Here is a 52,521-nt window from a genome sequence, read left to right as displayed (position 1 = left end):
CCGGCGGGCGGCGCAGCAGCAGCGAGACCTGACGGTAGGCAACGGCCTGCTTGGAGAGGTCGTCATAGACGATCAGCGCGTCCTGGCCGCGATCGCGGAAGTACTCGCCCATCGTGCAGCCCGAGTACGCTGCCACGTATTGCATGGCCGCCGATTCGGAGGCAGAAGCCGCCACCACGATGGTGTAGTCCATCGCACCGGCCTGTTCCAGCGCGCGCACCACGTTCTTGATCGACGAAGCCTTCTGGCCGATCGCGACGTAGACGCAGGTCATGTTCTGACCCTTCTGGTTGATGATCGCGTCGATCGCCACGGCCGACTTGCCGGTCTGGCGGTCGCCGATGATCAGCTCGCGCTGGCCGCGGCCGATCGGCACCATCGAGTCGATCGACTTGAGGCCGGTCTGCATCGGCTGGTCGACCGACTTACGTGCGATCACGCCCGGGGCGACCTTTTCGATCACGTCCGTCATCTTGGCGTTGACCGGACCCTTGCCGTCGATGGGCTGGCCCAGCGCATTGACCACGCGGCCGATGAGTTCGGGGCCGACCGGCACTTCCAGGATGCGGCTCGTGCACTTGACGGTGTCGCCTTCCGAGATGTGCTCGTACTCGCCCAAGATCACGGCGCCGACCGAGTCACGCTCGAGGTTCAGCGCCAGGCCGAACGAAGGAGTGCCGTCCGCCGTGGGCGGGAACTCGAGCATTTCGCCCTGCATCGCGTCCGACAGGCCGTGCACGCGCACGATGCCGTCGGTCACCGACACCACGGTGCCTTCGTTGCGGATGTTCGCGCTGACGCCCAGGCCCTCGATGCGGCTCTTGATCAGCTCGGAGATTTCTGCGGGATTGAGTTGCATGACTCTTTCCTTCTTTCGTTGAGGGGGCTGGCGGCCTCAGGCTGCCAGCGCAACTTTCATTTGTTCGAGGCGAGCCTTGACGGAGGTGTCGAGCACCTCGTCGCCGACCACCACGCGGATGCCACCGATGAGCGACGGATCTTCCTGCACGCTCACCTGCAACTTGCGGCCGAAGCGCTTTTCGAGCGCGGCGGACACGCCACCGAGCGCGGCAGCATCGATCGGGAAGGCGCTGTAGACCACGGCGTCGGACGAGCCGCTCTGCGCATTCGCGAGCGCGCGGAACTGCCGAGCGATCTCGGGCAGCGCGGCGAAGCGGCCGTTCTCGAGCAGCGCCAGCAGGAAGTTGCTGGCGGGCGCGGGCAGCGCCTGTCCGTTGGCGCCGGCGATCACGCCAAGCACCTGGTCGGGCGTGGCCTTCGGGTTGTCGGCGAACTGCTGCAGCTCGGGGTTGGCGGCGATGGCCGCCACTCTTTCGAGCCAGGCGCCGGCGCCGGCGAGATCCGACGAGGACGCCTTGAACAGCGCTTCGGCGTAGGGGCGTGCGATGGTCGCGAGTTCAGCCATGGCGTCGGGTCAGAGTTCGGTCTGCAGGCGGGCCAGCAAATCGGCGTGGACGGCCGGATTCACTTCCTTGCGCAGGATCTGCTCGGCGCCCTTGACGGCCAGCACGGCCACCTGCTCGCGCAGGGCTTCGCGCGCCTTCACGGCTTGCTGCTCGGCTTCGGCGCGGGCGGCTGCGACGATCTTGCTGCCTTCTTCCGTGGCGCGGGCCTTGGCCTCTTCAACGATGGCCTGCGCACGACGTTCGGCATCGGCAAGACGTTGCGCGGATTCGTTGCGCGCCTTGCCCAGTTCGACTTCCACCCGCTTGTCCGCCTCGGACAGCGCGGCTTTGGCCTTGTCGGCGGCGGCCAGGCCGTCGGCGATCTTCTGGGCACGCTCGTCCAGCGCCTTGGCGATCGGCGGCCACACGTACTTCATCGTGAACCCGACAAGAATCAGGAACACGATCATCTGGACGATCAGGGTACCGGTAATGCTCACTTTTCACCCTCTCAGTGGGATTGAATCCGAAGCCGCTTCCTTGGGAAACGACAAGGGTTCGACGAGAAGACTCGGACGATTACTTCGGCAGGTTCGCGATTTGCGCGAGGAACGGGTTGGCGGTGGCGAACCACAGCGCGATACCGGTACCGATGATGAACGCCGCGTCGATCAGGCCGGCCAGCAGGAACATCTTGGTCTGGAGTTCACCCATCAGTTCGGGTTGGCGGGCAGCCGACTCGAGGTACTTGCTGCCCATGATGCCGATACCGATACAGGCACCGACAGCGCCGAGACCGATGATCAGGCCGGCGGCCAGGGCGACAAAGCTAATAACTTCCATGATGACTCCTAGGGACTTTGGTTGAAGAGAAAAGGGAAAGACGAAAAAGAAAAACGTGCGCGATCAATGTGCAATCAACGAGCGACCCGCATCCGATCAGTGTGCGTCGTGCGCCTGGCCGACGTACACGAGCGTGAGCATCATGAACACGAAGGCCTGCAGGGTGATGATCAGGATGTGGAAGATGGCCCAAGCGGTGCCGGCGATGACGTGGCCCAGCGCGAGCAGGACGCCGGTGGCCGAGAGCGTGAACGCCCCACCCATCAGCGCGATCAGCAGGAAGATCAGTTCGCCGGCGTACATGTTGCCGAACAGCCGCATGCCGTGCGACACGGTCTTGGCGATGAACTCGATGAGCTGCATCGCAAAGTTGAAGGGATAGAGCGCCCAGTGGTTGCCGAAGGGGGCGGTGAAGAGCTCGTGAACCCAGCCACCGATGCCCTTGATCTTGACGTTGTAGTAGAGGCAGATCAGCAGCACTGCCACCGACAGGCCCATGGCGACCGACAGGTCGGCGGTGGGCACGACGCGCAGGTAGGCGTGGTGCGGGTCGCCGTGGATCAGGCCGAAGATCCAGGGCAGCAGATCGACCGGCAACAGGTCCATCGCGTTGAGCATGAAGATCCACACGAAGACGGTGAGTGCCAGCGGGGCGACGAACTTGCGGCTGGTCGCGTTGTGGACGATGCCCTTGGCTTGCTGGTCGACCACCTCGACCAGAATTTCCACCGCGGCCTGGAAGCGACCCGGCACGCCCGAGGTCGCCTTGCGAGCGCCGAGCCACAGCAGCCAGCAACCCAGCACACCGAGCAAGACTGCGAAGAAGATGGAGTCGTAGTTGAAAACCGAGAAGTCGGCAACACCTGCCGGCTTGGAGCTTTGAAGATGGGTCAAGTGGTGAACGATGTATTCACCAGCGGTCTGACCATGTTCCGCAGCGTTTTCAGCAGCCATCCGTTCACTCATCTCTAAGGTTTAGGGGCGTTGGGCTTCAGCATCACTGCCACCCACGCCGCTTTCATTGTCACTACCAGGCCGATCAGCATGGCTGGCCAGCTCAGTTCCGCAACCAGTCTCGGCGCGGCGAGCAACATCGCCACCGACAAGACCAGCTTCACCAATTCCCACAAGAAGAACCCGAGCACCGCGGTGCCCGCATTCAACGAAGAAAATCTCCCGGTCAGCCCTCTTGCGAACACCGCGGCGGGAATGACCACCGCCAGTGCGCCGTAGCCGGCGGACCATCCCACACTCTGCTTACCCGACAGGGCCCAGGCGACCAACGCCACCAGCACCCCTGCAACGATCTGGATCGCGATCACGCGCCAGGGCGAGATCAGCGGCTTCCGTTCGCGCAGCCGCTGCGCTTCTTCGGCATTCAGCGGCTTGAAGTCGACATCTGGATCCTGCCCGCCCCAATCATCTTCTTGGCGGACATTCTCATCGCGGGCCATTGTTTTCATATCGTAATGAAGCCCCGATGACGACCCAGAATTTTCACAAAGCCGCTGATTATAAGTAGAAACCCACGGCACTCCGCCAGCTTCCGGTCAGGTTCGACAACACCCGGTCATCGAACGGGCCAAGGCCCGCGTGTTGGAAAGCCCGTTCGAGCCCCCACCATAATCCCTCATGCATCCGATCGTCGACGCCCTCCCCACCTCTCTCTGTTACCTCGACGGCGACTACACACCCCTGCGCGACGCCCGCATCAGCGTACTCGATCGCGGCTTCATCTTCGGCGACGGCGTGTACGAAGTGGTGCCAGTCTACGGCGGCGTTCCTTTCTGCTTCGACGAGCACATGGCCCGGCTCGACCGCTCGCTGTCGGAACTGCGCGTGCCCAATCCGTTGTCGCACGAAGCATGGCTGGCCATCGCGATGCGTCTGATCGAGGCCAGCCCGCCCGCCGAACGCGCATCGATGCAGGGCATCTACATCCAGGTCACGCGCGGCGTGGCACCGCGCGAGCATGCGATGCCGCAGGGCCTCGTTCCCACGGTGTTCATGATGCTCAACCCCCTGAAGCCGATCACCGACACCGTGCGCACCCAGGGCGTGGCCTGCGTCAGTGCGCACGACTTCCGCTGGCAGAAGGCGCACATCAAGGCCACGAGCCTGCTGGGTGCCGTGCTGGCGCGGCAGATCAGCGTGGAGGCCGGTGCGGCCGAGACCATCATGTTCCGCGGCGACTGGCTCAGCGAGGCATCGTCGAGCAACGTCTGGGTGGTGAAGGACGGCGCCGTGGCCGGCCCGCCGAAGGACCAACTGGTGCTCGCGGGCATTCGCTACAACCTGATCGAACGCATCTGCGCCGAAGCCCGCATTGCGTTTTCGCTGCGGCCTGTTCATCGCGACGAAGTCTTCGGCGCCGACGAGTTGTTGATCTCCTCGGCCAGCAAGGAAGTGCAGCCCGTGGTCACGCTCGACGGCCGACCCATCGGCGATGGCCGCGTGGGGCCGGTGCATCGGGCCATCGATGCCGGCTATCAGCGCGCCAAGCAACGCAGCGCGCAGCAACAAGGAGTCACCGCATGACCGAGCCCACCGACAAGCAAACCGACACGCCCGCCGATGCCCGCAAGGACTCGCTGATCGAGTACCCCTCCAAGTTCCCGATCAAGGTGATGGGCGCGAAAGTGGACGGCTTCGTGAACGCCGTCACCCAGATCGCCGAACGCTTCGACCCGGGCTTCGACGCCAGCACCGTCGAGCTGCGCCCGAGCAGCGCCGGCAACTACCTGGGCGTGACGATCACCGTCACCGCCACCAGCCGCGAGCAGCTCGACGACATCTACCGCGCGCTGACCGCGAACCCGATGGTCAAGGTGGTGCTGTGACCCTCGAAGTCGACTGGCTCGGCCAGGTCGACTACCTCCCGACCTTCGCTGCGATGCAACGGCTCACGCAGGGCCGCACGGCCGATTCGGCCGATCTGCTCTGGCTGTGCGAGCACCCACCCGTCTATACCCAGGGCCTTGCAGGCCGCGCCGGCCACGTCCTCGCGCCGGGCGCGATCCCGGTCGTGCAGACCGACCGCGGCGGCCAGGTCACCTACCACGGGCCCGGCCAGGTGGTGGCCTATCCGCTGATCGACCTGAAGCGCGCCGGCTACTACGTCAAGGAATACGTCTACCGTATCGAGGAATCGGTGATCCGCACGCTGGCGCACTTCGGCGTCACCGGCCACCGCGTGGGCGGCGCCCCGGGCATCTACGTGCGGCTGGACGACCCTTTTTCGCATGCCGCGCTCACCGGACCGGCCCACCCAGCCGACCCGTTTCGCGGCCTCGGCAAGATCGCCGCGCTGGGCATCAAGATCAGCCGCCACTGCACCTACCACGGCGTCGCATTCAACGTGGAAATGGACCTCGAACCCTTCGCCCGCATCGATCCCTGCGGCTACGCTGGCCTGACGACGGTCGACCTTTCTACAATCGGCGTCCAGACAAGCTGGGACGAGGCCGCACGCGTACTGGCCGCCAAGCTCGCCGTCTACCTCGCACCCTGACCCCTACCCACGCACCATCATGAGCACCACCGAAGTCGTCCGCGACGCCCAAGGGGCCGCCACCTACAACCCGCTGGCCAAGCAGAAGGCCGCCGCCAAGCTGTCGCGCATCCCGGTCAAGGTGGTGCAGGCCGAAGTGCTCAAGAAGCCCGAGTGGATCCGCGTCAAGGCCGGCAGCCCCAGCACCCGCTTCTACGAGATCAAGCAGATCCTGCGCGAAAGCAACCTGCACACGGTCTGCGAAGAAGCCTCCTGCCCCAACATCGGCGAATGCTTCGGCAAGGGCACGGCCACTTTCATGATCATGGGCGACAAGTGCACGCGGCGCTGCCCCTTCTGCGACGTGGGCCACGGCCGCCCCGACCCGCTCGACAAGGACGAGCCGCTCAACCTCGCCAAGACCATCGCGAAGCTGCGCCTCAAGTACGTGGTGATCACCAGCGTCGACCGCGACGACCTGCGCGACGGCGGCAGCCAGCATTTCGTGGACTGCATCAGCAACATCCGCGAGCTCTCGCCGCAGACGCAGATCGAAATCCTCGTGCCCGACTTCCGCGGCCGCGACGACCGCGCGCTCAACATCCTCAAGTCCGCACCGCCGGACGTGATGAACCACAACCTCGAGACCGCGCCGCGCCTTTACAAGGAAGCACGCCCGGGCAGCGACTACCAGTTCAGCCTCAACCTGCTCAAGAAGTTCAAGGCGCTCCACCCGAAAGTGCCGACCAAGAGCGGCATCATGGTCGGCCTGGGCGAGACCGACGAAGAAATCCTGCAGGTCATGCGCGACATGCGTGCGCACGACATCGACATGCTGACCATCGGCCAGTACCTGTCGCCCAGCAACAGCCACCTGCCGGTGAGGCGCTACGTCCACCCCGACACCTTCAAGATGTTCGAGGAAGAGGCCTACAAGATGGGCTTCAGCCATGCCGCCGTCGGCGCGATGGTGCGCAGCAGCTACCACGCCGATCAGCAGGCGCACGCCGCAGGGGTCTGAAGCGGAGACACGCGCATGGAGGCGCTCCAGGCCGCTTTGGGCCGCGACTTCGGCCTCATCGCCGACCTGATCCACCTTCATGCGCACGCGTCGCCTCGCAGGCCGGCGCTGGTCGACCCCGACATCCAACTCGACTACGGCGCGCTCGACGCGCTGATGGACCGCATCGCCGCGGCCCTGCAGCGCGACGGGCTGCGCGCCGGTGACGCGATCGCGGTGTGCGCCGCGTCCGGCACGCGCTACGCAGCGCTGTTCCTGGGCGCCTTGCGTGCGGGCATCGCGGTCGCGCCGCTTGCACCGAGCGCCACGCCCGCCAGCCTGGCGCGCATGACCGAAGACGCGCAAGCGCGCATCCTGTTCCTCGATGCCACGACCGCCGACACCTTCGGCGCACCGGCTCCGGGTGACATCCCACGGGTGGCGCTCGACGGCAGTTCGGCCGGACGCGCCTTCGACGCCTGGCTCGCACCCGAGGGCACGCGGCCCGAAGCGGTGACGCCGCAACCGTCCTGGCCCTTCAACATCATCTATTCCTCCGGCACCACCGGCGAGCCGAAGGGCATCGTGCAGGGGCACGGCATGCGCTGGTCGCACGTGCGGCGCGGCGCGAAGTACGAGTACGGCGCCGACACCGTCACGCTGCTGTCGACCCCGCTCTACTCGAACACCACACTGGTGGTCTTTTTCCCCACGCTGGCCTACGGCGGCTGCGTGGTGCTGATGCCGAAGTTCGACGCCGCGGCCTACCTGGCCCTGGCCGAGCGGCACCGCGTCACGCACACCATGCTCGTGCCGGTGCAGTACCAGCGCCTGATGGCGCATGCGGGCTTCGATGCCCACGACCTCTCGCGATTCCGATTCAAGTTCAGCACCAGCGCCCCCTTCGGCGCCGCGCTCAAGGCCGACGTGCTGAAGCGCTGGCCCGGCGGCCTGGTCGAGTTCTACGGCATGACGGAAGGCGGCGGCACCTGCATCCTCGAAGCCCACCTGCACCCCGACAAGCTGCACACGGTGGGCCGCCCCGCCGAAGGCAGCGACATCCGGCTCATCGACGATGCCGGCCTTGAAGCGCCGCAGGGCGAGGCCGGCGAGGTGGTCGGTCACTCGGCCGGCATGATGGTTGGCTACCACCGCCAGCCCGAGAAGACACGCGAGGCCGAGTGGTTCGACGCCACCGGCAAGCGCTTCATCCGCACCGGCGATGTCGGCCGCTTCGATCCCGATGGCTTCCTGACCCTGTTCGATCGCAAGAAGGACATGATCATCAGCGGCGGCTTCAACATCTACCCGAGCGACCTCGAAGCCGTGCTGCGCGGCCATGCGGCGGTGGCCGAAGCCGCGGTGGTCGGCGTGCCCTCCGAACAATGGGGCGAGACGCCGGTGGCCTTCGTGGTGCGCCGCGACGGCCACGACACCTCGGCCGATGCGCTGCTGCAGTGGGCCAATGCCCAGCTCGGCAAGACCCAGCGACTGGCCCGCCTGCACCTCATCGACGAGCTGCCGCGCAGCGCGATCGGCAAGGTGCTCAAGCGCGAATTGCGTGAGCGCGACGCCGTCTGACGCCGCGGGCGAGCACGGCGGCGGCGGCAACGGCCTGCTGTGGGTGCTGCTGGCCGTCGCGGTCGTCTTCGCCATCGTGCAGCCCAGGCCGCCGCAGGACTACCTGAAGCTGGTCGACTGGCAGACGCTGGGCGCGCTGGCCGGCCTGCTGGCCATCACGCAGGGCGTGGAGCGCAGCGGGGTGCTGCAGTCCGTCGCGGCGCGCTTGCTGGCCCGCACCACCGAGTTGCGCCATCTGGTCTACCTCCTGGTCGCGGCGGCGGCCGGCCTGTCGGCGCTGGTCACCAACGACGTGAGCCTGTTCCTCCTGGTGCCGCTCACACGCGTGCTGGCCGCGCAAGCGCACCTGCCATTGGCGCGGCTGGTGGTGCTGGAGGCGCTGGCCGTCAATGCCGGCTCGGCCCTCACGCCCATCGGCAACCCGCAGAACCTGTATCTCTGGCACAAGTCGGGCGAAAGCTTCATCGGCTTCATGGGGATGATGGCGCCGACCGTGGCCGTGATGCTCTTCTGGGTGTTCGTGGCCGTGCGCTTCCTGGTGCCGCGCGTGGCGATCGAGCTCAAGCCCATGGGCGAAGCGGCGCCCTCGCAGCCGCGTCTGCTGGCGCTGTCGGCCGTGCTCTTCGTCGCCTTCGTCGTCGCGCTCGACCAGCGCTGGATGCTCGCCGGCCTGGCCCTCGTGTTCGGCGCCTTCCTCCTGATCCGACCGCGCGTGCTGCTGGGCATCGACTGGACGCTGCTGCTGATCATCGCGCTCATGTTCGTCGACCTGCGGCAGCTGGCCGACCTGCCCCGCATCGCCACGCTGCTGCAGCAGTGGCCGATCGCCGAGGGCTGGCGCGCCTATCTGGCCGCCATCGCCGCATCGCAGCTCATCAGCAACGTGCCCGCCACCATCCTGCTCGACCGCTACGTGCACGACCTGCCGGCCCTGGCCGCCGGCGTGAGCGTGGGCGGCTTCGGCTGCGTGCTGGGGTCGCTGGCCAACCTGATCGCGCTGCGGCTGGCGAAGGTGCCGCACGGCCTGCGGGAGTTTCACCGCATCGCGATTCCGTTCCTGCTGGTCTGCGCCGCGTCGGCCGTGCTCCTGCGCATCTAGGCCGGTGCCGAGCGCGGCGCAGGGCGGCAGCGTGGACATGCGCCAGCCCTGCAGCGGACAATGGCCGCGCCGATGGACACGCGCCACCTCCCTGCCCCGCTGCACCCGCTCTCGCTGCGCCGCTACGGCGCCTCGCGCGGCAGCCACGCGCACGACCATTTCCAGGTGCTGGTCGGGCTGGAGGGCGTGCTCGACCTGGAGGTGGAAGGCCGCGGCCTGCGCCTCGGTGCCGGCGAAGGCCACGTGGTGGCGCCGGGCGATCGCCACGACTTCGAATCACTCGACGGCAGCCATTGCCTGGTGCTCGACACGCCCCTGGCGCTGTGGTCGCCCTTCGCCGGCCAGGGTCCGCATGCGCCGCGGCTGTTGCCGCTCGCGCGCTACCTGGCCGAATGCCTGGCCTCGCCGACGCCATCTCCGCTCGCGCTGCACCATGCGCCCGCGCTGCTGCTCGAGGCCTGGGGGCCCGCCAACGCGACACCGCGCGGCCGCACCATCGACTGGGCCGCACTCGCGAGTTGGGCGCAGGCGCGCTGGCACCAGCCGCTGGGCGTTGCCGACCTCGCCGCCTTCGCCTGCCTCAGCCCCAGCCAGTTCGCGCAGCGCTGCCGCGACGAACAGGGCATGAGCGCCATGCATTGGCTGCGCGCGCAGCGACTGCTCCAGGCGCGCCAACTGCGCGGCAGCGGCATGAGCGTGGCCGAGACTGCGCGCCGCACCGGCTATCGCTCGCCGTCCGCGCTCACCGCGGCCCTGCGCCGAAGTGCCGACCCCGACGCAGACATCTGATCGCGCCGCGAACCGTCGTCGCGCGACGACGAACCAGCGCCCTGCGATGGCCGCGCCGCTTAAGCTCTTCGGCCATGTCGTCCACGCTCTACGCCCTCGCCGCCATCGCCTTGTGGGCCACGCTCGCCTCGATCGGCACCGCGCTCGCGCACCTGCCGCCCTTCCTGCTCACCGGCCTGGCCTTGATCATCGGCAGCGTGATGAGCTGGCCCCTCGCGCTGCGCGATCGCCAGGCCTGGGCCGTGCCGCCGCGCACGCTGGCCCTGGGCATCTACGGCCTCTTCGGCTTCCACTTTCTGCTGTTCACCGCGCTGCGGCATGCGCCGCCGGTGGAAGTCAACCTGGTCAACTACCTGTGGCCGCTGTTCATCGTGGTGCTGGCGCCGCTGCTGCTGCCGGGCCTGTCGCTGCGTCCGCTGCACCTGGTGGCGGCCGTGCTGGGTTTCGCCGGAGCAGCCATCGCGATCCTGGGCGCTCGCAGCGCGTCGACGGGCAGCGCGGACCTGGGGTACTGGGGCTTCGTGCCCGCGCTGGGCTCGGCCTTCATCTGGGCCAGCTATTCGCTGTGGACGAAACGCGTGAAGGCCTTCCCCACCAGCGCCATCGGCCTGTTCGGCCTGGTCTCGGGCGCACTCGCACTCGGCTGCCACGCCTTGCTGGAGCCGCAGGCGACGCTGTCCACGCGCGACTGGCTGCTGGTCGCGCTGTGCGGCCTCGGCCCGCTCGGCGCCGCCTTCTTCCTGTGGGACCTGGCCCTGAAGCGCGGCGACGCGCGGCAGATCGGCATCCTGAGCTACATCACGCCGCTGGCCTCGACGGCACTGCTGATGCTCGTCACGCAACGCCCCCTGAGCTGGACCATCGCGGTGGCGGCGGTGCTGATCCTGACGGCGGCGGTGATGGGGTCGTGGGTGCGGGCCTAGGGCAGCCTATTCGTCAGCCACCTTGAGCACCAGCTTCCCGAAGTTCTCCCCGGTGAACAGCTTCGTCAACGCCTCCGGAAAGGTGTCGATCCCCTCCACCACGTCCTCGCGGCTCTTCATGCGGCCGTCTTTGAGGTAGCCGGCCATCTCGGCCACGGCCACGTGGTAGCGGTCGGCGTAGTCGAAGACCACCATGCCCTGCATGCGGGCGCGGTTCACGAGCAGGCTCAGGTAGTTCTTGGGGCCCTGGGCGGGGGCGCTGTTCGCGTTGTTGTACTGGCTGATGGCGCCGCAGATGATGATGCGGGCGTTGCGTGCCAGCCGCGCCAGGGCGGCGTCGAGGATTTCGCCGCCGACGTTGTCGAAGTAGATGTCGATGCCCTTGGGGCAATGCGTCTTCAGGCCGTCGCGCACGGCCGAGGGGCCGGCCTTGTAGTCGATGCAGGCGTCGAAGCCCAGCTCTTCGACCACCCAGTCGCACTTGGCCTGGCCGCCGGCGATGCCGATCGCGCGGCAGCCCTTGATCTTGGCGAGCTGGCCCACCGTCTGGCCGACCGCGCCGGCGGCGCCCGACACGACGACCGTGTCGCCGGCCTTCGGCTCGCCGATGTCCATCAGGCCGAAGTAGCCGGTCATGCCGGGCATGCCCAGCACGTTGAGCCACTGCGTGACGCTGCCGGCGCGCAGGTCGATCTTCGTCAGGCCGTTCCGCTTGATCTCCTCCTGCGGCACCAGGATGTACTCCTGCACGCCCAGCGAGCCGTAGACGGTGTCGCCGACCGCGAAGGCCGGGTTGCGAGACGCCACCACGCGGCCGACGCCGCCGGCGCGCATCACGGCACCGATCTCGACCGGCGGGATGTAGCTCTTGCCTTCGTTCATCCAGCCGCGCATGGCCGGATCGAGCGACAACGACAGCGTCTTGACCAGCACGCCGCCCTCGGCCGGCTCGCCCACCGGCTCGGTGGTGAACTGCCAGTTGTCACGCGTGGCGGCCCCCTCGGGGCGCTTGGCGAGGCGGACCTGACGATTGCTCTGGGTGCTGCTCATGGGCTGTCTCCTGCGGTGATCGGGGCAGGCATCGTAGCGCCGGCGCCAAGGCGTGCGGGTAGCGCAGGCGACAAGCGCCTCAGAAGCGAGCTCGAAGGGAGTCAGAAGGGATAGTGCCGCGGCGTGGTCTGCACCGTGATCCAGCGCAGCTCGGTGAACGCATCGATGCCGGCCTTGCCGCCGAAGCGGCCGTAGCCCGAGGCCTTGACGCCGCCGAAGGGCATCTGCGCCTCGTCGTGCACCGTGGGACCGTTGACGTGGCAGATGCCGGATTCGATGCGCCGCGCCACGTTCCACGCGCGCGCGACGTCGCGGCCGAACACGGCGGCCGAAAGGCCGAAGGCGTTGTCGTTGGCGATTGCCACGGCCTCGTCGACGCCATCGACACGCACGATGGCCTTCACCGGCCCGAAGGATTCTTCGCCGTAGATGGCCATGTCGCGCGTGACGTGGTCGAGCACGGTGGCCGGCATCAGCGTGCTGTCGGCGCGGCCGCCGCAGCGCAGCGTCGCACCCTTGGCCAGCGCGTCGTCGACGAGCGCATTGCAGCGCTCGACCGTCGCGCGGTCGACCACCGAGCCCAGCACCACCGGCCCCTCGCGCGGGTCGCCCAGCGGCAGGCTCTGCGCCTTGGCCACGAAACGCTCGACGAACGCGTCGGCCACGCGCTGGTCGACCACGATGCGCTCGGTCGACATGCAGATCTGGCCCGAGTTGGCGAAGGCGCCGAAGGCCGCGGCGTTCACGGCCGCCTCGATGTCGGCATCGTCCAGCACCACCAGCGGCGCCTTGCCGCCGAGTTCGAGCACCACGGGCTTGAGGTGCTTCGCGCAGGTCTGCGCGATCAACCGGCCCACGTGCGTGGAGCCCGTGAAGTTGACACGCCGCACGGCCGGGTGGGCGACCATGGCTTCGACCACCACCGCCGCATCGGCCGGCGCGTTGGTGACGAAGTTCACCACGCCCGGCGGCAGGCCGGCCTCGTTGAGCGCTTCCACGATCAACGCGTGGGTCTGCGGGCTGAGTTCGGACCCCTTGAGCACCACCGTGTTGCCGCAGGCAAGCGGCGTGGCGATGGCGCGCACGCCCAGGATCACCGGTGCATTCCAGGGCGCGATGCCAAGCACCACGCCGGCCGGCTGCCGCACGCCCATGGCCAGGCTGCCGGGCACGTCCGACGGAATGACTTCGCCGCCGATCTGCGTGGTCAGCGACGCGGCCTCGGTCAGCATGCCGGCCGCAAGGTGGACGTTGAAGCCGGCCCACAGCGCCGAAGCGCCGGTCTCGCGCGCCATGGCCGCCACGAAATCGGGCGCGCGCGCCTCGAGCGCCTGCGCCGCTTTCGACAGCAGCGCACGGCGTTCGCCAGGGCCCATCTGCGACCAGGCCGGAAAGGCGCGTGCGGCGGCGTCGACGGCCGCGACGGCATCGGCCGGCGTCGCAGCGGGCGCGCGTGTGGCGACGCTGCCATCCAGCGGATTGCGGCGCTCGAAGCTGGCGCCGCCCTCGGCCGCGCGGGGCTGGCCGTCGATGAGCATGGTGATGGTGGTCATGGAATCTCCTGAAGTGGATGAGGTCAGGCCACGCCGAGGTAGGCGCGGCGGATCACGTCGGAATCGAGCAGTTGCTTCGCATCGCCCGATGCGACGATGCGGCCGCGCTCCAGCACGTAGCCGCGGTCGGCGGCGGCGAGCGCCTTGCGCACGTTCTGCTCGACCATCAACACGGTGACGCCTTGCGCGGCGATGCGGCGCACGATGGCCAGCAGCTCGTCGACCATGCGCGGCGCCAGGCCCAGCGAGGGCTCGTCGAGCATCAGCAGCCGCGGCCCGCTCATCATGGCGCGCGCCACGGCGACCATCTGCTGCTCGCCGCCGCTCATGGTGCCGGCGAGCTGGCCGGCGCGCTCCTTCAAGCGCGGGAAGTCGTCGAAGGCGCGGGCCAGCCGCTCGGCGCGCAAGCGCGCGGGCGTGAGCCAGCCGCCGAGTTCGAGGTTCTCGGTCACTGTCATCTGCGGGAACAGCTGCCGGCCCTCGGCGACCAGCGCCAGGCCGCGATGCACGCAGGCGGTCGCGTCGTTCGATGGCAGCGCGGCGCCGTCGAGCAGGGCCTCGCCGCCGCGCGGCAACAGGCCGGCCAGCGCCTTCAACAGCGTGGTCTTGCCGGCGCCGTTCGGGCCCAGCACGACAGTGATGCCGGGCAGCACGTCGAGGTCCAGCCCCTGGATGACCTGGAAGCCGTGGTAGCCCGCCGCGAGGCCGCGGATGCGCAGTTCGGCGTTCATGAAGCCACCACCGTCGTGCCACCCATCTCGTCGCCCAGGTAGGCCTCGACCACCTCGGCATTGCGCACCACGTCGGCCGGCGCGCCGTCTGCGATCTTGCGGCCCTGGTGCAGCACCAGCACACGCTCGACGTACTTCAGCAGTGTCGTCACCGCATGCTCGATCCACACCACCGCGAGGCCGTGGTCGTCGCGCAGCCCGCGGATGCGCCGCGCCATGGCGTCGACCTCGGCCTCGGTGAGCCCGGCCGCCACCTCGTCGAGCAGCAGCAGGCTCGGGCGCGTGCCCAGCGCCATGCCGATCTCCAGCAGGCGCTGCTGCGAGGGCGTGACGTCGCCGGCCTGCCGATCGGCCAGCGCGTCGAGCCCCAGCATGCCGAGGATGTCTTTCGCGCTTTCCAGCCCGGCCAGCGGCGCGCGGTGGCGGCCGGCGAACTGCATGCCGAAGCGCACGTTGTCGGCCAGCGTCATCTCGGCCATGACACGCGGCGTCTGGAAGGTGCGCGCGATGCCGTGCGCGGCGAAGCGGTGCGGCGCCTGGCCCGTGATGTCCGTGCTGCCCTGCACCCACAAGCGGCCGGCGCTGGTCGCCTCCACGCCCGAGATGGCGTTGAAGAAGGTGGTCTTGCCCGCGCCGTTCGGCCCGATGATGCCGACCAACTCGCCCGCATGAAAGCGGGCATCGACCGCATCGACCGCGGTGAGCCCGCCGAAGCGCACGCTGAGCGCCTCGGCCGCGAGCAGGGGAACGACCCGGTCATCCATGGCGCCGCCCTCGCTGCCATAGCGTCGCCAGCCCATTGGGCAGGTACATCACGCACAGGATCAGCAGCAGCCCCAGCACCATCATGTAGCCGTAGGGCAGCTGCAGGCGCAGCGTCTCGGCCAGCAGGCTGAAGACGATGGCCGCGACGATCGGCCCGCCGATGCTGGCCGCACCGCCGATCAGCGCGATCAGCACGGTCTGGAAGCCGATGAAGGGGCTGAACACGGCGGCCGGCTCGATGTAGGTCCAGCGCACCGCCATCGCGGCGCCGGCCGCGCCGGCGAAGGCGGCGGTGAGCGCGAAGCCGGCGATCTTGACGCGGCGCGTGTCCACGCCCAGCGTCTGCGCGCGCTGCTCGTCGGCGCCGATGCCGGCCAGCGCCAGGCCGAAGCGGCTGCGCCGGACGACGATGGCCGTCGCGATGGCGGCGCCCGCGATGGCGAGCACCGTGAGGTACACGGTCTCGTTCGACGGCACCACGGCCAGCACGCGGCCCACGGTGCCCGAGACCTGCTTCTCCACGAAGGTGACGGCATGGCGGATCAGCTCGGTCATGCCGAAGGTGAGCACCGCGAAATAGGTGCCGCGCAAATGCAGCACGGCCGCGCCCATCAGCAGTGCCACGGCGCTCGCGACCAGCGCGCCGCTCAGGATCACGAGCGGCCAGGGCAGCACGGTCAGCAGCGTCGCGCTGGCATACGCACCCAGTCCGAAGAAGGCCGAGGTGGCGAGCGAGAGATAGCGCGTGGCGCCGCAGAACAACGACCAGCTCGTGGCCAGCGCGATGTACATCAGGCAGCTCAGCGCTACCGAGGTGACGAACTCGGACGCCGCCCAGGGCACGGCGCCGGCCAGCAACAGGGCTAGCGCCAATCCGTGCCAGGGCTTGCCGGACATGAAGGTCTTCATCGCGAGAACAGCCCGTTGGGCCGCCAGATCAGCACGCCGATGAACACGGCATAGGACAGCAGCATCTTGAGAGACGGGCTGCTGAAGTGCATGCCCAGCGCCTCGACCACGCCCAGCAGCAGGCCGCCGGCCAGGCTGCCCGCGATGCTGCCGAAGCCGCCGAGCGTGATGACGATCAACGCGGTGACGGTGTAGGGCTCGCCCATCGACGGCGAGATCTCGTAGGTCATCGACAGCAGCGCGCCGGCCACGCCCGAGAGCCCGAGGCCGATGCCGAACATCAGCGGGTGCAGCCGCCGCGTGTTGATGCCCACCAGCTGGGCACCGACAGGCGACTGCATCAGCGCGCGCACCGCCTTGCCCAGCAGCGTGAGCCTGAGCAGCGCGATCAGCACCAGGCTCAGGGCCAGCGCAACGCCGAAGAGCACGAGCTTGTTGGCGGTGAAGCGCATGTCGGCGAACTGCACCGGCTCGGCCAGGTAGTCATAGCCGCGCAGGTCACCGCCCCAGATCAGCAGCGCCGTGTTCTGCACGAAGAACATCAGGCCGAAGCCAACCATCAGGCTGCGCGCCTCGAACACCTCGACCGTGGGCGCACCCGCGGCCAGGCGGCGAAAGCACAGCCGGTGCACGACCATGCCCAGCGCCATGAGCAGCAGGAACGCGGCGGGCAGGAACAGCAGCGGCGACACGCCCCAACGCGTGTGGGCCCACCATGTGACGAACGCGCCGAGCATCAGGAACTCGCCGTGCGAGATGTTCATGATGCGCATCAGCCCGTACTGCAGGTTCAACCCGATCGCCACCAGCGCGTAGATGCCGCCCGTGATCAATCCGCCGGCCAGCAACTCGGCCCATCCGCTCCAGGACATGGGTGCGCTTCCTCTAGCTCTTCCAGGCCGGCTTCGGCGCGAGCTGCGCGGTGGCGCGGCTCTTCGGCCACACCACCTCGAACTCGCCGCCCTGCCACTGCGCCACGGTGCCGGGCACCGACGCGTTCTCGCTGCCCTCGAAGCGCATCGGCCCCAGGATGGTCTTGAACTCGTTCTTCGCGATCTGCTCGCGCAGGGCCTTGCGGTCCAGCCCCACCTTCGCCACGGCCTGCTGCAGGATCTCGAGGCCGGCCCAGCAATGGCCGCTGGCCCAGCGGTCGGGCTCCTTGCCGAACTTCTTGGTGTGCGCGTCGAAATACGCCTTGGCCTCGGGGCTGGTCTTGGCATTCCACGAGCCCATGCCGATCACACCCTCGGTGTTGGCCGCCATCACGTTCTTGTAGAGCTGGAAGGCGGTGCCGACCGAGGCGTAGAAGAACTTCGGGTTGAAGCCCACCTCGCGCGCCTGGCGGCTGGCGAGGATGGTGTCGGGCGGGTAGGTGATGCCGATGAAGGCGTCGGGGTTCAGGTCCTTGATGGTGCGCAGCACCGGCGCCAGGTCTTTCACGCCCAGCGGATAGCTCTTGCGCTCGACCACCTGGATCGAGGTCTTCTTGAGCGCCGCATTGAGCGCGGCGAAGTTCTCCAGGCCGAACAGGTCGTCCATGTAGACGATGGCGACCGTCTTCACGTTGTTCGCGGCCAGCATGTCGACCAGCGCGCCCATCATCTTGTCGGGCTGCTGCAGCAGCGAGAAGAAGAAGGGCAGCTGCATGTCGATGAGCTTGCGCGAGAGCGCGGTGGGCGCCAGCAGCGGGTAGCCGAAGCGATTGGCCAGCGGCGCCACCGCGAAGTTGGCGCCGGAGCCCCAGGGCGGCAGCACCAGGTCGACCTTGTCGCTGCCCATGAGCTTCTCGAAGGTGCGCACGCAGGTCTCGGTCTCGCTGCGGTCGTCGTAGCCCACCAGTTCGATGGGCCGCTTCGCGCCCTTCACCGACAGCCCGCCGGCCGCATTGACCTGCTCGGCCCACAGCAGGTAGTTGGGCTCCTGGCTGACCTGGGCGCCCGCGGCCCAGGGGCCGGTGCGGGCGATGGCGTAGCCGATCTTCACGGGCGCCCCTTGCGCGAGCAGGCGGGGTGCGACGGCGGCCGCGCCGAGGGCGGCGGCGGTTTGCTGGATCCAGCGGCGGCGATGGCTTTGCGGCATGTGCGTCTCCTCGCGGCCGCCGGGCGGGGCCGCTGCGTCGATCGTAGGAACGACGCGCGCGCCGCGCTGTGCCGGCTGCGCACAACGCGCTTGACCGAGCGCGCACGGCGCTAGTGGTTAACCCGCAAGCACGGGGGCCCGGAGCGCCCCGGACAATAGCCCGCATGACCGCATCGCTGCAGCTATCGACCGACGAGGTGCCGCCGCGCGAGCGCGCGCCCGTGTGGCGCGACTGGGTGTGGAAGCACTTCGGCGGGCTGGAATCCGAGCTGTACGGCGACACCGAGTTCGACGGCCACATCGCGGCATCGCATGCGGGCGAGGTGATCTTGACGCGGCTGGAGGCCAACCGCCACCGCGTGCTGCGCACCCCCGACATGGCGCGCCGCTGCGAAGCCGACTACCTGAAGGTGGTCGCGCCCTGGCAGGGCTCGGCCGCGGTGACGCAACGCGGCCGCGAGGCCGCCGTGCGCGCGGGCGGCTGGACGCTGTACGACACCACCGCCGACTACATGGTGGCCAACCCCGAGCGCAGCGACCACTTGATCGTGATGCTGCCCAAGGCCCAGCTCGCGGTGCCCGGCCTGCCGCTGGGCGAGCTGGTGGCGCGCCGGGTGGGCGGCGCCAGCGGCATCTCGCGGGTGGCGCTGGAGACGATGCGCAACACGTATCTCGAGCTGCCCTACATGAGCGACGTGGCAGCGCGCGGCGCGGGCGATCTGATCATCCAGCTGGTGCGGTTGTCGCTGATGGAGCTGGCCGGTCAGGATACGCCGCGCACGCAGCGCGAGGCGCTGCGCGACCGCATCCGCCAGCACGTGGCGCAGCACCTGCACGACCCGGCGCTGTCGATCGACGGCATCGCGCAGGCGCTTCGCTGCAGCAAGCGCCACCTGCACAACGCCTTCGCCGACGACGAGGACACGCTCACGGGCTACATCCAGCGCCAGCGGCTCGCGCGCTGCATCCGCGCGCTGGAAGACCCGGCCCATGCGCAGCGGCCGATCACCGACATCGCGCTGGCGGCCGGCTTCGGCAACCTCTCGCACTTCAGCCGCGTGTTCCGGGAGCACACCGGCGGCAGCCCGAGCGAGTTCAGGCGGCAGGCCGCCAGGCGCTGAAGGGCCCCGCCCTCACTCCGCGCCCTCACCTTCCGCTCGCCACCGTGGGCGAGGGATTGGGGACAGGAGCCTTCTGCCGCGCAGATGCCTCGCCGGTCTTCGGCGCCGGCCTGCCGCGCTTCAAGAGCGCGATGACCTCGCCCATGATGCCGCGCCGGAAAGCCAGCACGCAGACCACGAAGATCAGGCCCGTCACCATGGTCACCGACTCGCCGAGCGTGTTGAACCAGTCCACCCCGGTGGCCCGCGCCAGGAAACTGCCGAGCTCGCCGATCTTGTTCTCGAGCGCCACCACCACCGTCGCGCCCACCAGGGGGCCCGACAGCGTGCCCAGCCCGCCCAGCAGCGTCATGAGGATGACCGAGCCGGACGAGGACCAATGCACGTCGGTCAGCGTCGCGAAGCCCAGCACCAGCGTCTTGAGCGAGCCCGCCAGGCCCGAGACGGCGGCCGAGATGACGAAGGCAAGCAGCTTGAAACGCGCCACGTCGTAGCCGAGCGAGACCGCGCGCGGCTCGTTCTCCTTGATGCCCTTGAGCACCTGGCCGAAGGGCGAATGAATGGTCCGCACGATCAGCAGGAAGGCCGCCACCACGATCGTGAGCGTGACGTAGTACAGCGTCAGGTCGCCCGACAGGTCGAGCAGGCCGAAGAGCTTGCCGCGCGGCACGCCCTGCAGGCCGTCTTCGCCGCCGGTGAAGCGCGCCTGCAGGCAGACGAAGTACACCATCTGCGCCAGCGCGAGCGTGATCATCGCGAAGTAGATGCCCTGCCTGCGTATGGCCAGCATGCCGAAGAGCCAGCCCAGCAGCGCACCCGTCGCGGTGCCCGCCAGCAGGCCCAGCTCAGGCGTGAGGCCGAGGTTGCGCATGCCGTAGCCGGCGATGTAGGCCGAGAAGCCCAGGAAGGCCGCATGCCCGAAGGAGAGCAGCCCCGTGAAGCCCAGCAGCAGGTTGAAGGCCGAGGCGAACAGCGCGAAGCACAGCAGCTTCATCAGGAACACCGGGTAGGCGCCGATGAAAGGCGCGGCGACCAGCGCGGCCAGCAGCAGGCCGTAGCCGACGAAAGACTTGTTCATGGTACGGCCCTCTTCATTTCTCTTTGCCGAACAGGCCGGCAGGACGGATCAGCAGCACGACCACCATGATCACGAACACGACGGTGGACGAGGCCTCGGGGTAGAACACCTTGGTGAAGCCCTCGACGACACCGAGCCCGAGCCCCGTGACGATGGCGCCCATGATGGAGCCCATGCCGCCGATGACGACGACCGCGAACACCACGATGATCAGGTTCTGCCCCATGAGCGGCGACACCTGCATCACGGGCGCCGCCAGCACGCCGGCGAAGGCGGCCAGCGCGACGCCGAAGCCGTAGGTCAGCGTGATCATCAGCGGCACGTTGACGCCGAAGGCCTCGACCAGGCGCGGGTTCTCGGTGCCTGCGCGCAGGTAGGCGCCGATGCGCGTCTTCTCGATCACGAACCAGGTCGCGAGGCAGACGGCCAGCGAGGCCACCACCACCCAGGCCCGGTAGTTGGGCAGGTTCATGAAGCCGAGGTCGGTCGCGCCCGACAGCGCCTCGGGCGTGTCGTAGGCGAGCCCCGACACACCGTACACGGAGCGGAATGCGCCTTCGATCAGCAGCGTGAGCCCGAGCGTGAGCAGCAGGCCGTACAGGTGGTCGAGCTTGTAGATCCAGCGCAGCAGCAACCGCTCGATCGCCACGCCGAACAGGCCGACGACGATGGGCGCCGCCAGCAGCATCGCCCAGTAGCTGAAGCCCAGGTGGTTCATCGCCATCCAGCTCAGCACCGCGCCCAGCATGAACAGCGCGCCGTGCGCGAAGTTGATGACGTTGAGCAGGCCGAAGATAACCGCGAGCCCGAGGCTCAGGATCGCGTAGAACGACCCGTTGACCAGGCCGAGCAGCAGTTGGCTGAGCAGCCCCCGCATGGGGATGCCGAATACGTCCGTCATGTCTCAAACACCCAGCAGTTCGTTGAGCACCGGCATCTTGTGCGAGAGCTCGGCAGCGCCGAAGCTTTCGACGATGCGTCCGTGCTCCATCACGTAGAAGCGATCGGCCAGCGGCGCGGCGAAGCGGAAGTTCTGCTCCACCATCACGATCGTGTAGCCCTTGGTGCGCAGCATGGTGATCATGCGGGCCAGGGCCTGCACGATCACCGGCGCCAGGCCTTCGGAAATCTCGTCGAGCAGCAGGAGCCGCGCGCCGGTGCGCAGGATGCGCGCCACGGCCAGCATTTGCTGCTCGCCGCCGGACAGCCGCGTGCCCTGGCTGTGCCGGCGCTCGGCCAGGTTGGGGAACATGGTGTAGATCTCGTCCACCGTCATCCCTGCCTTCGCGCCGCCGAGCACGGGCGGGAGCATCAGGTTCTCTTCGGTAGAGAGGCTCGCGAAGATGCCCCGCTCCTCCGGACAATAGCCGATGCCGAAATGCGCGATGCGGTGCGTGGCAAGCCCGATCGTCTCCTGCCCGGCGACCCGGATGCTGCCCTTGCGCGTGCCGACGAGGCCCATGATCGCGCGCAGCGTGCTGGTGCGGCCGGCGCCGTTGCGGCCCAGCAGCGTGACCACCTCGCCGGGCTGCACCACCATGTCGACGCCGTGAAGCACGTGCGACTCGCCGTACCAGGCCTGCAGGCCACGGATCTGAAGTGCGGGCGTCGTCATGCGTGCGCTCCCTGCAGTTGGCCTTCGGTGCTGCCCATGTAGGCCTCCATCACTTGCGGGTTCTTCGACACCTCGTCGTATGGGCCCTCGGCCAGCACGGCGCCGCGTTGAAGCACGGTGATGGTGTCGGCGATGGTCGACACCACGCTCATGTTGTGCTCGACCATGAGGATGGTGCGGCCCTTCGACACGCGCTTGATGAGTTCGGCCACGCGGTGCACGTCCTCGTGGCCCATGCCTTGCGTGGGCTCGTCGAGCAGCATCAGCTCGGGCTCCATGGCCAGGGTGGTGGCGATTTCCAGCGCGCGCTTGCGGCCGTAGGGCAGGTTCACGGTCTGCTCGTCGGCCAGGTCTTCGAGCCCGACGTCGGCCAGCAGCGCACGGGCGCGATCGTTCAAGGACAGCAGGCTGCGCTCGCTCTTCCAGAAGTGGAAGCTGGTGCCCAGCGCGCGCTGCAACCCCAGGCGCACGTTCTCCAGCAGCGTGAGGTGCGGGAACACGGCCGAGATCTGGAACGAGCGGATGATGCCGCGCCTCGCGATCTGCGCCGGCCGTTCGCGCGTGATGTCGTGGCCGTTGAAGAGGATGCTGCCGGAGCTCGGCTCCAGGAATTTCGTCAGCAGGTTGAAGCACGTGGTCTTGCCGGCTCCGTTGGGGCCGATGAGCGCGTGGATCGAGCCGCGCGCCACCTTCAGGTCGACCTCGCGGACTGCGGTGAAGCCCTTGAATTCCTTGGTGAGCCGGCGTGCTTCGAGGATCGTGTCGCTCATGGACGCGATCCGTCGGCGGCGCCGCGGTGTGCATCGCTGGGGGGCGCCGGTCGCTCCTGGGCCGGGCGCACATGACGGCTGGAGCTGCCGTTGAAAGTCGTGCCCCAGAAGCCGCGCTCCACGTCGCTGGTGTCGAAGTACCAGTCGGCCCACGGCAACGTGAAGTTCATGTTGTGGCTCATCATCAAGCCCTGGTCGTGGTGCGCGCGATGGTGCCGCCGCATCGTGTTCACGAGCGGAAAGCGGTCCAGCCAGCGGCGCTGCGGCAGGTGCGAGAACAGGTGCATGGCCTCGAACAGCAGGTACATCGCGGCGGTGCCGATGACGACCAGCAGGCCCGCGTTGCGCGAGATCAGCCAACCGGCCGCCAGCGCCGGCACCCCGGCCATCACCAGGATGGCGGGCTGGGCGAAGGCCGGGAAGAACACGATCTTCAGGTCGCGTGCATCGCGCAGGTCGGCGTCGTCCAGCGTGAAGAAGCGGTGGTGCGTCAGCGTGTGGCGGGTGTAGAGCGCACGCGCGACCGCGCCCTTGCCCGGCCGGTGCAACACCTTCTTGTGCACGTACCACTCCACCCAGTTCCACGCGAGCACCACCAGCGGCACGACCACGAAGTCGCGCCAGCGCCAGGCGGGCTCGAAGAACGCGCTGCACAGTGCGATGGCCGCGAGGCCGGTGAACAAAATGATCAGGCCATGGCGCACGCCGCTGTAGCCGGCCGGCACGGTGCCCCTGAACTCGTCGCGAAAGATCTCTGCGTTGTCCGATGTGGCTCGCATGGAGCGTCTCCTGTGTTCCTTCAGATGCCGGCAGCGAGCGCGGGGCTCCGCGCTTCGGCTCGTCTCGTTTCGCGGCGCTCGACCAGGCCGTCGCGCACCGACAGCGACGTGGTGTCGCTGGTGGTCACGCGGCGCAGGTCGCGCGGCTGGCTCTCGTCGTAGGCGCGGCCGCGGTGCAAGGTGCAGCGGTTGTCCCAGATCACGAGGTCGCCGACCCGCCATTCATGTGCATAGACGAATTCGGGCTGCGTGGTGTGCTCCAGCAGGTCGCGCAGGAGCATGCGGCCTTCGGGCACCGGCCAGCCGACCACGTGCGACGCGTGCGATCCGATGTAGAGCGCGGGCCGGCCATCCGGCGAGCGACGTACCAGCGGATGCTCGACCGGCGGCAGCGCGCGCCGCTCTTCTTCGGAGAAATCGCTGAAGCCGAGTTGCGAACGCGAGTGCATCAGCGAATGCTCGGCACGCAGGCCGTCGATGCGCTCGCGCGTCGCGGCGGGCAGCGCGGCGAAGGCGGCTCGATTGTCACTGAACTCGGTTTCCCCGCCTTCCGACGGGATACTGCGCGCGAGCAGCATCGACAGGGCGCCGTTGAGCGCGCGGAACGAGCTGTCGGTGTGCCAGAGCCGATTGCCCAGCAGCAGCATGCGCAGGCGGTCCGCCATCTCGCGCGGCCGGCCGTTCTCGTCGAGGTTCGACACGTCGACGATCTGCGGCAGCCCGATGCGTTGGCGGTAGTCGGCCCGCACACGCGTGACCGAGGTCTCGATCGGGCCGAAGCGGTCGGCGAAGGCCAACTGCTCTTCGTTGCTGAGTCGCTGGTCGCGCACGACGACGACGCCGTGATGGTCGATGGCATCGGCGATCGCTTCGGCGGCCTGGTCATCGAGATCGCGTGCGAGGTCGATGCCGGTCACTTCGGCCACGAAGCCGGGCCGGCGGGTCTGGATGGTGGGGCTCATGTGGTCTTGTCTCCGCGGGGTGATGTGGGCGGGCCGCGTCGGACCCGCCGGTGGATCTCGGTGGCCCTCAGTGGCTTTCTTCGGGCCCTTGCATCTGGCTCGTCGCGGCTGCCGCGACCCAGGCCAGATCGGAACCGATGACCAAGGCGCTCGCGCCGAGGCGTTGCAGTTCTGCCGCCTGCCGCCGATCGAGCAGGAACACCGCGACCGCGCGCCGCGCCTGGCGCGCCGCGCTGCAGATGCGATCGACCGCCGCACCGACGGCCGGCGCCGCCAGCGAGTCGGCGCCGCCCGAGACGGCAAGGTCGGCGCGGCCGATGAAGACGGCGTCGAGCGGCACGTCCATGATCGCGTCGAGCGCATCGAGCGCCGCCATGTCTTCGATCTGGCCGATCACGCAGACGTTCGCATCGCTCGAGGCCACGTGGTCGCGCAGGTTGGCGCGCCCGTAGCCACCGGCCCGCGGCGAATTCGAGAAGCCGCGCGTGCCGCCACGGTAGCGGCAGGCGGCGAGCAGCGCACGCGCATCGTCGGCGTTGCGGATGTGCGGCGCGACGATGCCGGCCGCGCCGCAATCGAGTGCGTTGTCGATGGCGCCGGCATCACCGGCCGGCACGCGCACCAGCGCCGGCAGGCCGCTCGCGCAGGCCGCCAGCAGCAGCCGGTCGATCTCGGCGCGGCCGTAGGGCGCGTGCTCCGCATCGAGCACCACGAAGTCGAGGCCGATGCCGCCGAGCACTTCGACCACCGCGCTCGAGCCCGACTTCACGAAAGTGCCGACCAGGCGCTCGCCGGCCGCGAGACGCGCACGGAACGCGGAAGCGATCTCAAGGCTTCGATGCATCGCCGTCCTGCCCCGCGACGAGGTGCAGATAGTCGGGCCGCACCGGCGAGAAGATGTCGAGGTTGAGCACGACTTCCGTGCCCACCGGCTCGGCGTGGTGCATGACGCCGGCCGGGATGCGGATCGATCCGCCCGGGCCGGCCTCGAACACCTCGTCGCCGACGTGGAAGCGCACCTGGCCCTGCAGGATGATCGCCACCTGCTCGAACTCGTGCTTGTGCGGCGCCAGGTCCATGCCCGGCGTGAGCCAGTTCATCACGGCGATGAAGTCCTTGCCGCGGAAGCCGGCGCGCTCGACGCCGCGGCGCACGGTTTCGCGCGGCATGTCGTAGAGGTTGGCGAACTGGGTGGTCTCGGTCATCGTTGTTTCCTTTCGTGGGTGCCGGCCGCGCTCTCTGCCTGGGGCAGGACCTTGCCGGGATTCATGATCGCCAGCGGATCGATGGCGGCCTTCAGCCGGTGCATGAGCGCGAGCTCGGTCGCCGACTTGTAGATGCCCATGGCTTCGCGCTTGGTGCGGCCGATGCCGTGCTCGGCGCTGATCGAGCCGCGCAGGCTTCGCACGATGTCGAAGACCAGGGTGGCGAACTCGTCGCTGCGCTCGATGAAGCTGCCGTCGTCCCCCGGCGGTGCGGCCAGGTTGAAGTGCACGTTGCCGTCGCCGCAGTGGCCGAAGGCCAACACGCGCAGCGTGGGCTCGCGCGTCAGGCAGGCCGCCGTCGCCGTGTGGACGAAGTCGGGAATCGACGTCACCGGCACCGACACGTCGAACTTGATCGAGGCGCCTTCGAATCGCTGGGCCTCGACCAGCGCCTCGCGCACCTTCCACATGCCCAGGCGCTGCGCGTCGCTGGTGGCCATGACGGCATCGGTCACCAGGCCGGCGTCCATGGCCTGCGTCAGCACGTTCTCGAGCAGGCCGTGCATGTCGGCTTCGCCGGCCGAACTCGACACTTCCATGAGCACGTACCACGGCGCTGTGCCCGGCAGTGGATCGCGCGTGTTGGCGATGTGGCGCGTGGCGATGTCCACCGCGAAGCGCGGTACGAACTCGAAGGCGGTGAGTTGGTCGGCGGTGAGGCGCCGCGACATCGTCAGCAGCGCGATGACGTCTTCGATGCGAGACAGCGCGGCATAGGCGGTCGCGGTCTGCACCGGCCGCGGAAACAGCCGCAGCGTGGCCGCCGTGATGATGCCCAGCGTGCCCTCGGCGCCGATGAAGAGTTGCTTGAGGTCGTAGCCGGTGTTGTCCTTGCGCAGGGCGCGCAGGCTGTCGAGCACGCTGCCGTCGGGCAGCACGACTTCGAGCCCGAGCGTGAGCTCGCGCATGTTGCCGTAGCGCAGCACCTGGATGCCGCCGGCGTTGGTCGAGAGGTTGCCGCCGATCTGGCAGCTGCCTTCAGCGCCCAGGCTCAGCGGAAACAGCCGGTCCGCGTCGGCCGCGGCCTGCTGGATGTCCGCCAGCACGCAGCCCGCGTCCATCGTGATCGTGAAATTGGGTGCGTCGACCGCACGCACGCTGCGCATGCGCGCCAGCGACAGCACGATGTTGGGCTGCGATTCGCTCGGCACGCCGGCTCCGCACAAGCCGGTGTTGCCGCCCTGCGGCGTGACCGCCAGGCCGCTGTCGGCACAGATCGCGACCACCCGCGACACCTCGTCGGTGCTGGCCGGCCGCACCACCAGGCAGGTTTCGCCTCGGTAGAGGCCGCGCTGCTCCTGCAGGTAGGGGGCCACGTCGTCGGGCGCATCGAGCCAGCCCGTCGGGCCCACCACCGACTTGATGGCATCGAGCGCCCGCCGGATCGCGTCCGCTTCGGGGGCCGCAGGCATGGCGATGTCGCGCGCGTTCATTGCGATCCCCCGGGGAGGACCGGCGGCGGCTTGACCTGCCCGCCCACCGCGAAGTTCTCTGGAGGGATCTCCCAGATCATGACCCGCACGTTCTCGCGCGGCGCACCGACGGCGTCGATGGCGGCCTGCGTCAGCAGGTCGATCAGGCGCTGCTTGGTCTCGCGCGACCGTCCTTCCAGCAGCGTGACTTGAATGATGGGCATGGCCTCAGACCTCGCTGATGAACTTGGTGTGGAGGTAGGCTTCGAGGCCTTCCTGCCCCGCCTCCGAGCCCCAGCCGCTGTCCTTGACGCCGCCGAAGGGCGCCTCGGCGATCGACACGTTGAGGTTGTTGATGCCGACCACACCGGTCTCGAAGGCTTCGCCGATCGCGATCGAACGTTTCATCGAGGTGGTGAACGCATAGGCCGCGAGGCCGTAGGGCAGGCCGTTGGCTTCGCGCGCAGCGTCTTCGAGATCGTCGAAGGGGTTGACCAGCGCCAGCGGGCCGAAGGGTTCCTCGTGCATCACGCGCGCATCGGCCGGCACGTCGGACAACAAGGTCGGCTGCCAGAAGTGGCCGCCCTCCGCGGCGCGCATGCCGCCCTGCACCAGCGTGGCGCCGTGCGCACGCGCGTCCTCGACCAGCCCTTGCATCGCGTCGATGCGGCGCGCGTTGGCCATCGCGCCCATGCGGTTGGCGGCGTCCAGGCCGTTGCCCACGCGCACCGCGCCGAGCGCACCGCCCAGCCGGTCGACGAACTCGCGGTAGATGCCCTTCTGCACGTACATGCGGGTGGGTGCGATGCAGACCTGGCCCGCGTTGCGGACCTTGCCGGCCACGAGCAGGTCGACCGTGCGCGCCAGGTCGGCATCGTCGAACACCACCACGGGCGCGTGGCCGCCGAGTTCGAAGGTGCTCTTCTTCAGATGCTCGCCGGCCAGCCGCGCCAAGTGCCGACCCACGGCGGTCGAGCCCGTGAAGCTGAGCTTCTGGATCACGGGCGACGCGATCAGGTGCGACGAGATGTCGCCCGGCACGCCGAGCACGATCTGCAGCACGCCGGATGGAAGCCCCGCCTGCTCCAGCGCGCGCGCGAAGGCGATCGCGGGGGTCGGCGTTTCCTCGGCCGGCTTGATGATGCAGGGGCAGCCCGCCGCCAGCGACGCGGCGATCTTGCGCGACGAGAGCATCGCAGGGAAATTCCACGGCGAGAACGCGGCCACCGGACCGACCGGCTCGCGCACCACGAGCCATCGTTCGCCGGATGCGCGCGGCGGGATCACGCGGCCATAGGCGCGCCGGCCTTCCTCGGCGAACCAGTCGAAGGTGTCGGCGGCACCCAGCACTTCGCCGCGCGCCTCGGCCAGGGTCTTGCCCTGCTCGCGCGTCAGCGAACGGGCGATCGTGTCCACGTCCTCGCGAATCGCCTGCGCCGCACGGCGCAGGATGGCCGAGCGCTCGTAGGCCGACGTGCGTCGCCATGCCGGTGCCGCCGCCGCGGCGGCCTCCAGCGCACGGTCCAGGTCCTGGCGCGTCGCCACGGGCACGCGGCCGATGGTCTCGAGCGTGGCCGGATCGACCAGCGGCAGCGTCTCGCGCGCCGACGCGGGAATCCATTCACCGGCGATCGACAGCGCAGCATCGGCGCCATTTGCATTCGTGTTCATCATCAACTTCTGTTTCAATATCGGAATTCAACAAAACGTGTTCCGGACCTGGCGCCGGCAAGCACCGACCACATGGCCACTCGCAAGATCGTCTCGCCACCCAGCAACGAAGCGGCCGTCGACTCCCAAGCCCCGCGTGCGCCGCTGCGCAGCCTCAACCTGCTGAGCAAACTCGCACTGGCCGTGGACGGCTTGACGCTGTCGCAACTGGCGCTGGCCGTCGAGACACCCAAGACCAGCGTGCTGGCGCTGCTGCGAGCGCTTCTGCAGGGCGGCTACGTGCAGCTGGACGGCACGCGCTACCGTCTCGGCGACGCAGCCCATGCGCTCGCGACGCTGATCGCATCGCAGAAGCGGCCGGCCGACATCGCGCACCTGCCCGAGATCGCGCAGCCCTTTCTTCACACGCTGGCGCAGCAGTCGGGCGAAACGGTGTTCGTGTCCGCGCTGGCACCGGACTCGCTCGAGGCCATCTACGTCGCGCGGGCCGAGAGCGCGCACCCGATCCGCTTCATGGCCTCCATCGGCGAGCGCCGTCCGCTCTACTCGTCCGCCGGCGGCCGCACGCTGCTGGCCTTTCTGCCGAAGGAGACGCAGGAGGACTACCTGGCCCAGATCAAGCCGGTGGCCTTCACGTCGCGCACGCTCACCGACAAGCGGCGCCTGCGCAAGATGCTCGAAGAGATCCGCGCCACAGGCGTCGCGACGACGGCGGACGACACCCACTTTGGCGTGTCGGCCTTCGGCATGCCCCTGCGCGGCCCCGACGGCGAAGTCGCCGCCGCACTGGTGCTGGCCGCGCCGAGCGACCGGGTGGAGCCGCAGTCGGCACGCCTGGTCACGCTGCTGCGCGAGCATGCGCAGGCGATCTCGCGTGCGCTGGGCTACATCCCGGCGGGCTGAATCGAAGATCTGCTGCATGGTGACTGCGCGAGCGACGGGCGTTCGGTGCGGCGGCCGTGCGTCTACTTCTGCGCGACCGACTTCTGCACGGTCGGACAGGCGGATTTCGACAGCGGCTGGAAGGCCTCTTCGGCCGTGACCTTGGCGCGGATGTCGTAGTAGTCCCACGGCTTCTTCGAATCGCCAGGCTTCTTCACCTGCACCAGCATCATGTCCTTCATGAGGCGGCCGTCTTCGCGCAACGTCGCTCGGCCGGCGTACACGTCCTCGATGGGCATCGAGCGCATCTGCTTCATCACCGTGAGCGCGTCGTCGGTGCCGGCGGCCTTGACGGCCTTGAGGTAGGTCAGCGCGGCCGAGTAGCCCGCGGCCTGGATCGCGGTCGGCATCTTCTTGACCTCTTTGTAGAAGCGCTCGCCGAACTGGCGCGAGGCCGGGTCGCTGTCCCAGTAGAAGCCTTCGATGGTGTACAGGCCCTGGGCCAGCGGCAGGCCGAGCGCGTGCACGTCGGTCAGCAGGAAAGCCATGGCGATCACGTTCTGCTTGCCGGACTTGTTGACGCCGAATTCGTTGGCCGCCTTGACCGCGTTGATCATGTCGCCGCCCGCATTGGCCAGCGCGATCGCCTTGGCGCCCGACGATTGGGCGCGCAGCATGTACGACGAGAAGTCCGGCGCGTTGAAGGGATGCTTGACCGAGCCGACGACCTTGCCGCCGGCCGCTTCGATGACCTTGGTGGCGTCCTGCTCCATCGCCTGGCCGAAGGCATAGTCGGCCGACACGAAGTACCAGCTGTCCATGCCCTGCTTGACCAGGAACTTGGGCGTGCTCGCCAGCGCGACGGTGTCGAGCTGCCAGTGCGCGGTGGTGGGCGAACAGCTCTCGTTGGTCAGCCGCGGCGAATAGGCGCCGCTGACCATCACCACCTTCTGCTTCTGCTTGCCGATCTCGGCCACGGCCAGCGAGGGCGCCGAGCCGACCAGGTCGGTGATCATGTCGACCTTCTGCGAATCGAACCACTCGCGCGCCTTGGCCGATGCGACGTCGGCCTTGTTCTGGTGGTCGGCCGTGACGATCTCGATCTTGCGGCCGTTGATCTGGCCGCCCATCTCGTCGACCGCCATCTTCACCGCGGCGATCGAACCCTTGCCGGCGAAGTCGGAGAACAGGCCGCTCAGGTCGGTGAGGACGCCGATGCGGATCACGTCGTCCGAGATGCCGATGGCCTTGGTTGCCGGCGCGGCAGGTGCCGCCGGTGCGGTCTGCGCGGTCGCGGGAATCGCCGCCACGGTGGCGGCAGCCAGGGCGCAAGTGCTGAGGATGTGCTTCATGTCTTGTCTCCGTTGTCTATCGAGGGATGAGGTCGGGTGGCTCAGGCCGTCGTGGCCGCGAGCACTTCGGGGTTGAGGATCGACGGCGGGTTGCCGGCCTGTTCGCCGTAGCCCAGCGCCGCGATCAGGTTGTCGACCGCGAGGTTCGCCAGAGCGCGCCGCGCGGGCACCGAGGCGCTGCCGATGTGCGGGCTCATGATCAGGCGCGGTGCGGTCAGCAACTCGGGATGCACGCGGGGCTCGTTCTCGAACACGTCGAGCGCGGCACCGCCGAGGCGGCCTTCGTGCAATGCCTGCGCAAGCGACCGGTCGTCCACGATGCCGCCGCGCGCCACGTTCACCAGCGTCGCGCCCGGCTTCATGGCCCGCAGCTCGGCCGCGCCGATGAAGTGCTTCGTCTCCTCGGCGTAAGGCAAGGTCAGCACCAGGTGATCGACTTCGGCCAGCAGCGCATCCTTGCTGCACCAAGTGGCACGGCACGCCTCCTCGATGGACTGCGGCACCGGCCTGCGGTTGTGATACACGACCCGCATGCCGAAGCCGGCGGCGCGCCGCGCGATGGCCTGGCCGATGCCGCCCATGCCGGCGATGCCCAGCGTGCGACCGTGCAGGTCGGCACCGATCATCAGGTCGTAGGCGAAGCCATGCCATTGGCCCGAGCGCACGTAATCGTCGGCTTCGCGCAGCCGGCGCGCCGCGGCCATCATCAGCGCCCATGCGAGATCGGCCACGCTCTCGTTCGACACGTGGGGAGTGTTGGTGGCAATGACGCCGCGGCGCGTGATCGCTTCGAGGTCGAAGTTGTTGAAGCCGGCCGCGCAGTTGCAGACGGCGCGCAGCTGCGGGTTGGCCGCGAGCAGCGCTTCGTCGATGCGTTCACCGCCCATCAAGAGGGCGCCCACCTTGCCGTCGATGCGCGCGCCCAGCTGCTCGGGCGAGAAGGGACGGTCTTCGAGGTTGCGCTCGACGTCGAAGTAGGCGTCGAGCCGGTCGAGGATGTCGTCGAAGGTGGCGCGGGCCACCAGAATCTTTTCTTTGTTCATGCCACCACCTGGGCTGCGGGCCGGGCCGAGCCCGCCGCGGGTTTCGATGCTTCGGACATCAGCACGGTGCGCCCGACCACCTGCCCCGAGCGCACGGCCAGCAAGGCCGCGTTGACGTCGACGAGCGGACGCACGCTCACGGGCACTTCCGGTGCGCCGTGGCGCGCGACGTGCGCCATGAGCGCGCCCATCTCGTCGAGCGAGCCGACATAGGAACCCTGGACGCTCAACGAGCGAAGCACCAGCGTCGGAATCGGCAGCTCGAAGGCACCGCCGTACATGCCGACGACCACGAGGCGGCCGCCCTTGCGCAGCAGCGGGATCGCGTTGCTCGTCGACGTCGCCGAGCCCACGAAATCCAGCACGGCGCCGAAGCCATCCGCGGCGTGCCCGGCGAGCTGCGCCATGCCATCGGCTGTCGGCGCCACCGCCGCCACTGCACCGAGCGCCAGCGCCGCGTCGCGCTTGGCTGCGTCGGGCTCGATCACCACCGCGCCGCGGGACTTCATGCCTTGCAGCAGCGACAGGCACATCAGCCCCAGGCCGCCCGCGCCCACGATGACGATGGGCTCGCGTGCCAGCAGGTCCTCGACCTTCATCAGCGCGCTGAACGCGGTCAAGCCGGAACAGGCGAGCGGTGCCGCGCGCTCGGGCGGCAGGCTTCCGATCGGAAAGAGGTAGCGCGCATGCGGCACCAGCAGGTGCTCGCCGAAGCCGCCGGGGCGGAACACGCCGATGAAGCGGGGTTGGGTGCAGAAGGACTCGTCGTCGCCGCGGCAGGCCGGGCAGCTTCCGCAGCCGATCCATGGATGCACGAGCACGCGCTCGCCGATCTGCATGCCTTGCGCTTCGGGGCCGAGCGCGACGACTTCGCCGACGTTCTCGTGGCCCAGGGTGTGCGGGAGCGTGATGCCGCGCTCGGTCATCGCGAGCCGCTTGCCCTGGCCCAGGTCGAAGAAGCCGTCGCTCAAGTGCAGGTCGGTGTGGCAGACGCCCGCCGCGAGCGTGCGCAGCAGCACCTCGCTGCCCGTGGGCACCGGTGTCTGCACGCGCCGCGGCACGAGCGGCGCGCCGCAGCACACCAGCTCGTAGCGCAGGCTCGTTTGCGGAAGCGACCCGTCGGTCATCACGCGCCGATCGTCTGCGACCAGAAGGTGTCGATGCGGTCGAGCGCGCCTTCGACGATGACGGGCGACTCGAAGAAGGTGACGGTGGGCTCCGGGCCGCGGTAGCGCTTGACGACCGTGCGACGCCATTCGTCGGTGTAGATGCGCTGGGCCTGCTCCTTGGTCTCCCACAGGTAGCAGCCGCCGATGACCAGCCGGTCTTCCGACAGCAGGTAGTACTTGCGGATGAGGCCGGGAACCTTGAGGTAGTTGGGAGAAGTGCCGTCGAAGATCTCGCGCACCTCCGCGTCGGACAGCGGTTCGGGAACGGTGATCTGCACCATCGCGGTAATCATGAATCTGTCTCCTGGTTGCTCGCGGCCATCGATGGCCGGCGTGGAGCGAGTCTACACGGCTTTATCCGATAACGGAACTATTTATATTGTTGGTCCGATATCAGAACATTGTTCGTGCGATGTTTTCTTGGGAGACGATGGTCCGGGCAGATCGGCGATCGATGCGGCACCGGCCTGCTCGTGGGCTGCGGCGGCGCGCGGTGGCGAAGCGCACGCAAAGGGGCGCCGCCCCATCGTTACAGGGCGTGCGTTCGAAGCGCGGTGGATGCGGGGTGGCGTTGCGGCTACGCGGGGCTTGCAGCGCCGGGCAGCCAGGCGCTGACGGCCAGCCCGGGCTGCGCGTTGCGCACGGCCAGCGTGCCGCCGTGCGCCACGGCCACCAGCCGGCACAGGTACATGCCCAGGCCCACGCCGCCGGTGGCGCGCTGCCGCGCGCTGTCGGTACGGTAGAAGGGCTCGGTCAGGCGCTCGAGCTGCTCGGCATCGACGCCGGGGCCGAAGTCGCGCACCTCGAGCTCGACGCCGCCCTCCGTCGACGCGCGCAGTGCGATGCGCGGCGCCTCGGCCGCATCGCCGCCGTAGCGCAGCGCGTTCTCCAGCAGGTTGCGCACCAGCAGGCGGATGCGCAGGCGGTCCAGTGCCAGCGCAGGCAGGCCGGCTGCCACGTCGAGCACGATGCGGCCGCCCTCCGGATGCTCGGCCACCACCTCGCGCACGAGCGCGGAGACGTCGACCGGCTCGCGCTGCAGGGCCACGTGCGGGCTGGCGAGGCGCTCGCTTTCCAGCAGGTCGCTGATGAGGTCGCGCATCTCGGCCAGGTCGCGCAGCAGCGCGGCGCGCTCGGCCGCACCTTCGGGCGTGGCGGGCAGGAGTTCGGCGTTGAGGCGCGCGCGCGTGAGCGGCGAGCGCAACTCGTGGCTCAGGGCCAGCAGCAGCGCGCGCTTGGCATCGAGCATGCCCTGGATGTCGTGCGCCATGGTGTTGATGCGCTGCGCGAGATCGCCCAGCTCATCGCGACGTCGCAACGGTATCGGCTGGTCGAAGGCGCCGCTGCCGAAGCGCTCGGCGCCGGCGCGGATGTCGTCGAGCGGCCGCAGCAGGCGGCGAACATAGGCGTAGGCGAGCACGATCAAGGCCAGCAGCAAGCCCAGGGTGAGCCAGCCGATGCCGTGCGGCTCGCGCTGCCAGGGCAGCGTGCCCAGGCCGAAGTTGATGCGATGGCCATCCGCGGTGCTGCGCGTCAGCCACTCGCTGCTGCGCGGGCCGAAGCCGCGCCAGCGGCGATCGGGGTGCGAGTCCCAGTTGACGACCGGGCCCTCGATGCGGATGGAGATGGGCAGCCGCGTGACCAGCGCCTGCGCGCGCGCCACGTCGGGCGGCTGGCCCAGCTCGGCCACCAGCCGGTCCATGTAGTCGCCGACCAGCGGCTGCGCCGCGCCGCGCCAGCCGTTGGAGAAAGCGCGCTGCATGCCGCCCAGGAACACCGCCGCCATCGCCATGGCGAGCAGCACGAAGACGGTGATCAGCCGCAGGCGCAGCGAATGGCGCCAGCGGTGGTGCCACTGGCCATGCGGGCCATGGGGCCCGCGCGGACGCGGACGACGGCTCACGGGCCGCCGCCGCCCTTGCCGACCGCGAGCATGTAGCCGGCATTGCGCAGCGTCTTGATGCAGTCCAGCGGCTCAAGCTTCTTGCGCAGCCGGCTCACCACGATGTCGACGGCACGCGTGTAGAGCTCCGCCTCGTGGCCGCGCAGCCGGTTCAGGATGTCGTCGCGACTCCAGACCTTGCCGGGCGGATCGGCCAGCAGTGCGAGGAGTTCGAACTCGGTGCCGGTGAGTTCGACGCGCTCGCCCTGGCGCAGCACCTCGCGTCGGTCAAGGTCGATCACCAGGCCCTCGAACTCGCGGCGCTGCGCGGGCGTCGTGACCGGCGCGGCACGCTGCCGGCGCAAGATGGTCTGCACGCGTGCCACCAGCTCGCGCGGCTCGAAGGGCTTGGGCAGGTAGTCGTCGGCGCCCAGCTCCAGGCCGACCACGCGGTCCATCACGTCGCCGCGCGCGGTCAGCATCACGATCGGGATGTCGCTCTCCTTCCGGATCTCGCGGCACAGCGCGAAGCCGTCCATCTCGGGGAGCATCACGTCGAGGATGGCCGCGTCGTAGGGCTGCGAACGCAAGCGGGCCAGGCCTTCGCTGGGCCGCGAGGCGCTGTCGAGCACGCAGTCGAAGCGCGCGAAGTAGCTGGCCAGTGGCGCGGCCAGGTGCTCGTCGTCGTCGATCAGCAGGATGCGGGGCATGGAGCCATTGTGCCTAGCGGCCGCGAAGACGAGCCCGGTGATCAGGCCCGATGCCATCGAACCCGCCGCGTCTTGCCGGCCTTCACCACGGGTCGGCGCGGCCGATGCGGCCGAGATGCGTGGCACCGAACTCGCTGCCGTACTTGAGCCCATAGCCCAGCGCGCGGTCGAGGCCGATGTGCGCGGACCAGACCAGGGCGACAGCGATCAGCGTCGGCGTCTCGCCGACCAGGCCCAGCGCCAGCAGCGCGACCGGGCCGATGTACGAATGCGCCGCGTTGTAGGCGACGGCACCGATGCGCGCGCCGGCCAGGTAGCCCAGGAAGGACAGGTCGGGCAGCAGGAACAGCATCGCGAAGGCGCCCCAGCTGGCGCCGAGGTATTGGTAGGCGGCGACCGCGGCGGCCAGCACCGCGAGTCCTTCGAGGCGCAGCAGCAGGCGCACGCCGCCGCGGGTGGCGCCCGGAAGCTGGCGCCGCGCGTCCGACGCCTCGCGCACACGCGGCGGAGTCGATGCCCGCGCGGTCGCGAGGCCCGGCGCGGAGAACTCAGCCACGGTGACCCCAGCGGCGACCGCGCTCCATGAAGTCGCGGACCTTCTGCTGCTGCGCGGGATTGAGGTTGTCGAAGAAGTCGGCGGCCGCCGCGATCACTTCAGGGCTCCCGGTGCGCACGGCGGCGGTCTTGTCGTCGACCAGCTTCTTCGCGCGCTCCTGGTCGAGCCTGGCGCCCGCGAAGAGCGAGCGGAACTCGGCACGCGGATCGCCGCCGCCGCGCAGCGCCGCACGCTGGGCCTGGATCTTTTCGGCCAGCACGTCGAGCTTCTGTTTCTGGGTGGCGTCGAGTTCGAGCTTGCTGCCCACGCGCTCGACCATGCGGGCACGGAACTCGGCGCGGTCTTGCTCGGAATAGCCGCCGCCCCAGCCGTGGCGGTGGCTGGAGCAGCCGGCCAGGCTGCCGGCCAGCAGCGCGGCGCCGGCAAAGCCGAAGAGAGAGCGTTTGAACCAGGGCTTCATGGAGTCTTTCCTTTCGTTGCGATCGGGATCGATCGGGAAGACTCGATGGTGCGAGCGCGTGGCCGCGCCGTCCTTTCGCCGCGGTTTCGGCGTGTTTCGTTTTATTGCGTCGCGGTGGCCGGCGCGAGCAGGCTGGCCGGGTCGTCGGAATCCAGCACCTGCTGCGTCCACGCCGTGAGCTTGCTCGTGTCGGCGCGCAGCACCTCCTGCTTGACCGCCAGGATCTGGGAGGGGTGCATGGAAAAGCTGCGCAGGCCCATGCCCAGCAGCAGCCGCGTGAAGGCCACGTCGCCCGCCATCTCGCCGCACACGCTCACACCCTTGCCCTGGCGCCGGCATTCGGTGATGGTCTCGGCCACCAGGCGCAGCACGGCCGGGTGCGCGGGGTCGTAGAGGTGCGCCACCGACTCGTCGGCCCGGTCGATGGCCAGCGTGTACTGGATCAGGTCGTTGGTGCCGATCGAGAGAAAGTCGAAGTGCTTGAGGAAGATGCGCAGCGTGAGCGCCGCGGCGGGCACCTCGATCATGGCGCCGAGCTTCACGGGGCCGTGCACCATGCCGCGGTTGTCGAGCTCGGCACGCGCGAAGTCGATGAGCGACAAGGTCTGCCGGATCTCGGTGGCATGCGCGAGCATCGGGATCAGCAGATGAATTTCGCCGTGCGCCGCCGCGCGCAGGATGGCGCGGATCTGCGTCAGGAACATGGCCGGGTCGGCCAGGCTCCAGCGGATCGCGCGCAGGCCCAGCGCGGGGTTGAGGTGGGCGTCGTCGCGCACCGACTTGCCGTCCAGCGGCTTGTCGGCGCCCACGTCGATGGTGCGAACGGTGACCGGCATGCCCTGCATGCCTTCGACCGCGCGTTTGTAAGCTTGGTACTGCTCTTCCTCGTCGGGCAGCCGCGTGAGGCTTTGCGCCTCGCGGCCCATGAAGAGGAATTCGCTGCGGAACAGGCCGACGCCGACCGCGCCGACCTTGACCGCGCCCGCGGTGTCCTCGGGCATCTCGATGTTGGCCAGCAGGTCGACGCGCTGGCCGTCGAGCGTGATGGCCGGCTTGTGGCGCAGGCGCGCCAGGCGGCCGCGCTCCAGGTCGCCCTGGCGCTGCTTGAAGCCGTACTCGGCCAGGATGATGGGCGACGGGTCGACGATCACGACGCCGGCGTCGCCGTCGATGATGACCCAGTCGTCCTGCCGCACGAGCTGACTGGCGGTGCGCGCGCCGACCACGGCCGGGATGTCCATGCTGCGCGCGACGATGGCGGTGTGCGAGGTGCGGCCGCCGACGTCGGTGACGAAGCCGGCGAACACGCTCTTCTTGAACTGCAGCATGTCGGCCGGAGAAAGGTCGTGCGCGATCAGCACCAGCGGGGCGTCGATGCCGTCGCCTGCGGTCAGGTCGCTGTCTTCGTCGTCGGCGGAGCGCTTGCGCCGCGGCGGCGTGGGCGCGAGCACGGCGGCAGTGCCCTTCATGCGGTGAAGCAGGCGCTCGACGACCTGCTCCAGGTCGGCCTTGCGCTCGCGCAGGTACTCGTCCTCCATCTCGTCGAACTGGCGCGCCACCACTTCGAGCTGGGTAGTCAGGGCCCATTCGGCGTTGTAGAGGCGCTCGACGATCCAGTGCTTGACGCCGTTGGTGAGCACCTCGTCCTGCAACAGCATCTGGTGCACGTCGAGCAGCGCGGCGAGTTCGTGCGGTGCCTCGTTCGGCCCCATCAGGGCCACGTTGCCCTGCAGCTTCTGCAGTTCTTCGGCCACCGCGTTGCGCGCAACACGCAGCCGGTCGATCTCGGCGTCGACTTCCTCGGGCTTGATGAAGTAATGCGCAACGTCGATGCGGCTGGACACCACCAGCACGGCACGCCCGATCGCGATGCCACGGGCGACAGGCAGACCGTGGACGGCGAAGGTCATGACGGGCCCGCGCCGGGCCGCCCCAAGCGGGCCCAGCCCCCTCGGGGGGTGGCATTACACGAAGCGCAGCGAAGTGAAAAGCCTGGGGGCCACATCATTCCCGCGCCGGGCCGCCCCAAGCGGGCCCAGCCCCCTCGGGGGGTGGCGTTACACGAAGCGCAGCGAAGTGAAAAGCCTGGGGGCCACATCATTCGCCTTCTCCGAACTTGTCGTTCATGAGGGCCACGATGGCGTCGAGCGCTTCCTGTTCCCGGTCGCCGTTGGTTTCGACCTGGACCGTCACGCCGATGCCGGCCGCCAGCATCATCACGCCCATGATGCTCTTGGCATTGACGCGGCGGTCGCCGCGCGACAGCCAGACCTCGCAGGGGTAGCTGCCCGCGAGCTTGGTGAGCTTGGCCGAAGCCCGTGCATGCAGGCCCAGCTTATTGCTGATGGTCACGGATGTCTTGATCACTGTGCTTTCTTCTTGCCTGGTTCTGGGGTGCCGCCACGGCCACCTGCATGACGCCTGCGGTGCCGCCGGTGAGCGCGCGCTGCACCAGCGTGTCGAGCGGCTCGTTGCGGTAGCTTACGGCACGCAACAGCATCGGCAGGTTGACGCCGGCCACCAGGCGGGACCGAACGCCGTCGACCAGCTTCTGCGCCACGTTGCACGGCGTGGCGCCGAACACATCGGCCAGCACCAGGACCTGCGAGCGCGGCGTGCGTTGCAGCTGGGCCAGCGTGATGCGGGCCGCCGCCAGGGTTTCGTCGGGCGACACGTTGGGCAGCACGTCGAGCGCCGCGATGGACGATTCGCTGTCTGGGAACACATGCAACGCACACTGCCGCAGCGCCTGGGCGAGCGGCGAATGGGCGACGATGAAGATGCTGTTCATGCGGGTCGGAGTCGGCTTCGCCGATTATGCGGGGGCGCCCAGAGGAAGTAGAAAAAAGACAACAGGCTGCACACCAGGAACAGCCCCAGTGCACCACGGAAAGCACCCGCAGCATCGAGGCCGACGCGCTGGAACAGGTCGATCAGCAGCCCCACGCACCACTGGATCAGGAAGACACCGAGGAACACCACGAGGTTGTACGCCGACAGGGCCCGGCCTGCCAGTGCCTGCGGCAATGCCATGGCGACCGCGGGCTGGGCCAGCGTGACGACCGTGCCGCAGCACAGGTAGACGGTCCAGGCCACCGTGCCGGCGGCCGGGCCGAGCACCAGGATGGCGGCCAGAGCCAGAAGGCTGAGCGGCAGGCCCCAGGCGATCAGGCGCTCGGCGACGATGCCGCGGCGCGCCAGCCAGGGGTTGGCCGAGCCCCAGAGCCAGTAGGTGACCAGCATCGAGACGCAGATCGCGAACAGCCCATCGGCGGCCTCGGTGGGCGTGTCGCCCGTCACCCGCGTGAGCCACGGCACGACCCACAGCGTCGACATGGCGACGAAGCCGCCGTGGCTGAAAAAGGCGATTGGCACCACCTTGCGGAAGAAGGGGTCGCGCCAGACGGCGGCGTAGCCGGCGTCGCGGGCCGGGCCTGGGGTCACGGCGCTATTGGCGGGCTTGTGCGGCCACGCGGGCGTGGCCCACGCGATCACGAGCATCGACAGCAGCACGCCGCCGGCGAGCATCCAGAACAGCGGCCGCCACCCGGTCAGCGGCATCAGCCAGGTCACCGGCAGCGTGGCGCCGACCATGCCGAGCGAGCCGACCATCAGCATCCAGGAGTTGGCACGCAGCTGCATCGGCGGATCGAACCAGCGCCGGTAGCCGGTGAGCGGCGCCATGAGGCACGCGCTGACACCGACGCCGGTGAGCATGCGGGCCGCGAGCAGCACCCAGAACTGCGTGGCGACCGAGAAGAGCAGGCAGCCGACGACAGCAGCCGACAGGAACCAGAGCATCACGCGTTTGGGCCCGTGCCGGTCGAGCCAGGTGCCCATGGGCAACTGGGTCATGGCGAAGCCGAGGAAGTAGCCGCCGGCCAGCAGGCCGAGGTCGCGCGCATGCAGGCCGAATTCGGCCGTCAGCACCGGCGACAGGGTCGCAGTGATCGCACGCACCAGCGTCGACAGGAAGTACGCGAAGGCAAAGACCAGGAAGACCACGGCGACGCGGCCGCGTCCGTCGAGCAATCCACTCATGGCAGGCGCAGCCCTTCGAGAAAGGTGGTCAGCGCATCGGCCGACTCGGGACGGCCCAGCACCGTGGCCTGGTAGAGCGCGATCTTGCCGGCGCGCTGCTGCGCGAACCACAGCATGTGGGCCGGCGGCGGGCTGCCGGGCGCGTCTTGCACGTCGAGCCGCACGGGGGCCGGCGAAGGCGAGGCCCGCAGCAAGGTGGCCGGCACTTCGGCCACGGAGCGGCCCACGAGCTGGCTGCGGGTGGCGGCGCGCCAGGCGTTCATCCAGCGCTCGGCCTGGGCGGCGTCGTCGGCCGTGGCGTGGGCGACGGCGAATGTGGCGCCTCCGGCCTCGCAGCCCGCCATGTCGACGGTGATGGTGGCGCCGGGGCCCAGCGGGAGGCTCCGCGTCGCGCGGTCGGGCTTGCAGGGCAGCAGTGCCACCAGGCCGTCGTCCGCGATCGGAACCTCGCGCCAGTTGAAGACGGGGCTGCAGGCGCCGAGCAGGCAGGATGCCAGCACGGCCGGCGCGACGAATCGAGTACAGGGAGGCAGGGGCATCGGAGGGCCGATTATCGAACCGCCGCCGAAGTCGCACCGGATGCCTCGGGCGCAGGCAATGCAAGTCGCGCAGGGCGGAACTAAAATCGCCCCGCCCCCTCCATCGAACGCCCATGAAGAAGCTGATCCCCGCCGCCGCCATCGTGATCGCCCTGGCCGCCGGCGTGGGCATCTACCTGAACACGGGTGTGTCGGCTGCACCGCCATCCACCTTCGTGTTGCTCGACGGCAGCAAGAAGAGCACCGAAGACCTCAAGGGCAAGGTCACGCTGGTCAACTTCTGGGCCACCAGTTGCGTGACCTGCGTGGCCGAGATGCCCAAGGTCATCGCCACGTACGACAAGTACAAGGCCCAGGGCTACGACACCCTCGCCGTGGCCATGAGCTACGACCCGCCGAGCTACGTGGTGAACTTCGCCGAGACGCGCAAGCTGCCCTTCAAGGTGGCGATCGACAACACCGGTTCGGTCGCCAAGGCCTGGGGCGACGTGCAGCTCACGCCCACCACCTACATCGTGAACAAGCGCGGCGAAATTGTGAAGCGCTACGTGGGCGAGCCGGACTTCGCCGAGCTGCATCGCTTGATCGAGAAGCTGCTGGCAGAGGCCTGAATTCGTCGTCTCCCTGCGGGAGTTCAGGGGAGCTTCAATCTTTCCGGAAGCCGTCGTGGCAGGCTTTGCAGACGCCACCGGTGGGTCCGAACTGCGCCTTGAGGGCCTCCACATTGCCGGCCTTGGCTGCGGCGACCAGCTTGACGGTCTCGGCCTGCAGCTTGTCCTGGTTTTCCTTGAACTTCGCCTGCTCCTTCCAGATGTCGGGCTTGGCCTTGCCACCTTCCATGCCGGTGCCGAAGGCGGGCCAGGGCAGCTTCGCCATCGCGGCGACCACCTCCGCGTTGGCCACCGCCGCGGCGGCGTCGTAGGGAACCCGGCCGTTGGCCATGCCGCCGAGCCGGCCGAAGTGCTGGCTCATGATGAACATGGCGCTCTGGCGATACATCACGGCATCGTCGGTCTTGGCAAATTGCGCAGCAGCAGGAACGGACAGTGCGACGCAGGCAGCAGCCAGCGCAAGGGTGCAAAGGCGATTCATCGTGGATCCTTCTCTTCTTGTGGGCGCGGCAGCGACGTGCGCCGCTGCCGGCCAGTGTGAGGCGCGCAGGTGGCCGGATGGCCTAGAGACAACCCGCAGGGCGCCCTGGGCCGGAACTTTGCTAATCTGCGCTTCCCGCCGCATTGCCAGCAGCCCTTTCGATGACCGCCCCCTTCGAGCCCACGACGCGCCATGCGGGGCTGGGTGACGCCGGCGCGCCGCGCACCCGGGTCTGGGACCTGCCGACGCGGCTGTTCCACTGGCTGCTGGCGGCGGCGGTCATCGGAATGATCGTGACGGGCCTCAGCGGGATCATGGAATGGCATTTCCGGATCGGCTACGTGGTGCTGTCGCTGCTGCTCTTCCGCCTGGTCTGGGGCTTCGTGGGCGGGCGCTGGTCGCGCTTTTCCGCATTTCTGTATGCGCCCCGCTCCGTGGTGGCCTACCTTCAAGGCAGGGCCCATCCGGATCACCTGATCGGCCACACGCCGCTGGGCGCCCTCTCGGTGTTCGGCGTGCTCGCCGTCCTGCTGGTGCAGGTGGCAACCGGGCTGGTCGCTGACGACGAGATCGCCTCGGCCGGGCCGCTGACCCGCTTCGTTTCGGGCGCCGTGGTCAGCGCGGCCACGGGCTGGCACAAAGCACAAGGCAAGTGGCTCGTGATCGGGCTGGTGAGCCTGCACGTGCTGGCCGTGCTGTTCTACATCGCGGTGAAGGGCCATCGGCTGGTTCGGCCGATGATCTCGGGTGACAAGCTGGTCGCCCACGGGAGCGCGGCGCCTAGCCGTGACGATGCGGCCTCCAGGTTGCTGGCCCTTGTGGTTTACGTTCTCTGCGCCGCATTCGCGACGTGGATCGCTTCGCTCAGAGCATGACTTTTTCCATCTCCAGGCCGCTTCCATTGGCGGGCACGCCGGACATCGTGCTGGTCACGCCCGACCCCGGCAGCGAGCTCGACATCACGCGGTCGATTTTTCTCGAGTACGCGGCCTCGCTGGGGATCGACCTGTGCTTCCAGAATTTCGATGCGGAGTTGGCTGACTTGCCTGGCGACTACGCCGAGCCGCGTGGTGCGCTGCTGCTGGCCCTGGTGGATGCCGGGCCCGGAGGTTCGCAATCGGAGCGTGCGGGCGTGCCGACGTTGAAGCGCGCCAATGGCATCGAGGCCTATGTCGCGGGCTGCTGCGCACTGCGCCCCCTGGACATGGCCGACTACCCGAACGCGGCGGAGATGAAGCGCCTTTATGTCCGTCCGCAGTTTCGAGGCCTGGGTCTCGGCCGCCAGATGGCCGAAGCCATCCTGGACGCAGCGCGCGGCGCCGGCTATGCCTGCGTGCTGCTCGACACGCTGGATGACATGGAGTCGGCGCGGGCCCTCTACGAGGACCTGGGTTTCGTCGAAGTCCCGCCCTACTATCACAACCCCATTGCGGGGTCGCATTACCTCAAGGTCGATCTTTGACGGGAGGGCGTACTCCGCCGGCGCATTCGGCCGGCGGGATCGACCGAGTGCGATTGGCCGAATGCGATCAGCCGGGCGCGATCAGCCGCGGGCCTGCTTGAGCAGCGTCTCGGCGTCGCTGACCTCGAACTTGCCGGGTGCCTCGATGTTGAGCGCGGCCACCTTGCCGTCCTTGACCAGCATCGAGTAGCGGTTGCTGCGAACGCCCATGCCGCGGCCCGTGAGATCCAGCGTCAGGCCCGTGGCGTTCGCGAACACGCCGCTGCCGTCGGCCAGCATGCGCACCTTGCCGTCGGTCTTCTGGTCACGCGCCCACGCGCCCATCACGAACGCGTCGTTGACGCTCACGCACCAGATCTCGTCCACGCCCGCGGCCTTGAGTTCGTCGACGCGCTGCACATAGCCCGGCACGTGCTTGGCCGAACAAGTGGGCGTGAAGGCACCAGGCAGCGCGAAGAGCGCAATGGTCTTGCCCGCCGAGGCCTGACTCACGTCGACAGCGTTCGGGCCGATGCTGCAGCCTTCGCCCTCGACCTCGGAATACTCCTGCAAGGTCGCAGCAGGAAGGGTGTCACCGACTTTGATCATGTTTGCTCCTGAAAAAAGAAAAGCGGCCCACATTGTGGGCCGCTTTCGGATTGGCTGCGCGCCGACGATCAGACCGTGATGGCCTTCTCGACCAAGCGGGTCACGACCCAGTTCTTGGTCTTCGAGATCGGCCGGCTTTCGGTGATCTCGATGGTGTCGCCCATCTTGTACTCGCCCTTTTCGTCATGGGCGTGGTACTTGCTCGAGCGGGTCACCACCTTGTCGTAGATCGGGTGCTTCACGCGGCGCTCGACGAGCACCGTCACCGTCTTGGCACGCTTGTCGCTGACCACCTTGCCGATCAGGGTGCGCTTGAGGGATTTTTTAGCTTCCGTCATGGTCACTCCTTACTTGGCGGTTTCTTGCTGCTTCTGCGCAAGAATGGTCTTGGCACGGGCGATGTCGCGGCGCGTGATGCGCAGCGTGGCCGTGTTGGACAGTTGTTGCGTGGCCTTCTGCATGCGCAGGCCGAAATGAGCCTTCTGCAGATCCTTGATTTCGGCTTGCAGGCCGGCGACATCCTTGTCGCGCAGCGTGGCGGCCTTCGACACCTTGGCGGTAGCCGCGGCGTCCTTCTTCTTACGGGTTGCCATGTTCGTTCTCCCGATCAGGCGCCGAGCTGGCGAGCGACGAAGGTGGTGCGCAGCGGCAGCTTGGCGGCGGCCAGGCGGAACGCTTCGCGCGCGAGTTCTTCGGGCACACCGACGATCTCGTAGATCACCTTGCCGGGCTGGATCTCGGCGACGTAATACTCGGGGTTGCCCTTGCCGTTACCCATCCGCACTTCGGCGGGCTTGGTGGAAATCGGCTTGTCGGGAAACACACGAATCCAGATGCGACCACCGCGCTTGACGTGGCGCGAGATCGCGCGACGGGCGGCTTCGATCTGGCGTGCCGTCAAGCGGCCGCGGTCGATCGACTTGAGGCCGAAATCACCGAAGGACACCGCGTTGCCGCGGGTCGCGATGCCGGTGTTGCGGCCCTTCTGTTCCTTGCGGAACTTTCTGCGTGCAGGTTGCAGCATGTTATTTACTCCGTAGTTCTAAGACCGATGTCACTCGGTCTTGGCGCCGTCCGCTGCTGCAGCGGGCGCGGCCTTGCGGACGCGCTTAACGGCGGGTTTCGAGTCTGCACCGCCGGCTTCTGCGGGCTTGTCGCTGCCATCGGCCGGAGCGACGTTACCGCCGATCGGGCCGCGGGCACCGGCACGGGGACCACCACGACGGTCCGAGCCCGGACGGTCGCCACCAGGACGGCCGTCACGGCGCGGGCCACGCGGGCGGCGCTCTTCTTCGGGGCGCGGGGTCTCGACGACCGGCAGGTCGTTGCGGCCCAGCGTGTCGCCCTTGTAGACCCACACCTTGACGCCGATGACGCCGTAGGTGGTCTTGGCTTCCGAGGTGCCGTAGTCGATGTCGGCGCGCAGCGTGTGCAGCGGCACACGGCCTTCGCGGTACCACTCGGTGCGGGCGATTTCGATGCCGTTCAGGCGGCCTGCGGACATGATCTTGATGCCCTGAGCACCCAGGCGCATCGCGTTCTGCATGGCGCGCTTCATGGCGCGGCGGAACATGATGCGCTTTTCGAGCTGCTGCGTGATGCTGTCGGCGATCAGCTGAGCATCGATTTCAGGCTTGCGCACTTCTTCGATGTTCACGGCGACGGGCACGCCCAGCTGCTTGCCGAGCTCGCGCTTCAGGTTCTCGATGTCTTCGCCCTTCTTGCCGATCACGACGCCCGGCCGTGCCGAGTAGATCGTGATGCGCGCGTTCTTGGCGGGACGCTCGATCATGACGCGCGACACCGAAGCGTTCTTGAGCTTCTTCTTCAGGTACTCGCGCACCTTGATGTCTTCGGCCAGCATGCCGGCGAAGTCGCGGTTGCTGGCGTACCAGCGGCTGGACCAGTTACGGCTGACCGCGAGGCGGAAGCCGGTCGGGTGGATTTTCTGTCCCATATTTCTTCCAGCCTGTTAGTTGCCCACCGTCACGTACACGTGGCACGTGGGCTTGCTGATGCGGTTGCCGCGACCCTTGGCGCGCGCCGTGAAGCGCTTGAGCGTGGCGCCCTGCTCGACGTAGATGGTCTTGACCTTCAGTTCGTCGATGTCGGCACCGTCGTTGTGCTCGGCGTTGGCGATGGCCGACTCGAGCACCTTCTTCACGATCACGGCGGCCTTCTTCTGCGTGAACTGCAGAATGTTGAGCGCTTGATCCACCTTCTTGCCGCGGATCAGATCGGCGACCAGACGGCCTTTGTCGACCGAAAGGCGAACGCCGCGGAGGACTGCACGTGTTTCAGACATGGTCGTTCCTTACTTCTTCTGGACTTTCTTGTCCGCGGGGTGCCCCTTGAACGTGCGCGTGAGCGCAAATTCGCCGAGCTTGTGGCCGACCATCTGGTCGGTGATGTACACGGGCACGTGCTGCTTGCCGTTGTGCACGGCGATGGTCAGGCCGATGAACTCGGGCAGGACCATCGAGCGACGCGACCAGGTCTTGATCGGCTTCTTGTCCTTGTTCGTCACGGCCTTGTCGGCCTTGGCCGCCAGGTGGTGGTCGACGAAGGGACCTTTCTTGAGAGAGCGAGTCATGTGGCTGTCCCTTACTTCTTCCGACGCGACACGATGAAGACCTGCGTGCGCTTGTTGTTGCGGGTGCGATAACCCTTGGTGAGGTTGCCCCACGGGTCAACAGGATGGCGGCCTTCGCCGGTCTTGCCTTCACCGCCACCGTGCGGGTGGTCGACCGGGTTCATCACCACGCCGCGCACGGTCGGGCGGATGCCCATGTGGCGCTTGACACCGGCCTTGCCGAGTTGGCGCAGGCTGTGCTCTTCGTTGGCGACTTCACCGATGGTGGCGCGGCATTCGACGTGCACGCGGCGCACTTCGCCCGAGCGCATGCGGACCTGGGCGTAAACGCCTTCACGGGCCAGCAGCGTGGCCGACGTGCCGGCCGAACGGGCGATCTGCGCGCCCTTGCCCGGCTGCAGTTCGATGCAGTGGATCGTCGAACCCACGGGGATATTGCGGATAGGCAGCGTGTTGCCGGCGCGGATCGGGGCTTCCGAACCGCTCAGCAGCGTTGCACCGGCTTCCAGGCCACGCGGGGCGATGATGTAGCGACGCTCGCCGTCGGCGTAGCACACCAGGGCGATGTGGGCGGTGCGGTTCGGGTCGTACTCGATGCGTTCGACCTTGGCCGGGATGCCGTCCTTGTTGCGCACGAAGTCGACCACACGGTAGTGGTGCTTGTGGCCGCCGCCCTTGTGGCGAGTCGTGATGTGGCCGTTGTTGTTGCGGCCGGCCTTCTGGAACTGGGGTTCCAGAAGGGCTGCGTGCGGCGCACCCTTGTACAGGTGGTCCCGCGAGATCTTCACCGCGCCACGTTGGCCCGGCGAAGTGGGTTTCATCTTGATGACGGCCATGATTAAGCGCCTTCCCCAACCAGGTTGAGCTCCTGACCGGCCTTGAGCGTCACGTAAGCCTTGCGAACGTTGTCGCGACGGCCGACCGACTTACCAAAGCGCTTGGTCTTGCCCTTGATGTTGGCCACGGACACGCCCTTCACTTCGACCTTGAACATGAGTTCGACGGCCGCCTTGATTTCGGGCTTGGTGGCGTCCTGCAGCACCTTGAAGGTGACTGCATTCGACTTTTCGCCGACGAGCGTGGCCTTTTCGGACACGATCGGAGCGACCAGCACGTTCATCAGCCGACCTTCGTCGAACTGGCGCTGCTGGGGAGTGGGATTGACGCGGCTCATGCGAACATCTCCTTGAGCTTGTCGACGGCGCCCTTGGTGACCAGCACCTTCTTGTAGTGGACCAGCGACACCGGGTCGGCGTAACGCGGCTCGACCACGAGCACGTTGACCAGGTTGCGCGAGGCCAGGTACAGGTTCTCGTCGACTTCTTCGGCGATCACGAGCACGGACTCGAGATTCATCGCCTTGAACTTGGCAGCCAGCGGCTTGGTCTTGGGCGAGTCGACCTTGATCGAATCGACCACGGCCAGGCGGCCTTCGCGTGCCAGCTGGGAGAAGATGGCGGCCATGCCGGCGCGGTACATCTTCTTGTTGATCTTCTGGGTGAAGTTTTCGTCCGGCATGTTCGGGAAGATGCGGCCGCCCCCACGCCACAGGGGCGAGGAAGTCATACCGGCACGGGCGCGGCCCGTTCCCTTTTGCTTGAACGGCTTCTTGGTCGAGTGCTTGACCTGTTCGCGGTCCTTCTGGGCACGGGTGCCCTGGCGGGCATTGGCCTGGTAGGCGACGACGATCTGGTGCACCAAGTCTTCGTTGTAGTCACGGCCGAACACGGTCTCGGGCGCGTCGTACTTGGACGCGGCCTGGCCCTGCTCGTTCAGGAGTTCGAGTTGCATTGCTGTTGCTCCTTAAGCCGCGGGCGCCGCCTTGGCCTTGACGGCCGGGCGAACGGTGACGAAGCCACCCTTGGCGCCGGGGATCGCGCCTTTGATCAAAAGCAGCTGGCGTGCTTCGTCGATGCGGATCAGGTCGAGGTTTTGGGTGGTCACGGTGACGTCGCCGAGGTGGCCCGTCATGCGCTTGCCGGGGAACACACGGCCGGGATCTTGCGCCATGCCGATCGAGCCGGGCACGTTGTGCGAACGGCTGTTGCCGTGCGACGCGCGCTGCGAGGACATGTTGTGGCGCTTGATGGTGCCCGCGTAGCCCTTGCCGATCGAAGTGCCTTGCACGTCGACCTTTTGGCCCACGGTAAACACGCTGGCCGCTGCAATGGCGCCACCAGCCTTGTGCTGGGCGGCGGCATCGGCGGTGATGCGGAATTCCTGGATGATTTCGCCGGCTTCGACGCCAGCCTTGGCGAGATGGCCAGCTTCGGGCTTGGTGACGCGCGATGCCTTGCGCGAGCCGAAGGTCACCTGCAGGGCGACGTAGCCATCGGTCTCTTGGGTTTTGATCTGGGTCACACGGTTGTTGGACACATCCACTACCGTGACGGGAACAGCGTCACCGTCATCGGTGAAGAGACGCATCATCCCCACCTTGCGGCCCAGCAACCCGAGGGAGTTGCTCAGACTCATGGTTTTTTCTCCAAGACTCCCGCCGCTGCCACTTCAATTGGCGACAGCGTTTGGTATGCGGAAGAGGTTGATAAATCTCTGCACAACAGCGCCAGAGCAAAGGCCTGGGCGCAAATTGGGCGGAGCCGGCGATTATAGACCGGGCGTGCGACGTCGTGCAAGCAGTCCGCTGGCGCGGACTGCCAGGTTCACTTCGCCGGCATCGTGATGATCTTGTCGCCTTCGGGCGTCTGCTTGAGGCCGCTTGCTTTGGGCAGGGCGGAGGGCGCCTTGCTGGTCTGCACCGTGATCGAGGTGGCGCTGGTGGCGCCGTTCTGGGTCGTGAACACGTTCAGATAGCCTATCCCGTCCGCGTCGGTCGCGACCTGAAGGGTGATGGTGGTGACTTGCCCCGCGGGCAGTGCCTGCGATCCGGACGAGCCGGCGATCGTGAGACCACCGTCACCGGTGAAGCGCACCGAGCCCCCTGCGGGAGCGGTGATGCCTTCGAAACGAAGCACCACCGGCACGGCGACGCCTGCCTGCGGCTCTCCGTCGATGCGGTACTGGACCGCGATGCCGGAGCCGCCCGGCTTCATCGGCGCCGCGACCATGGCGGCCGAACCGCCGCTCGCAGGCTTGATCCCGGCGCAGGCCTGGAGGGACAGGCCCACGCCCAGCGTCAACAGGACGATGGTTGCAAGGCGGTGTGCGCGCATGGCTGTGTTCCTCAGTTGATGGTGACGGTGAAACACGTATTCGTCGACGTGTTGTTGAAGTCGTTGACGACCAGAACTGCGTCGCCGGCAGAAAGCGTGGCTGCACCAGACTCGCTTCCTGCGACAGTTGAAAGCCCCTGGCCTGCGCGGCGCCCCTGGTAGACCACGAAATCCGGGTCGGTGCCCGCGCCGCCTCCGGTGACCGTGATGCTGTAGTTGCGTTGCGTCGGCGCCGTGAAGCGCAGGTAGGCGTAGCTGCCGAGCTTGTTGCCGTCTCGCGCCGGGTCGGCCTGGTTCGTGACGCAGGTCGACGTGCCGACACCGAGATTGACGACCTTGTACATCGGCAGCGTATAGGTGTTGAAGCCGCCACCATTGCTCTCGTTGTCCGCGTAAGGGCTGTTGGGGACGGCGATGTTCTGGGCAACCAGCAACGCATTCAAGGCAGAGGCACTGCTCGGCGCTGCGGCGTTGAAGGCGACCGAGAAGGGATGGATCGACGTGACGGCGACGCCGGTCTTGAACGATCCGGTCATCGCGTCGTGGATCGGCTTGAAGCCCACCTGGTTGTTCAAGTTCCACAGGATCGAATGAATCGAGGCCTCGCGATACCAGCCTTGATTCGTCGATGGACCCGCGGCGAGGTTCAGGTTGGAGCCCAATGCCTGGCTTGCCCCCACCGAGTCGGTGTAATTGCTGCGGCCAAGCGCAATGCCCGACCATGCGTTGCCCCAGCCCTCCGAGAAAGCCAGCCGGCGGTCCAGAAGCTCGTCCACGCCGTGGGCGCCCCCGGGCGAATCGTCACGGCTGAACGCCGACTGATAGTAGTGGCCCCATTCATGGGCGACGACCGAGGTGTCGTACTCGTCGGTATCGACGTCTGCCTTGCCCAGAACATAGATGGAGCGCCCCGCCGTGCCCGATGTCGTGAAGAAGGTTGTGCCGATCTGGCCCAGCGTGAGATTGCCGGTGGCCGGCAGATTGTTGACGCTCCAGTACACGCGCAATGCCGGGAACACCGTGGTCGGCGCGGCGGACAACACCTTGGCCTGCGTCGCATAGACGGTGTCGAGCACCGCGAACGGCCCGGCCACGCGGTCCGATCCGTACGACGTGCCCGTCCAACCCGAAGGCGCATGGACGTCACGCGTGACGGTTGAACCACCCGTAGCAAACGAGGACGATTGCATCGAGTAAAGCGCTTCGCCCTGTGTGTTGTCGCGTACGCTGACATCCCAACTCGGTCCCGTACCGCTCTGCAGCAACTGGGCCTTGACGCGAACCGTGACGGTGGTGTTGGCGGGCACGGAGGTGGTGTAGGCGCCATTGCCGTCCGTGGCCGTGGTGGCGATCACCGTCGAGCTGCCGTCCAGCACTTCCACCAGGGCACCGCGCACGGGCTTCGGGGTCGTCGCCGCGTAGTTCAAGCCACCTGTCGCATTGGGAACCGAGTCGTAGGTGACGTTGCCGTTGAGCGTGACGCTGGTAGCGCCGGGTGTCGTCGGCGCAACCGTGAGAGGAGCGAAGAACCCACCGCCGCCACCGCCGCCGCCCCCTCCGCACGCACTGAGTGCTACTGCGGAAACCAGCGCGAGGGTCCGCAGGAACCATGTTGTCTTCATCTCTACTCCCCAGGAGCATGCTCGCCCGACAGATTGCCGTGCCAAGAGGATGCCACATCCCCGGCCCAGTAAATAAGCCCGCGGGCATTTCTGCGCGCGGGCTTTTTCCTACAAAAGTGGCACTTATTGCAGTTTGATCTCGACGTCGACACCGGCCGGCAAGTCGAGCTTCATCAGTGCATCGACCGTCTTGTCGGTGGGGTCGACGATGTCCATGAGGCGCTGGTGCGTGCGGATCTCGAACTGGTCGCGGCTCGTCTTGTTCACGTGCGGCGAGCGCAGGATGTCGAAGCGCTTCATGCGGGTCGGCAAAGGCACGGGGCCCTTGACGATCGCACCGGTGCGCTTGGCGGTGTCCACGATTTCAGCAGCGGACTGGTCGATCAGCTTGTAATCGAACGCCTTCAGGCGGATGCGGATTTTTTGCTTGGTGGCCATGGTGATTCCTTCGTGCGATCGATCAGAT

At 68.1% G+C, this 52,521-nt stretch carries 65 protein-coding genes (1 of these 65 only partly in view); 13 read left to right on the top strand and 52 right to left on the bottom strand.

The genetic code is table 11. From position 1 onward, the window contains the following. The 6 genes from atpA to B0W80_RS04710 all read right to left on the bottom strand — a co-directional run. A protein-coding gene (gene atpA, locus B0W80_RS04735) for a F0F1 ATP synthase subunit alpha (RefSeq protein ID WP_076997954.1) crosses the window boundary here: on the bottom strand, window positions 1–859 show its 5' portion. The gene continues 695 nt to the left of window position 1, outside the view; the window shows 859 of its 1,554 coding nt (coding positions 1–859); its start codon is at window positions 857–859; the stop codon falls past the left edge of the window. 36 nt (window positions 860–895) lie between these two features. Next, window positions 896–1,426, bottom strand: a complete 531-nt coding sequence (locus B0W80_RS04730; RefSeq protein ID WP_076997953.1) for a F0F1 ATP synthase subunit delta — start codon at window positions 1,424–1,426, stop codon at window positions 896–898. Window positions 1,427–1,435: 9 nt separating this feature from the next. Then, complete coding sequence (locus B0W80_RS04725) at window positions 1,436–1,906, bottom strand: F0F1 ATP synthase subunit B (protein ID WP_076997952.1); 471 nt, start codon at window positions 1,904–1,906, stop codon at window positions 1,436–1,438. A gap of 79 nt (window positions 1,907–1,985) precedes the next feature. Further along, window positions 1,986–2,249 carry a F0F1 ATP synthase subunit C gene (gene atpE, locus B0W80_RS04720; RefSeq protein WP_007830191.1) on the bottom strand — a complete coding sequence of 88 codons (264 nt, stop codon included), beginning with the start codon at window positions 2,247–2,249 and terminating at the stop codon, window positions 1,986–1,988. A 96-nt stretch (window positions 2,250–2,345) separates the two neighbouring features. After that, window positions 2,346–3,203 (bottom strand): F0F1 ATP synthase subunit A, encoded by an 858-nt coding sequence (gene atpB, locus B0W80_RS04715; RefSeq protein ID WP_076997951.1) that lies wholly within the window; start codon window positions 3,201–3,203, stop codon window positions 2,346–2,348. Between the two features lie 14 nt (window positions 3,204–3,217). Next, window positions 3,218–3,712 carry an ATP synthase subunit I gene (locus B0W80_RS04710; protein ID WP_076997950.1) on the bottom strand — a complete coding sequence of 165 codons (495 nt, stop codon included), beginning with the start codon at window positions 3,710–3,712 and terminating at the stop codon, window positions 3,218–3,220. 169 nt (window positions 3,713–3,881) lie between these two features. Between B0W80_RS04710 and B0W80_RS04705 the strand changes: the two genes are divergently transcribed. From B0W80_RS04705 to B0W80_RS04670, 8 genes are all read left to right on the top strand, one after another. Then, window positions 3,882–4,787, top strand: a complete 906-nt coding sequence (locus B0W80_RS04705; RefSeq protein ID WP_076997949.1) for an aminotransferase class IV — start codon at window positions 3,882–3,884, stop codon at window positions 4,785–4,787. Next, on the top strand, window positions 4,784–5,089 hold the full coding sequence (locus B0W80_RS04700) for a YbeD family protein (protein WP_076997948.1): 306 nt from the start codon (window positions 4,784–4,786) through the stop codon (window positions 5,087–5,089). Before B0W80_RS04705 ends, B0W80_RS04700 begins: the two co-directional genes overlap by 4 nt. After that, the gene (gene lipB, locus B0W80_RS04695; RefSeq protein WP_076997947.1) at window positions 5,086–5,760 is read left to right on the top strand and encodes a lipoyl(octanoyl) transferase LipB; all 675 of its coding nucleotides are present in this window, start codon (window positions 5,086–5,088) and stop codon (window positions 5,758–5,760) included. Before B0W80_RS04700 ends, lipB begins: the two co-directional genes overlap by 4 nt. A 19-nt stretch (window positions 5,761–5,779) precedes the next feature. Next, the gene (gene lipA, locus B0W80_RS04690; protein WP_076997946.1) at window positions 5,780–6,760 is read left to right on the top strand and encodes a lipoyl synthase; all 981 of its coding nucleotides are present in this window, start codon (window positions 5,780–5,782) and stop codon (window positions 6,758–6,760) included. A gap of 15 nt (window positions 6,761–6,775) precedes the next feature. Beyond that, window positions 6,776–8,320 carry a class I adenylate-forming enzyme family protein gene (locus B0W80_RS04685; protein ID WP_076997945.1) on the top strand — a complete coding sequence of 515 codons (1,545 nt, stop codon included), beginning with the start codon at window positions 6,776–6,778 and terminating at the stop codon, window positions 8,318–8,320. After that, window positions 8,301–9,419, top strand: coding sequence for an SLC13 family permease (locus B0W80_RS04680; protein WP_076997944.1), 1,119 nt, complete (start codon window positions 8,301–8,303; stop codon window positions 9,417–9,419). The genes B0W80_RS04685 and B0W80_RS04680 overlap by 20 nt, the downstream gene beginning before the upstream one ends. Before the next feature lie 72 nt (window positions 9,420–9,491). Then, window positions 9,492–10,208, top strand: a complete 717-nt coding sequence (locus B0W80_RS04675; protein ID WP_143684479.1) for an AraC family transcriptional regulator — start codon at window positions 9,492–9,494, stop codon at window positions 10,206–10,208. Window positions 10,209–10,282: 74 nt separating this feature from the next. Next, a complete protein-coding gene (locus B0W80_RS04670) occupies window positions 10,283–11,131 on the top strand; it encodes a DMT family transporter (protein WP_076997942.1) in 849 nt (282 codons plus the stop codon). 6 nt (window positions 11,132–11,137) lie between these two features. On the opposite strand, the gene B0W80_RS04665 is transcribed toward B0W80_RS04670, so the two are convergent. The 7 genes from B0W80_RS04665 to B0W80_RS04635 form a co-directional block, all read right to left on the bottom strand. Then, the gene (locus B0W80_RS04665) at window positions 11,138–12,181 is read right to left on the bottom strand and encodes an NADP-dependent oxidoreductase (protein ID WP_076997941.1); all 1,044 of its coding nucleotides are present in this window, start codon (window positions 12,179–12,181) and stop codon (window positions 11,138–11,140) included. Between the two features lie 101 nt (window positions 12,182–12,282). After that, the gene (locus tag B0W80_RS04660) at window positions 12,283–13,734 is read right to left on the bottom strand and encodes an aldehyde dehydrogenase (protein WP_076997940.1); all 1,452 of its coding nucleotides are present in this window, start codon (window positions 13,732–13,734) and stop codon (window positions 12,283–12,285) included. A 23-nt stretch (window positions 13,735–13,757) separates the two neighbouring features. Beyond that, window positions 13,758–14,465, bottom strand: coding sequence for an ABC transporter ATP-binding protein (locus B0W80_RS04655; protein ID WP_076997939.1), 708 nt, complete (start codon window positions 14,463–14,465; stop codon window positions 13,758–13,760). Beyond that, window positions 14,462–15,229 carry an ABC transporter ATP-binding protein gene (locus B0W80_RS04650; protein ID WP_076998034.1) on the bottom strand — a complete coding sequence of 256 codons (768 nt, stop codon included), beginning with the start codon at window positions 15,227–15,229 and terminating at the stop codon, window positions 14,462–14,464. The genes B0W80_RS04655 and B0W80_RS04650 overlap by 4 nt, the downstream gene beginning before the upstream one ends. Beyond that, complete coding sequence (locus B0W80_RS04645; protein ID WP_076997938.1) at window positions 15,222–16,139, bottom strand: branched-chain amino acid ABC transporter permease; 918 nt, start codon at window positions 16,137–16,139, stop codon at window positions 15,222–15,224. The genes B0W80_RS04650 and B0W80_RS04645 overlap by 8 nt, the downstream gene beginning before the upstream one ends. After that, entirely contained in the window at window positions 16,136–17,011 is an 876-nt protein-coding gene (locus B0W80_RS04640; RefSeq protein ID WP_076997937.1) for a branched-chain amino acid ABC transporter permease, read from the bottom strand. Before B0W80_RS04640 ends, B0W80_RS04645 begins: the two co-directional genes overlap by 4 nt. Before the next feature lie 13 nt (window positions 17,012–17,024). Continuing rightward, window positions 17,025–18,218: an amino acid ABC transporter substrate-binding protein gene (locus B0W80_RS04635; protein WP_076997936.1), complete on the bottom strand. Its 1,194-nt coding sequence runs from the start codon at window positions 18,216–18,218 to the stop codon at window positions 17,025–17,027. Window positions 18,219–18,382: 164 nt separating this feature from the next. On the opposite strand from B0W80_RS04635, the gene B0W80_RS04630 reads away from it, so the two are divergent. Further along, window positions 18,383–19,339, top strand: a complete 957-nt coding sequence (locus B0W80_RS04630) for a helix-turn-helix domain-containing protein (protein WP_076997935.1) — start codon at window positions 18,383–18,385, stop codon at window positions 19,337–19,339. A gap of 25 nt (window positions 19,340–19,364) precedes the next feature. Here B0W80_RS04630 and B0W80_RS04625 read toward each other — a convergent pair whose 3' ends face one another. The 11 genes from B0W80_RS04625 to B0W80_RS04575 all read right to left on the bottom strand — a co-directional run bounded on the left by B0W80_RS04625 (window position 19,365) and on the right by B0W80_RS04575 (window position 28,891). Further along, window positions 19,365–20,417 carry a branched-chain amino acid ABC transporter permease gene (locus tag B0W80_RS04625; protein WP_083745176.1) on the bottom strand — a complete coding sequence of 351 codons (1,053 nt, stop codon included), beginning with the start codon at window positions 20,415–20,417 and terminating at the stop codon, window positions 19,365–19,367. Window positions 20,418–20,430: 13 nt separating this feature from the next. Next, window positions 20,431–21,294: a branched-chain amino acid ABC transporter permease gene (locus B0W80_RS04620; protein WP_083745186.1), complete on the bottom strand. Its 864-nt coding sequence runs from the start codon at window positions 21,292–21,294 to the stop codon at window positions 20,431–20,433. Between the two features lie 27 nt (window positions 21,295–21,321). Next, complete coding sequence (locus B0W80_RS04615) at window positions 21,322–22,032, bottom strand: ABC transporter ATP-binding protein (protein WP_076997933.1); 711 nt, start codon at window positions 22,030–22,032, stop codon at window positions 21,322–21,324. Then, on the bottom strand, window positions 22,029–22,802 hold the full coding sequence (locus B0W80_RS04610) for an ABC transporter ATP-binding protein (RefSeq protein WP_076997932.1): 774 nt from the start codon (window positions 22,800–22,802) through the stop codon (window positions 22,029–22,031). The genes B0W80_RS04615 and B0W80_RS04610 overlap by 4 nt, the downstream gene beginning before the upstream one ends. Further along, the gene (locus B0W80_RS04605) at window positions 22,799–23,581 is read right to left on the bottom strand and encodes a sterol desaturase family protein (protein ID WP_076997931.1); all 783 of its coding nucleotides are present in this window, start codon (window positions 23,579–23,581) and stop codon (window positions 22,799–22,801) included. Before B0W80_RS04605 ends, B0W80_RS04610 begins: the two co-directional genes overlap by 4 nt. A 20-nt stretch (window positions 23,582–23,601) precedes the next feature. Continuing rightward, a complete protein-coding gene (locus tag B0W80_RS04600; RefSeq protein WP_076997930.1) occupies window positions 23,602–24,543 on the bottom strand; it encodes a TauD/TfdA family dioxygenase in 942 nt (313 codons plus the stop codon). A 67-nt stretch (window positions 24,544–24,610) separates the two neighbouring features. Next, window positions 24,611–25,387, bottom strand: coding sequence for an HpcH/HpaI aldolase/citrate lyase family protein (locus B0W80_RS04595; RefSeq protein ID WP_076997929.1), 777 nt, complete (start codon window positions 25,385–25,387; stop codon window positions 24,611–24,613). Next, on the bottom strand, window positions 25,371–25,748 hold the full coding sequence (locus B0W80_RS04590) for a cupin domain-containing protein (protein WP_076997928.1): 378 nt from the start codon (window positions 25,746–25,748) through the stop codon (window positions 25,371–25,373). The genes B0W80_RS04595 and B0W80_RS04590 overlap by 17 nt, the downstream gene beginning before the upstream one ends. Further along, on the bottom strand, window positions 25,745–27,241 hold the full coding sequence (locus B0W80_RS04585; protein WP_218668870.1) for an FAD-binding oxidoreductase: 1,497 nt from the start codon (window positions 27,239–27,241) through the stop codon (window positions 25,745–25,747). The genes B0W80_RS04590 and B0W80_RS04585 overlap by 4 nt, the downstream gene beginning before the upstream one ends. Next, window positions 27,238–27,444 carry a 2-hydroxymuconate tautomerase gene (locus B0W80_RS04580; RefSeq protein ID WP_076997927.1) on the bottom strand — a complete coding sequence of 69 codons (207 nt, stop codon included), beginning with the start codon at window positions 27,442–27,444 and terminating at the stop codon, window positions 27,238–27,240. The genes B0W80_RS04585 and B0W80_RS04580 overlap by 4 nt, the downstream gene beginning before the upstream one ends. 4 nt (window positions 27,445–27,448) lie before the next feature. Then, window positions 27,449–28,891, bottom strand: coding sequence for an NAD-dependent succinate-semialdehyde dehydrogenase (locus B0W80_RS04575; protein ID WP_076998032.1), 1,443 nt, complete (start codon window positions 28,889–28,891; stop codon window positions 27,449–27,451). Between the two features lie 72 nt (window positions 28,892–28,963). On the opposite strand from B0W80_RS04575, the gene B0W80_RS04570 reads away from it, so the two are divergent. Continuing rightward, the gene (locus tag B0W80_RS04570; RefSeq protein ID WP_076997926.1) at window positions 28,964–29,794 is read left to right on the top strand and encodes an IclR family transcriptional regulator; all 831 of its coding nucleotides are present in this window, start codon (window positions 28,964–28,966) and stop codon (window positions 29,792–29,794) included. A gap of 62 nt (window positions 29,795–29,856) precedes the next feature. Here the strand turns inward: B0W80_RS04570 and B0W80_RS04565 are convergent, their stop codons facing one another. From B0W80_RS04565 to B0W80_RS04505, 13 genes are all read right to left on the bottom strand, one after another. Continuing rightward, the gene (locus tag B0W80_RS04565; RefSeq protein WP_076997925.1) at window positions 29,857–31,125 is read right to left on the bottom strand and encodes an ABC transporter substrate-binding protein; all 1,269 of its coding nucleotides are present in this window, start codon (window positions 31,123–31,125) and stop codon (window positions 29,857–29,859) included. A gap of 41 nt (window positions 31,126–31,166) precedes the next feature. Then, window positions 31,167–32,168, bottom strand: a complete 1,002-nt coding sequence (locus B0W80_RS04560; protein ID WP_076997924.1) for a D-glycerate dehydrogenase — start codon at window positions 32,166–32,168, stop codon at window positions 31,167–31,169. Next, on the bottom strand, window positions 32,165–33,295 hold the full coding sequence (locus B0W80_RS04555; protein ID WP_076997923.1) for an alcohol dehydrogenase: 1,131 nt from the start codon (window positions 33,293–33,295) through the stop codon (window positions 32,165–32,167). The genes B0W80_RS04560 and B0W80_RS04555 overlap by 4 nt, the downstream gene beginning before the upstream one ends. Then, window positions 33,295–33,630 (bottom strand): hypothetical protein, encoded by a 336-nt coding sequence (locus tag B0W80_RS04550; protein WP_076997922.1) that lies wholly within the window; start codon window positions 33,628–33,630, stop codon window positions 33,295–33,297. Before B0W80_RS04550 ends, B0W80_RS04555 begins: the two co-directional genes overlap by 1 nt. Before the next feature lie 284 nt (window positions 33,631–33,914). Then, window positions 33,915–35,240: an ATP-binding protein gene (locus B0W80_RS04545; protein ID WP_076997921.1), complete on the bottom strand. Its 1,326-nt coding sequence runs from the start codon at window positions 35,238–35,240 to the stop codon at window positions 33,915–33,917. Beyond that, a complete protein-coding gene (locus B0W80_RS04540; protein WP_076998031.1) occupies window positions 35,237–35,929 on the bottom strand; it encodes a response regulator transcription factor in 693 nt (230 codons plus the stop codon). The genes B0W80_RS04545 and B0W80_RS04540 overlap by 4 nt, the downstream gene beginning before the upstream one ends. 82 nt (window positions 35,930–36,011) lie before the next feature. Further along, window positions 36,012–36,485, bottom strand: coding sequence for a DUF4260 domain-containing protein (locus tag B0W80_RS04535; RefSeq protein WP_083745175.1), 474 nt, complete (start codon window positions 36,483–36,485; stop codon window positions 36,012–36,014). Continuing rightward, window positions 36,478–36,945 (bottom strand): Spy/CpxP family protein refolding chaperone, encoded by a 468-nt coding sequence (locus tag B0W80_RS04530; RefSeq protein ID WP_076997919.1) that lies wholly within the window; start codon window positions 36,943–36,945, stop codon window positions 36,478–36,480. The genes B0W80_RS04535 and B0W80_RS04530 overlap by 8 nt, the downstream gene beginning before the upstream one ends. A gap of 101 nt (window positions 36,946–37,046) precedes the next feature. Further along, window positions 37,047–38,855: a phosphoenolpyruvate--protein phosphotransferase gene (gene ptsP, locus B0W80_RS04525; protein WP_076997918.1), complete on the bottom strand. Its 1,809-nt coding sequence runs from the start codon at window positions 38,853–38,855 to the stop codon at window positions 37,047–37,049. Window positions 38,856–39,042: 187 nt separating this feature from the next. Then, a complete protein-coding gene (locus tag B0W80_RS04520; RefSeq protein ID WP_076997917.1) occupies window positions 39,043–39,312 on the bottom strand; it encodes an HPr family phosphocarrier protein in 270 nt (89 codons plus the stop codon). Next, the gene (locus B0W80_RS04515; RefSeq protein WP_076997916.1) at window positions 39,281–39,736 is read right to left on the bottom strand and encodes a PTS sugar transporter subunit IIA; all 456 of its coding nucleotides are present in this window, start codon (window positions 39,734–39,736) and stop codon (window positions 39,281–39,283) included. The genes B0W80_RS04520 and B0W80_RS04515 overlap by 32 nt, the downstream gene beginning before the upstream one ends. After that, window positions 39,733–40,986, bottom strand: coding sequence for an MFS transporter (locus B0W80_RS04510; protein WP_076997915.1), 1,254 nt, complete (start codon window positions 40,984–40,986; stop codon window positions 39,733–39,735). Before B0W80_RS04510 ends, B0W80_RS04515 begins: the two co-directional genes overlap by 4 nt. Continuing rightward, on the bottom strand, window positions 40,983–41,525 hold the full coding sequence (locus B0W80_RS04505) for a hypothetical protein (RefSeq protein WP_076997914.1): 543 nt from the start codon (window positions 41,523–41,525) through the stop codon (window positions 40,983–40,985). The genes B0W80_RS04510 and B0W80_RS04505 overlap by 4 nt, the downstream gene beginning before the upstream one ends. Before the next feature lie 113 nt (window positions 41,526–41,638). Between B0W80_RS04505 and B0W80_RS04500 the strand changes: the two genes are divergently transcribed. Continuing rightward, the gene (locus tag B0W80_RS04500) at window positions 41,639–42,136 is read left to right on the top strand and encodes a TlpA disulfide reductase family protein (RefSeq protein WP_076997913.1); all 498 of its coding nucleotides are present in this window, start codon (window positions 41,639–41,641) and stop codon (window positions 42,134–42,136) included. Window positions 42,137–42,170: 34 nt separating this feature from the next. Here B0W80_RS04500 and B0W80_RS04495 read toward each other — a convergent pair whose 3' ends face one another. Further along, entirely contained in the window at window positions 42,171–42,617 is a 447-nt protein-coding gene (locus B0W80_RS04495; RefSeq protein ID WP_076997912.1) for a cytochrome c, read from the bottom strand. Between the two features lie 161 nt (window positions 42,618–42,778). Here B0W80_RS04495 and B0W80_RS04490 point away from each other — a divergent pair, with 161 nt between their 5' ends. Beyond that, window positions 42,779–43,492 carry a cytochrome b/b6 domain-containing protein gene (locus B0W80_RS04490; protein ID WP_083745174.1) on the top strand — a complete coding sequence of 238 codons (714 nt, stop codon included), beginning with the start codon at window positions 42,779–42,781 and terminating at the stop codon, window positions 43,490–43,492. After that, window positions 43,489–44,079 (top strand): GNAT family N-acetyltransferase, encoded by a 591-nt coding sequence (locus tag B0W80_RS04485; protein ID WP_076997911.1) that lies wholly within the window; start codon window positions 43,489–43,491, stop codon window positions 44,077–44,079. The genes B0W80_RS04490 and B0W80_RS04485 overlap by 4 nt, the downstream gene beginning before the upstream one ends. Window positions 44,080–44,160: 81 nt before the next feature. Here B0W80_RS04485 and B0W80_RS04480 read toward each other — a convergent pair whose 3' ends face one another. The 14 genes from B0W80_RS04480 to rpsJ form a co-directional block, all read right to left on the bottom strand. Next, a complete protein-coding gene (locus B0W80_RS04480; RefSeq protein ID WP_076997910.1) occupies window positions 44,161–44,667 on the bottom strand; it encodes a peroxiredoxin in 507 nt (168 codons plus the stop codon). A 68-nt stretch (window positions 44,668–44,735) separates the two neighbouring features. Continuing rightward, on the bottom strand, window positions 44,736–45,005 hold the full coding sequence (rpsQ, locus tag B0W80_RS04475; RefSeq protein ID WP_076997909.1) for a 30S ribosomal protein S17: 270 nt from the start codon (window positions 45,003–45,005) through the stop codon (window positions 44,736–44,738). A gap of 9 nt (window positions 45,006–45,014) precedes the next feature. Further along, window positions 45,015–45,218: a 50S ribosomal protein L29 gene (gene rpmC, locus B0W80_RS04470; protein ID WP_076998029.1), complete on the bottom strand. Its 204-nt coding sequence runs from the start codon at window positions 45,216–45,218 to the stop codon at window positions 45,015–45,017. Window positions 45,219–45,274: 56 nt separating this feature from the next. Further along, complete coding sequence (gene rplP, locus B0W80_RS04465; protein WP_068674864.1) at window positions 45,275–45,691, bottom strand: 50S ribosomal protein L16; 417 nt, start codon at window positions 45,689–45,691, stop codon at window positions 45,275–45,277. 30 nt (window positions 45,692–45,721) lie between these two features. Then, window positions 45,722–46,624 (bottom strand): 30S ribosomal protein S3, encoded by a 903-nt coding sequence (gene rpsC / locus B0W80_RS04460; RefSeq protein WP_076997908.1) that lies wholly within the window; start codon window positions 46,622–46,624, stop codon window positions 45,722–45,724. Between the two features lie 15 nt (window positions 46,625–46,639). Then, window positions 46,640–46,972 (bottom strand): 50S ribosomal protein L22, encoded by a 333-nt coding sequence (gene rplV, locus B0W80_RS04455; RefSeq protein WP_019657678.1) that lies wholly within the window; start codon window positions 46,970–46,972, stop codon window positions 46,640–46,642. 9 nt (window positions 46,973–46,981) lie between these two features. Beyond that, on the bottom strand, window positions 46,982–47,260 hold the full coding sequence (gene rpsS / locus B0W80_RS04450; RefSeq protein ID WP_076997907.1) for a 30S ribosomal protein S19: 279 nt from the start codon (window positions 47,258–47,260) through the stop codon (window positions 46,982–46,984). Between the two features lie 11 nt (window positions 47,261–47,271). Next, window positions 47,272–48,096 (bottom strand): 50S ribosomal protein L2, encoded by an 825-nt coding sequence (gene rplB, locus B0W80_RS04445; protein WP_076997906.1) that lies wholly within the window; start codon window positions 48,094–48,096, stop codon window positions 47,272–47,274. Between the two features lie 2 nt (window positions 48,097–48,098). Further along, entirely contained in the window at window positions 48,099–48,434 is a 336-nt protein-coding gene (gene rplW / locus B0W80_RS04440) for a 50S ribosomal protein L23 (RefSeq protein ID WP_076997905.1), read from the bottom strand. Continuing rightward, window positions 48,431–49,051 carry a 50S ribosomal protein L4 gene (gene rplD, locus B0W80_RS04435; RefSeq protein ID WP_076997904.1) on the bottom strand — a complete coding sequence of 207 codons (621 nt, stop codon included), beginning with the start codon at window positions 49,049–49,051 and terminating at the stop codon, window positions 48,431–48,433. Before rplD ends, rplW begins: the two co-directional genes overlap by 4 nt. Window positions 49,052–49,063: 12 nt before the next feature. Beyond that, window positions 49,064–49,735 (bottom strand): 50S ribosomal protein L3, encoded by a 672-nt coding sequence (rplC, locus tag B0W80_RS04430; RefSeq protein ID WP_076997903.1) that lies wholly within the window; start codon window positions 49,733–49,735, stop codon window positions 49,064–49,066. Window positions 49,736–49,923: 188 nt separating this feature from the next. Beyond that, window positions 49,924–50,433 carry a hypothetical protein gene (locus B0W80_RS04425; protein WP_076997902.1) on the bottom strand — a complete coding sequence of 170 codons (510 nt, stop codon included), beginning with the start codon at window positions 50,431–50,433 and terminating at the stop codon, window positions 49,924–49,926. An 11-nt stretch (window positions 50,434–50,444) separates the two neighbouring features. Further along, window positions 50,445–52,055, bottom strand: coding sequence for a hypothetical protein (locus B0W80_RS04420; protein WP_076997901.1), 1,611 nt, complete (start codon window positions 52,053–52,055; stop codon window positions 50,445–50,447). Window positions 52,056–52,178: 123 nt separating this feature from the next. Continuing rightward, entirely contained in the window at window positions 52,179–52,493 is a 315-nt protein-coding gene (gene rpsJ / locus B0W80_RS04415) for a 30S ribosomal protein S10 (protein WP_028250951.1), read from the bottom strand. Window positions 52,494–52,521 lie beyond the last annotated feature (28 nt).

The sequence above is a fragment of the Variovorax sp. KK3 genome, from assembly GCF_001984055.1.
In the GTDB taxonomy this organism is placed as follows: Bacteria; Pseudomonadota; Gammaproteobacteria; order Burkholderiales; family Burkholderiaceae_C; genus Variovorax.
This window is presented reverse-complemented; position numbering and strand designations above follow the sequence as displayed.

What these genes read in the sequence shown, in the direction of transcription:
- rplV (WP_019657678.1), bottom strand. Translation starts at nt 46,972, where the DNA reads ATGTCTGAAACACGTGCAGTCCTCCGCGGCGTTCGCCTTTCGGTCGAC.
- B0W80_RS04705 (WP_076997949.1), top strand. Translation starts at nt 3,882, where the DNA reads ATGCATCCGATCGTCGACGCCCTCCCCACCTCTCTCTGTTACCTCGAC.
- B0W80_RS04730 (WP_076997953.1), bottom strand. Translation starts at nt 1,426, where the DNA reads ATGGCTGAACTCGCGACCATCGCACGCCCCTACGCCGAAGCGCTGTTC.
- B0W80_RS04480 (WP_076997910.1), bottom strand. Translation starts at nt 44,667, where the DNA reads ATGATCAAAGTCGGTGACACCCTTCCTGCTGCGACCTTGCAGGAGTAT.
- rpsC (WP_076997908.1), bottom strand. Translation starts at nt 46,624, where the DNA reads ATGGGACAGAAAATCCACCCGACCGGCTTCCGCCTCGCGGTCAGCCGT.
- B0W80_RS04595 (WP_076997929.1), bottom strand. Translation starts at nt 25,387, where the DNA reads ATGCATCGAAGCCTTGAGATCGCTTCCGCGTTCCGTGCGCGTCTCGCG.
- B0W80_RS04555 (WP_076997923.1), bottom strand. Translation starts at nt 33,295, where the DNA reads ATGACCGACGGGTCGCTTCCGCAAACGAGCCTGCGCTACGAGCTGGTG.
- B0W80_RS04550 (WP_076997922.1), bottom strand. Translation starts at nt 33,630, where the DNA reads ATGATTACCGCGATGGTGCAGATCACCGTTCCCGAACCGCTGTCCGAC.
- B0W80_RS04490 (WP_083745174.1), top strand. Translation starts at nt 42,779, where the DNA reads ATGACCGCCCCCTTCGAGCCCACGACGCGCCATGCGGGGCTGGGTGAC.
- B0W80_RS04500 (WP_076997913.1), top strand. Translation starts at nt 41,639, where the DNA reads ATGAAGAAGCTGATCCCCGCCGCCGCCATCGTGATCGCCCTGGCCGCC.
- atpE (WP_007830191.1), bottom strand. Translation starts at nt 2,249, where the DNA reads ATGGAAGTTATTAGCTTTGTCGCCCTGGCCGCCGGCCTGATCATCGGT.
- B0W80_RS04620 (WP_083745186.1), bottom strand. Translation starts at nt 21,294, where the DNA reads ATGCGGGGGCTGCTCAGCCAACTGCTGCTCGGCCTGGTCAACGGGTCG.
- B0W80_RS04635 (WP_076997936.1), bottom strand. Translation starts at nt 18,218, where the DNA reads ATGCCGCAAAGCCATCGCCGCCGCTGGATCCAGCAAACCGCCGCCGCC.
- B0W80_RS04560 (WP_076997924.1), bottom strand. Translation starts at nt 32,168, where the DNA reads ATGAACAAAGAAAAGATTCTGGTGGCCCGCGCCACCTTCGACGACATC.
- B0W80_RS04540 (WP_076998031.1), bottom strand. Translation starts at nt 35,929, where the DNA reads ATGCCCCGCATCCTGCTGATCGACGACGACGAGCACCTGGCCGCGCCA.
- rplW (WP_076997905.1), bottom strand. Translation starts at nt 48,434, where the DNA reads ATGAGCCGCGTCAATCCCACTCCCCAGCAGCGCCAGTTCGACGAAGGT.
- B0W80_RS04665 (WP_076997941.1), bottom strand. Translation starts at nt 12,181, where the DNA reads ATGAGCAGCACCCAGAGCAATCGTCAGGTCCGCCTCGCCAAGCGCCCC.
- rplB (WP_076997906.1), bottom strand. Translation starts at nt 48,096, where the DNA reads ATGGCCGTCATCAAGATGAAACCCACTTCGCCGGGCCAACGTGGCGCG.
- B0W80_RS04655 (WP_076997939.1), bottom strand. Translation starts at nt 14,465, where the DNA reads ATGAACGCCGAACTGCGCATCCGCGGCCTCGCGGCGGGCTACCACGGC.
- B0W80_RS04640 (WP_076997937.1), bottom strand. Translation starts at nt 17,011, where the DNA reads ATGTCCTGGAGCGGATGGGCCGAGTTGCTGGCCGGCGGATTGATCACG.
- B0W80_RS04495 (WP_076997912.1), bottom strand. Translation starts at nt 42,617, where the DNA reads ATGAATCGCCTTTGCACCCTTGCGCTGGCTGCTGCCTGCGTCGCACTG.
- B0W80_RS04710 (WP_076997950.1), bottom strand. Translation starts at nt 3,712, where the DNA reads ATGAAAACAATGGCCCGCGATGAGAATGTCCGCCAAGAAGATGATTGG.
- ptsP (WP_076997918.1), bottom strand. Translation starts at nt 38,855, where the DNA reads ATGACCTTCGCCGTCCACGGTCTGCCTGTCGCCCGTGGCATCGCGATC.
- B0W80_RS04650 (WP_076998034.1), bottom strand. Translation starts at nt 15,229, where the DNA reads ATGGATGACCGGGTCGTTCCCCTGCTCGCGGCCGAGGCGCTCAGCGTG.
- B0W80_RS04645 (WP_076997938.1), bottom strand. Translation starts at nt 16,139, where the DNA reads ATGAAGACCTTCATGTCCGGCAAGCCCTGGCACGGATTGGCGCTAGCC.
- B0W80_RS04610 (WP_076997932.1), bottom strand. Translation starts at nt 22,802, where the DNA reads ATGAGCGACACGATCCTCGAAGCACGCCGGCTCACCAAGGAATTCAAG.
- B0W80_RS04605 (WP_076997931.1), bottom strand. Translation starts at nt 23,581, where the DNA reads ATGCGAGCCACATCGGACAACGCAGAGATCTTTCGCGACGAGTTCAGG.
- B0W80_RS04515 (WP_076997916.1), bottom strand. Translation starts at nt 39,736, where the DNA reads ATGAACAGCATCTTCATCGTCGCCCATTCGCCGCTCGCCCAGGCGCTG.
- B0W80_RS04505 (WP_076997914.1), bottom strand. Translation starts at nt 41,525, where the DNA reads ATGCCCCTGCCTCCCTGTACTCGATTCGTCGCGCCGGCCGTGCTGGCA.
- B0W80_RS04420 (WP_076997901.1), bottom strand. Translation starts at nt 52,055, where the DNA reads ATGAAGACAACATGGTTCCTGCGGACCCTCGCGCTGGTTTCCGCAGTA.
- rpsQ (WP_076997909.1), bottom strand. Translation starts at nt 45,005, where the DNA reads ATGACGGAAGCTAAAAAATCCCTCAAGCGCACCCTGATCGGCAAGGTG.
- B0W80_RS04625 (WP_083745176.1), bottom strand. Translation starts at nt 20,417, where the DNA reads ATGAACAAGTCTTTCGTCGGCTACGGCCTGCTGCTGGCCGCGCTGGTC.
- B0W80_RS04570 (WP_076997926.1), top strand. Translation starts at nt 28,964, where the DNA reads ATGGCCACTCGCAAGATCGTCTCGCCACCCAGCAACGAAGCGGCCGTC.
- B0W80_RS04615 (WP_076997933.1), bottom strand. Translation starts at nt 22,032, where the DNA reads ATGACGACGCCCGCACTTCAGATCCGTGGCCTGCAGGCCTGGTACGGC.
- B0W80_RS04630 (WP_076997935.1), top strand. Translation starts at nt 18,383, where the DNA reads ATGACCGCATCGCTGCAGCTATCGACCGACGAGGTGCCGCCGCGCGAG.
- rpsJ (WP_028250951.1), bottom strand. Translation starts at nt 52,493, where the DNA reads ATGGCCACCAAGCAAAAAATCCGCATCCGCCTGAAGGCGTTCGATTAC.
- B0W80_RS04600 (WP_076997930.1), bottom strand. Translation starts at nt 24,543, where the DNA reads ATGAGCCCCACCATCCAGACCCGCCGGCCCGGCTTCGTGGCCGAAGTG.
- B0W80_RS04530 (WP_076997919.1), bottom strand. Translation starts at nt 36,945, where the DNA reads ATGAAGCCCTGGTTCAAACGCTCTCTCTTCGGCTTTGCCGGCGCCGCG.
- rplC (WP_076997903.1), bottom strand. Translation starts at nt 49,735, where the DNA reads ATGAGTCTGAGCAACTCCCTCGGGTTGCTGGGCCGCAAGGTGGGGATG.
- B0W80_RS04670 (WP_076997942.1), top strand. Translation starts at nt 10,283, where the DNA reads ATGTCGTCCACGCTCTACGCCCTCGCCGCCATCGCCTTGTGGGCCACG.
- rpsS (WP_076997907.1), bottom strand. Translation starts at nt 47,260, where the DNA reads ATGACTCGCTCTCTCAAGAAAGGTCCCTTCGTCGACCACCACCTGGCG.
- B0W80_RS04660 (WP_076997940.1), bottom strand. Translation starts at nt 13,734, where the DNA reads ATGACCACCATCACCATGCTCATCGACGGCCAGCCCCGCGCGGCCGAG.
- B0W80_RS04425 (WP_076997902.1), bottom strand. Translation starts at nt 50,433, where the DNA reads ATGCGCGCACACCGCCTTGCAACCATCGTCCTGTTGACGCTGGGCGTG.
- B0W80_RS04510 (WP_076997915.1), bottom strand. Translation starts at nt 40,986, where the DNA reads ATGAGTGGATTGCTCGACGGACGCGGCCGCGTCGCCGTGGTCTTCCTG.
- B0W80_RS04585 (WP_218668870.1), bottom strand. Translation starts at nt 27,241, where the DNA reads ATGAACGCGCGCGACATCGCCATGCCTGCGGCCCCCGAAGCGGACGCG.
- B0W80_RS04485 (WP_076997911.1), top strand. Translation starts at nt 43,489, where the DNA reads ATGACTTTTTCCATCTCCAGGCCGCTTCCATTGGCGGGCACGCCGGAC.
- B0W80_RS04590 (WP_076997928.1), bottom strand. Translation starts at nt 25,748, where the DNA reads ATGACCGAGACCACCCAGTTCGCCAACCTCTACGACATGCCGCGCGAA.
- atpB (WP_076997951.1), bottom strand. Translation starts at nt 3,203, where the DNA reads ATGGCTGCTGAAAACGCTGCGGAACATGGTCAGACCGCTGGTGAATAC.
- B0W80_RS04675 (WP_143684479.1), top strand. Translation starts at nt 9,492, where the DNA reads ATGGACACGCGCCACCTCCCTGCCCCGCTGCACCCGCTCTCGCTGCGC.
- B0W80_RS04575 (WP_076998032.1), bottom strand. Translation starts at nt 28,891, where the DNA reads ATGAACACGAATGCAAATGGCGCCGATGCTGCGCTGTCGATCGCCGGT.
- B0W80_RS04700 (WP_076997948.1), top strand. Translation starts at nt 4,784, where the DNA reads ATGACCGAGCCCACCGACAAGCAAACCGACACGCCCGCCGATGCCCGC.
- rplD (WP_076997904.1), bottom strand. Translation starts at nt 49,051, where the DNA reads ATGCAACTCGAACTCCTGAACGAGCAGGGCCAGGCCGCGTCCAAGTAC.
- B0W80_RS04685 (WP_076997945.1), top strand. Translation starts at nt 6,776, where the DNA reads ATGGAGGCGCTCCAGGCCGCTTTGGGCCGCGACTTCGGCCTCATCGCC.
- rplP (WP_068674864.1), bottom strand. Translation starts at nt 45,691, where the DNA reads ATGCTGCAACCTGCACGCAGAAAGTTCCGCAAGGAACAGAAGGGCCGC.
- B0W80_RS04580 (WP_076997927.1), bottom strand. Translation starts at nt 27,444, where the DNA reads ATGCCCATCATTCAAGTCACGCTGCTGGAAGGACGGTCGCGCGAGACC.
- B0W80_RS04565 (WP_076997925.1), bottom strand. Translation starts at nt 31,125, where the DNA reads ATGAAGCACATCCTCAGCACTTGCGCCCTGGCTGCCGCCACCGTGGCG.
- lipA (WP_076997946.1), top strand. Translation starts at nt 5,780, where the DNA reads ATGAGCACCACCGAAGTCGTCCGCGACGCCCAAGGGGCCGCCACCTAC.